The organism is Paraburkholderia sp. HD33-4 (assembly GCF_021390635.1).
GTDB lineage: Bacteria > Pseudomonadota > Gammaproteobacteria > Burkholderiales > Burkholderiaceae > Paraburkholderia.
The window spans coordinates 1,880,744-1,938,414 of sequence record NZ_JAJEJS010000002.1 but is presented as its reverse complement, the minus strand read 5'-3'; the positions used below and the strand labels follow the sequence as shown (position 1 = coordinate 1,938,414).

The window sequence follows — 57,671 nt, the reverse complement described above, 5'->3', positions numbered from 1 at the left end:
ATCGCCTTCGCGAGCACTTCGCCGGCGCGCCGCAGCAGCGCGTCGCCGGCCGCGTGGCCGAGCTGATCGTTGACGCGCTTCAGGCCGTTCAGGTCGGCCATGATGATCGTCACGGGCCAGGGTCCCTTGCGTTCGAGCCGGTTCAGTTCGTCGACGTAGAACGAGCGGTTGCGCAGCTTGGTCAGCACGTCGTGCTTGCCGAGGAATTCGAGGTACGCCTCGGCCTTCTTGCGCGCGGTGATGTCGGTCAGCGCGACGAGCACGAGGTCCCAGTTTTGCTCGTGGCCGGGCAGCACCGAGAATTGCAGGTGCACGTGAACCTCGCTGCCGTCGAGTGAATAGTTGAGCACCTCGCGCTGCTGGAACAGCTTGTTTTCCCACAGGTCGATCAGCTGCTCGCGGAAATGCGGACGCATGTCGTCGCGGAACACGTCGGCAAGGCGCGCGAGCAGCGTCTTCTTGTCCTTCGCGCCGAACATGCCGAGCGTGTGATGGTTGACGTCGAGCACGTGGATTTCCGCCATGCAGCGTTCGACGAACTCGGGATGCACATCGGTAAACACGCGGAAATCGTTGATGCCGGCCGCACGCGCGCCGTCCAGCAGGCGTTTGACCGCGCTGAAATCCTCGACCCACAGCGATACCGGCGAATGTTCGAAGAGCCCGCGCGCGTATTCCTCCGCTTGCGTGACGCGGCGCCGCGCGCCTTCGAGCTCGGTGATGTCTTCGGTCGACACCAGCACGCGGTCCCAGCGCTCCTCGTGACCGGGCAGCACCGCGCCCTTGAGCAGCACGTCGAGACGCCGTCCGCCGAGCGTGTAGTTGACCGTGTGGCTGGTGAAGTTCGATTGCCCGGCCCATAGCTGGCACAGTTCTTCGAGGTGCGTTTTCAGCATGTCGTCGCGGAACACCGACGCGAGGTTGCTCGTCAGCGTGTCGAAATCGGCAGCCTCGAATTGCGCTAGCGTCTGGCGATTGACCTTGATCACGCGGATGCTATGGGCGCATTCGGCGACGCGGCTCGGGTTTTCGGCGAAATGGGCGCGCAGATCGGTCACGCCCGCGGCTCGCCATTCATCGAATAGCGAGCGCACGCCGCTGAAATCTTCGAGCCACAGCGACACGGGCGCGAGTTCGAACATCCCGGAGTCGTCGTTGATGGGCGCGGGGCCGCTCGGCAGGGTATCCAGCATGAGGTTCTCGGGGTCGGAGTTGCCGCCTATTTTAGACAGGTTGGCTCCGGCCGAAAATGAAAGACGATTGGCCTGTCGTTTTTGCGCCGATGTGCGTGGCGAAATTGCGCCGCGCGTGGCGCACGTGGAGCGTGACCGTTCTGCGCGCCGCGTCGAGGCTTGCTACACTCGATCGCCGAAGCTTGCGCGCCGATTCCATTCATTCACGCCATCGGGAAAAACGTCGTCATGAAGCCATCGCTGCTGGTCCTGATCCACCTGAACGACGCGAGCCGCGCGAGCATCGAGGCCGCCTTCGACGTCATCTACGCACCCGAGCCAGCGCAGCGCGAAGCCGCACTCGCGACGCGCGGCGCGGCGATCCGGGCGGTGCTGACCAACGGCACGACCGGTCTCGGCGCGGCCGACATCGAGCGCATGCCGCGGCTCGAACTGATCAGCGCGCTGGGCGCCGGCTACGAGAATCTGGCGGTCGAGCACGCGCGATCGCGCGGTATCGTGCTCGTCAACGGCGCCGGCACCAACGATCACTGCGTTGCCGATCACGCGTTCGCGTTGCTGCTCGCGGTCGTGCGCGACGTGCCGCAACTCGATCGCGCGACGCGTGAGGGCGTGTGGCGCGACCATCTGCCGATGCGCCCGAATGTGTCGAACAAGCGTTTGGGCATCGTCGGGCTCGGCCATATCGGCGCCAGGATCGCGCGGCGCGCGGCCGGCTTCGACATGGAAATCGGCTATCACAACCGCAAGCCGCGCGAGGATGCGCCGCAACCGCGCTATTTCGACAGCGTCGAAGCGCTCGCGCAGTGGTGCGACTTTCTGATGGTCGCGACACCAGGCGGCGCCGGCACGCGGCATCTGATCGGCGAGGCCGTGCTGGCGGCGCTGGGTCCGCAAGGCTTCGTGGTCAACGTGTCGCGCGGCAGCGTCGTCGATACGGCCGCGCTGGCTCGCGCGCTCGCCGCGGGAGCGATCGCGGGCGCCGGACTCGACGTGTACGAAGGCGAGCCCGAACCGCCGCAGGCACTGATCGGCCTGCGCAACGTGGTGCTGACGCCGCACGTGGGCGGCCGCTCGCCGGAGGCGATCACGGACTCGGTCGACAACTTCCTGAACAATGCGCGGCGCCATTTCGCGGGCGCACCGGTGCTCACGCCGATCTGAAGCGCGGGCCGTGGTCCGCTATTTTTGATCGTCGCGCGCCGCGCGCGTGCCGATGTACTCGTACTCCTCGGTATTGAGCCGGGAAATTCGCAGTTCGACCGCGCTGCGGTGATATGAGTACGCGATGCGTCGAATCTCGAGCAGCGGTGCGCCGATTTCGACGCCAAGTTGCGCGCTTTCGAGTTCATTGGCGAGCGCAACGCTCACATGCTCATCGGTTTCGACCACGTTGATGCCGAAACCGTCCTGATAGAAGTTGTACAGCGTGTTCGGCCGGTTGCGCAGTTTGCTTTCCGTCAAGCCGGGAAACAGCGCTTCGGGCACCGTGATATGTTCGATCAGCACGGTCTTGCCGTGCAGCGCAAGCCCGTTGACGAACTGCAGCACGCGCGCGCCGGCGTCGATACCGAGCGCGACGGCCGCCTCGCGCGACGCACGCGCCTTCTTGAAGCCGATCAGCGTGACGACCGGGTAGGCCTTGTCGCCGTCGCGCCGCACGATGCGAAAGAAGCGAAAGAAGTGCCGGTCGCGCTGATGCATCGCCACGAACGTGCCGAGCCCCTGATGACGGATCAGAATGTTCTCGGCGCACAGTTCGTCGATGGCTTTGCGCAGCGTGCCGATCGACACGCCGAAGCGTTCGGCGAGGCGCTTTTCCGAAGGAATGCATTCGCCGCCTTTCCATTCGGCGGCCGCGAGCGCCGCCAGAATCGCGCTCTTGACCTCCTTGTACCGGGTGCCGCCGAGCGCGGGGGCATTGATCGCGAGCGTGCTCATGAAAACCTCTGGGATACGCGAGTCGTACTGCTCGCCGGGGTTGAACCTGGTCCGATTCTAAACGAGCCGGTCATCTAATACATCTGGATGAATCATATGTTGTCGGCGTATCGCGACAGCGGCGCGGGTTTCGTCCAGTCTTCTAACACATATAGATGACCTAGTTGAAATTGAATAAGTCGGCGCCTAATATCAATTCACCGCGGCGCACCTGGCTGCGCTGTCCCGGCAACACCCTCATACCGCATTCAAACTACGAATGGAGACGCTCATGAGCAATCCCACGGCAGACCTCAACGACACCGCAGCGGGCGCGTCGGTGCCGCGCAGGACGATTCACATCGTGCTGCACGAGGCGAAAGACACGGTCGGCGTAGCCGTGGTGGAGGGCATCAAGGCGGGCACGCAGCTCAACGCATGGATCATGGACGACGACGAAATCGTCACGGTGCTGGCGAAGCAGGACATTCCGATCGGTCACAAGGTCGCGCTGAAAGACATGGCCGTTGGCGATACCGTGTTCAAGTACGGCGTCGACATCGGCAAGGTGGTCGCGCCGATCAAGGCCGGCGAGCACGCGCACGTGCACAACATCAAGACGAAGCGCTGGTAAGCAACGCCGCGCCGCGTGTCGTGGCGCGCGCGTTTTCCTGCCTGTTTCGTCGCATTCCCTGTTCGCGGCATCGAGCCGCCCCTCACTGGCATCAACCCGAACGAGAGAGACACCATGAGCGTGATTGACCTGGATACGACTTTCCGCGGCTATCGTCGCGACAACGGCCGCGTAGGCGTACGCAACCACGTGATCATCCTGCCGGTCGACGATCTGTCCAATGCCGCGGCGCAGGCGGTCGAACACAACATCAAGGGGACCATGGCGCTGCCGCATCCGTATGGGCGGCTGCAATTCGGCGCCGATCTGGACCTGCATTTCCGCACGCTGATCGGCGCGGGCAGCAATCCGAACGTCGCGGCGGTGGTCGTGATCGGTATCGAGGAGGGCTGGACCAAGCGCGTCGTCGAGGGCATTGCGAAAACCGGCAAGCCGGTGATGGGCTTCGGCATCGAACTGCACGGCGATCACGACACGATCATGCGGGCGTCGAAAGCCGCGAAGGAAATGGTGCAGTACGCGACCTCGCTCGATCGCGTAGAGTGCCCGATCTCGGATCTGTGGGTGTCGACCAAGTGCGGTGAGTCGGACACCACCTCGGGCTGCGGCGCGAATCCGACGGTCGGCAACGCGTTCGACAAACTCTATGGCCTCGGCACCACGCTCGTGTTCGGCGAGACCTCGGAGCTGACCGGCGGCGAGCAGATCGTCGCCGCGCGCTGCGCGAACGACGGCGTGCGCGAGCGCTTCCAGTTCATGTTCGACCGCTATCAGGACATGATCAACCGCTGGAAAACCGACGACCTGTCCGAGTCGCAGCCGACCAAAGGCAATATCGCGGGCGGCCTGACGACGATCGAGGAAAAGGCGCTCGGCAACATCCAGAAAATCGGCAAGAAGTGCATGGTCGACGGCGTGCTCGACAAAGCCGAGGAGCCGACCCATTCCGGGCTGTGGTTCATGGACTCGTCGTCGGCCGCGGCCGAGATGGTGACCTTGTGCGCGGCGTCGGGCTTCGTCGTGCATTTCTTCCCGACGGGGCAGGGCAACGTGATCGGCAATCCGATCGTGCCGGTCATCAAGATCTGCGCGAATCCGCGCACGGTCCGCACGATGGGCGAGCATATCGACGTCGACGTGACCGGCATTCTGCAGCGCGAGCAGAATCTCGACCAGAGCGGCGACAAGCTGCTGCAATGCATGATGGCGACGATCAACGGCCGCTTCACGTCCGCCGAAGCGCTCGGTCACCGCGAGTTCGTGCTGACGCGTCTGTTCGAAAGCGCCTGACGCGGCCCGACCGCCGCGGCGAGCCGCACGGCTCGCGCGCAGCGGTCCCACCTTCCCGGCGCATGCCGCACGCAGAAGCGGCCATCGACGCCCCCCGTGACCGGCAGCTCAGGCAGCAGTGGCGCCGGCTCGACATCTGGCAGCAGCGAGTGGAGGAGACACCATCTTGCGCGTGCTCAAACATCTCTATGTGCAGGTTCTGATCGGACTTGCGGCTGGCATTCTCGTCGGTCATTTCGCGCCCGCGTTCGGCGTGCAGATGAAACCGCTCGGCGACACCTTCATTCGCCTCATCAAGATGCTGATCACGCTGGTGATCTTCTGCACGGTTTCCGTGGGCATCGCGCGCATGGAAAGCCTGAAGCAGGTGGGCCGCGTCGGCTTCAAGACGCTGCTGTATTTCGAGGTGGTCACCAGTATCGCGCTCGTGCTCGGCCTCGTCGTCGCGAACGTATTGCGTCCGGGCGCGGGGCTCAATATCGATCCCGCTTCGCTCGATCCTCATGCGATCACGCATTACGTCGCCGATGCGCACGCGGCGTCGTCGAGCTTCATCGACATGATCGTGCCGAACTCGGTGGTCGGCGCGTTCGCGCGCGGCGATCTGCTGCAGGTGCTGCTGTTCTCGGTGCTGTTCGGCATCGCGCTGTCGATCATGTCGCAGCGCAGCCGGCTGCTGATGCGCGGCATCGAGCAGTTCGGCGACACGCTGATGCGCATCGTCGAAATGATCATGCGGCTTGCTCCGCTCGGGGCATTCGGCGCGATTGCGTTCACGGTGGGCAAATACGGCATCGGCACGTTGCAGCAACTCGGGCTGCTGATTCTGTGCTTCTACATCACCAGCATCCTGTTCATCGCGATCGTGCTCGGCGCCGCGGCGCGCTGGGCCGGCGTGGGATTGTGGCCGCTGCTGAAGTACTTCCGCGAGGAACTGTTGATCGTGCTCGGCACGTCGACCACGGAGTCGGTGCTGCCGCGTCTGATGGAAAAGCTCGAGCGCATGGGCTGTCCGCGCGCGATCGTCGGGCTCGTGCTGCCGACCGGCTACTCGTTCAATCTCGACGGCGCCGCGATCTATCTGACGATGACGTCGCTGTTCATCGCGCAGGCCACCAACACGCATCTGACGCTGATGCAGCAGCTCGGATTGCTGGCGATCCTGATGCTGACGTCCAAAGGCGGAGCGGGTGTGGCGGGCGCGGCGCTCGTCGCGTTGACCGCGACGCTGTCGACGCACAACATCATTCCGGTGGCGGGGATCACGCTGATTCTCGGTGTCGACCGTGTGCTCAACGAGATCCGCGCGCTGACCAATATGATCGGCAACGTCGTCGCGACGCTGGTGGTCGCCCGCTGGGAACGCGCCTTCGACGCCCGTGCCGCGCGCGAATTCCTTGCCGCGCCGCGCGAGGTGCAGGCGCAGGCAGTGGCGCAGCCGGTTCGCAAGCCGCGGGCGACGCAAGCGGGGCAGGCGGGGCAGGCGGGGCAGTCGCGCGAGGAAGAACCCAACCTGCCTCGCGCCACGGCACTGTTCGAAAAGACGGCGAAGTGAGAATCGCGTCGCAGCAGCCGCGCCGCGTCGCATCGGGAACGGCAGTGGCGGACTTGATGCTTCACCGCGGCAATGACAAAGTGATGCGCTGCCGACAATAGAACCAGGGAAAGGAATACCCGATGGCCCGACTGTTTCCCGACGCGCTCACCGCGCTTGCGATCGGCGCGCTGCGCCGCGCGGATGCGTTGCCGGCGACCGCCGAATCGACGGCGCGCGCGCTCGTCTACGCCGACGTGCGCGGCCTGTCTTCGCACGGCGTATCGCGTCTGCCGATGTACTGCGCGCAGTTGCGCAACGGTCGCGTCGATCCGGCCGCGCAAGCCGCCATCGTCGCGGATCGCGGCGCGGCGGTGCTGGTCGACGGCGCGGACGGCCTCGCGTATCCGGCCTGCGATCTCGCGGTCGCGACGCTCGCCGAACGCGCGCGGCAGTACGGCAGCGCGGTCGCAGGCATCCGCCGCAGCCATCATTTCGGCGTTGGCGCGGCACATCTGGCCGCGCTCGGCGAAGCCGGCATGGTCGCGCTCGCGTTCAGTAATTCGCCGGCCGCGATGCCCGCCTGGGGTGGGCGCCGCGCGCTGTTCGGCACCAATCCGATCGCCGCGGTGTTTCCGCGCCGCAACGGCGCGCCGCTCGTGATCGACCTCGCGCTGTCGCAGATCGCGCGCGGCAAGATCGCGCTGGCCGCGCGCGACGGCAAGCCGATTCCCGAAGGCTGGGCCACCACGCGCGACGGCCTGCCGACCACCGACGCGCGCGCCGCGCTCGACGGCATGATGCTGCCGTTCGGCGGCGCGAAAGGCGCGATGCTGGCGCTGGTGGTCGAACTGCTGGCCGCCGCGCTGACCGGCGCGAACTTCGGCTACGAAGCGGGCTCGTTCCTGACCGAGGAGGGCGAGCGCTCGCGCATCGGCCAACTGTTCTGGGCGATCGACCCGGGCGCGCTGGCTGGTGACGACGCGTATCTGTCGCGGGTCGAGGCGCTGATCGGGATGATGCTGATGGACGACGAGGTGCGCTTGCCCGGTTATCGCAGGGAGCGGCTCGCGCAGGCGGCGCACGAGGACGGCGTCGAGATTCCGGATGCGCTGATCGCGCAACTCGACGCTCGCGCGTGAACGCACGCGGCCTGGCGCACGCAGCCGATTTCGCCCAACTAGACACGCGGTCAAAAAAAGCGCATAGCTGAAAGCGAAACGGAAACTATCGGCGCGTCGGATAGTTTTGCTCGCAAATCGCGATTTCCCTTGCGAGGCGGACGCGAATACGATTCCGGTATCGCATGACGAGCGCGTATCAGCCGCGCGTCGGCCCACCAGAAGCAGCGACGGAGATGGCCATGGAGCACCGCGCCCGCACGCAGAACGAACGGCTCGATATCAAGACCACCACCTGCTACATGTGCGCGTGCCGCTGCGGCATCCGCGTGCATCTGCGCGACGGCGAGGTGCGCTATATCGACGGCAATCCGGAGCATCCGCTGAATCAGGGCGTCATCTGCGCGAAGGGTGCCTCCGGCATCATGAAGCAGTACTCGCCCGCGCGTCTCACGCAGCCTTTGATGCGCAAGGCCGGCGCGCCGCGCGGCAGCGCGCAGTTCGAGCCGGTCTCGTGGGACACCGCGTTCGACGTGCTCGAAAAGCGTCTCGCCGCGATTCGCTCGACCGATCCGAAGAAGTTCGCGCTGTTCACAGGCCGCGACCAGATGCAGGCACTGACCGGCCTGTTCGCCAAACAGTTCGGTACGCCTAACTATGCGGCGCACGGCGGCTTCTGCTCGTCGAACATGGCGGCCGGCATGATCTATACGATCGGCGGTTCGTTCTGGGAGTTCGGCGGACCGGATCTCGACAATGCGAAGCTGTTCTTCATGATCGGCACCGCGGAAGATCATCATTCGAATCCGCTGAAGATCGCGATCTCGAAGTTCAAGCGAGCGGGTGGCCGCTTCATTGCGATCAATCCGATCCGTACCGGCTATGCGGCGATCGCGGACGAATGGGTGCCGATCAAGCCGGGCACCGACGGCGCGCTGTTCATGGCGTTCCTGCATGAACTGATCGCCGCCGACGCATGGGATCACGAGTTCGTGCAGCGCTACACGAACGCCGCGGAGCTGATCGATGTCGACGAAGCGAGCGAAAACTTCGGGTTGTTCGTGCGCGATCCCGAGCGGCCCGAAGGCAATCCGCTGTTTCCGCAGAATCATCTGTGGTGGGACCCGGCCACGCAGCGCGCGGTGCCGCATCATACGAGCGGCGTGACGCCCGCGCTCGACGGCCGCTACACACTCGCCAACGGCAAGCCGGTGAGCCCGTCGTTCGCGTTGCTGCGCGAGCGTGTCGCCGCTTGCACGCCCGAATGGGCGGCGGCGATCACCGGCATCGCCGCCGCGACGATTCGGCGCCTCGCCGGCGAGATGATCGAGACGGGGCGCCGGCACCGCCTCACGCTGCCGATCCGCTGGACCGACGCGTGGGGCGAAACGCACGACACCGTCACCGGCAACCCGGTCGCTTTTCATGCGATGCGCGGGCTGGCCGCGCATTCGAACGGCTTCCAGTCGATTCGCGCGCTCGCCGTGCTGATGTCGCTGCTCGGCACGATCGACCGTCCCGGCGGCTTTCGCCACAAGTCGCCGTTTCCGCGCGCGGTGCCACCGTCGGCGAAACCGCCGAACGACCCCGCCGCGGTCAAGCCCAACACGCCGCTTGCGACGGGCCCGCTCGGCTGGCCCGCCGCGCCCGAGGATCTGTTCATCGACGAACACGGCGGCCCGGTGCGCATCGACAAGGCGTTCTCCTGGGAATATCCGCTCGCGGTGCACGGCGTGATGCACAGCGTGATCACCAACGCGTGGCGCGGCGATCCTTATCCGATCGATACGCTGATGATTTTCATGGCCAACATGGCGTGGAATTCGTCGATGAATACGATGAAGGTGCGCGAGATGCTCGCGGACAAACATCCGAACGGCGAGTACAAGATTCCGTTTCTGGTCGTGTGTGATGCGTTCCAGTCGGAGATGACCGCATTCGCCGATCTGATCCTGCCCGACACGACGTATCTGGAGCGCTACGACGCGATGTCGATGCTCGACCGGCCGATCTCCGAGTTCGACGGCCCCGTCGATTCGGTGCGCGTGCCGGTCGTGCCGCCGACCGGCGAATGCAAGCCGTTCCAGGAAGTGCTGATCGAACTGGCGTCGCGCCTGAAGTTTCCGGTGTTCACCAATGCCGATGGCAGCCGGCGCTTTCGCGACTATCCGGACTTCGTCGTCAATCACACGACGTCGCCCGGTTCCGGCGTCGGCTTTCTGATCGGCTGGCGCGGCAAGGATGGCGACAAGGCGCTCGTCGGCGAACCGAATCCGAATCAATGGGAGCAGTACGCGAAGAACAACTGCGTGTTCCATTACCGCTTGCCCGAGACCTTGCAGTACACGCGCAACTGCAACGGACCGTATCTCGACTGGGCGGTCAAAAACGGCTTCCGCAAATTCAATGAGCCGATCCTGATCCAGCTTTACTCGGACGTGATGCAGAAGTTCAGGCGCGCTGCGCAAGGACGCACCAGCGGACGACAGCCGCCCGACCATCTGCGCGCGCGCGTCGAGCGGTACTTCGATCCGCTGCCGTTCTGGTACGCGCCGCTCGAAAGCGCGGCGACGGATCTCGCGCAATATCCGCTCGCCGCGGTCACGCAGCGGCCGATGGCGATGTATCACTCGTGGGATTCGCAGAACGCGTGGCTGCGGCAGATTCATGGCGAGAACTACCTTTATGTGAACCCGAAAACGGCGAGCGAAAACGGCATCGTCGACGGCGGCTGGATCTACGTCGAATCGCAATGGGGCCGCGTGCGCTGCATGGCGCGCTTTAGCGAGACCGTCGAGCCGGGCACCGTGTGGACGTGGAACGCGATCGGTAAAGCGGCGGGCGCATGGAATCTCGGCCCGGACGCGAACGAATCGCAGCGCGGCTTCCTGCTCAATCACCTGATCACCGACGAGCTACCCGGCTGCGACGAGGCACCCGCGCGCATGTCGAACTCCGATCCGGTGACGGGCCAGGCCGCCTGGTACGACGTGCGCGTGCGCATCTATCCGGCCGAGGCCGACGCGCGGCACACGCTGCCGCAGTTCGACGCGATGCCAGAATTGCCTGGGGCGATTGCGCAGCAGAGTGTGGTGTCGCGCATCGTCCAGACCTATTTCGCGGGACGCGGAGAATTCGCGGCGCGCCTGCGCGGGACGTTGCGCCGCGCCGAAAATAACGGCGACGAACGCTGAAGCCACGGTAAGGAGCGTGCAATGACCCAGATGGCGCTGGTGATCGATCTGAACGTATGCGTGGGATGCCAGGCGTGCGTGACGAGCTGCAAGGAGTGGAACACGTCGGGCGAATCGGGCAGCCTCGCCGATTTCAATCCGTACGACGCGGACCCGTCCGGCACGTTCTTCAATCGCGTGCAGAGTTTCGAAGCGGGCAGCTTCCCCGACACGGAGATGATTCATTTTCCGAAGTCGTGCCTGCATTGCGAGGACCCGCCGTGCGTGCCGGTGTGTCCGACGGGCGCGAGCTACAAGCGCAAGGAAGACGGTCTTGTGCTGGTCGATTTCGATCGCTGCATCGGCTGCAAGTATTGCGCGTGGGCGTGCCCGTATGGCGCGCGCGAACTCGACGAAGCGCGCAAGGAGATGACCAAGTGCACGCTGTGCGTCGATCGCATTCATGACGAGCATCTGTCCGAGCGCGATCGCAAGCCGGCCTGCGTGCTCGCGTGCCCGACATCCGCGCGGCTGTTCGGCGACATACACGATCCGGAGTCGGTGGTGTCGCAAGCGATCCGCGAGCGCGGCGGCTATCAGTTGATGCCGGAGTGGGGCACGCGTCCAGCGAATCACTATTTGCCGCGCGTTCCGACCACGGCCGCGGGCTGCGGCAGCGACGCGTGCTCGTGCAAATCGTCGGGAACGACTACCGACGCTGCCACGCACACGCCGGGCTCGCCCGACTCGCAACTCGAGGCGCAGCTCGCGCGCGGTGAAGTGCATCTCGCGTCGATCGCGACGCGCATTTGAACGACAGCGAGGCCACACGATGAATCCGGCTTTTTCCGTAGTCTTCCTGACGACGCTGAGCGGCGCGGCGCAGGGGTTGCTGATCGCGCTCGTCGGCGTCGAGAGTGCGGCGTGGCTGGGCGGCATCGCGCAACCTGCCGCCGCTACCGCGTTCTACGTGAGTGGCGCCGCGCTTGCGGTGCTGCTGGGCGGTCTGGGTCTGATCGCGTCGTTCTTCCATCTCGGCCATCCGGAACGCGCGTGGCGCGCGATCGCGATGTGGCGCACCTCGTGGCTGTCGCGCGAATGTCTTTGCCTGCCGGCGTTTCTCGCGTGCGCGTTCCTGTATGGCGTCGCGCACTGGCTCGGCTCGCCGTGGTCGCTCGCGCTCGGCTGGTTGGGCGTGCTCGCGAGCGCCGCGCTGTTCGTCTGCACCGCGATGATCTATGCGTGCCTGCGCTTTCTGCAGGAATGGGCGACGCCGCTGACGCTGGTGAATTTCGTGCTGCTCGGCTGCGCATCGGGCCTGACGCTCGCGACCGCATTGAGCGCATGGTTCGCGCCCGAGTTGACGGTGGGACTGGCGATCTGCGCGTGCGTGCTGACGCTCGCCGGCTGCGCGAGCCGTTCGGCGTCGCTGCTGCGCAATGCGCGCTTGCGGCCGAAGTCGACGGTGCAGAGTGCGACCGGCATCCGCAATCCGAAGCTCGTGCAGGTGTCCCGTGGCTTTACTGCCGGTGCGTTCAATCTGCGCGAGTTCTTTCACGGCAAATCGGCGCGCACGCTGCGGGGAGTCAAATGGGGCTTTCTCGTGGCTGCGTTCGTTGCTCCGGTCGTGTTGATCGCGCTGGGCGCGGGGCTGCGTTCGCTTGGCGCGTCGTTCGGCTTGCTGGCCGCGGCTTGTCTCGTGCAGTACGCGGGGCTCGTTGCGGAGCGCTGGTTTTTCTTCGCGGAGGCGAAGCATCCGCAGAATCTTTATTACGCGAAGCTGGGGTGACGCATAGCCCTCGATGAGCGCGCCCGGCCTGCGAGCCGGCGCGCTCCTCACCTCACACTACCCGCACGCCCCCATCTCCCCGCACGCGGTACAAAAATCACACCCGTCCTTGCGAATCACCGCATTCGCGCCGCACGAACCGCATTTGCGTCCGAGCATCGTGTGCAGCCCTTGCGTGCCGTTCGGCTGCAGCAACGTGTCGGAGCTATCCGCAGGATTCGCACGGATGCCGAAATCGGCGGACAGCGCCATGTCGGTTTTCATCTGTCCGCGCGGCAAGCGCGCAAGCATCCGCGACGCCACCTGATTGCCCTCGGCGTCGAGAAAGCCGCGTCGATAGAGGATCTGCTGGATCGCGAACGCGAGCGCGGCCACTTCGGAATCGTGCCAGCGCGGCGCGCGATGACCGTCCAGACGCTGCACGTCGCCAAGCCGCACCTGGCCGCGATCCCACGACACCTTGCGCATATCCTGCAGATTGCGCGCGACGAAGCCGCCGCGCGCGGCCAGCGACAGCGAACGCATCGTCGCGGTGATCCACTGCTGCGACTCGTCGCGCTGACCGGTCGGAATGAAGAACTCGATCGGCCGCTCGATCGTCACGTCCTCGCCGGCGAGGCGCCCCGTCACCTCGATGAACGACACCGCGACATACAGCGACTTCTTGCCCGCCTGGGTCAGATATTCGACCTTCTCGATGATCGCCGGCAATTCGCCTTTGGGCCGATGATCGATCGCGATACGCAGCGGGTCCTGATCCATCTCGGCGAGCGCGTCGTCGGCTTGCGCGGGCGTCACGCTCAGCACCGCGCCGAGCGTGTCGTTCGGGCGATAGGTGGCAAGGCCCTTCAGGCCGCTTTTCCATGCGTCGAAATAGAGGCTTTCGAACGCGTCGAACGGATAGTCGGCGGGCACGTTGACGGTCTTCGAGATCGACGTGTCGACGTACGGCTGCACGGCCGCCATCATGTCGAGATGGTCGCGCGCCGACATCTGCAGCGCACTGACGAAGTAGTCGGGCAGCCGGCTCACGTCGCCGCCCAGCTCGCGATAGAGCCGGTACGCGTAGTCCTCGACGTCGAACGATTCGCGGCCGCCGTCGGCCATCACCTTCATGCGCGTGTAGGTCCACGAAAACGCCGGCTCGATGCCGTTCGACGCGTTGTCCGCGAACGCGAGGCTCACGGTGCCGGTCGGCGCGATCGACAGCAGATGGCTGTTGCGGATGCCGTCGCGACGGATCGCCTGCTGGATGTCCTCGGGCAGGCGCGACGCGAACGTGCCGGTTTCCAGGTAGCGCGCGGCGTCGAACAGCTCGAACGCGCCGCGCTCCTTCGCGAGCTCGACCGACGCGCGATACGCCTCGTCGCGCATCAGCCGCGCGATGCGCACCGCGAAATCGCGGCCTTCCTGCGAGTTGTAGCGCAGGCCCATCATCACGAGCGTATCGCCGAGGCCGGTGAAGCCGACACCGATGCGCCGCTTCGCGCGCGATTCGGCGTACTGCTCAGGCAGCGGCCATAGCGTGACGTCGAGCACATCGTCGAGAAAGCGCACCTGCGTGCGGGTGCGTCGCCCGAGGCCGTCCCAGTCGAACGAGGGCTGGCGGCCCTTCAGCTGCGCGAACGGATCGACGACGAAGCGCGTCAGATTCAGCGGCCCGAGGTTGCAGCAGCCGTAGGCGGGCAGCGGCTGCTCGCCGCATGGATTGGTCGCGCGGATCGTTTCGACGGCGCGCAGGTTGTTGTCCTCGTTCATCCGCGAGATGAATACGATGCCAGGCTCGGCGACGTCGTACGTCGAGCGCATGATGCGGTCCCAGATCGCGCGCGCCTGGGGCTCGCTATAGACCCACAGGCCGTCCTCGCGCTGCCGCACGTCGCCGGCCGCGCGCAGCGCCGGCGACGGCTCGGCGCGATGGACCAGTTGCCACGGCTCGTCGTTCTCGACCGCGCGCATGAATTCGTCGGTGACGCCGACCGACACGTTGAAGTTGTTCCAGCGTCCCTTCGAATGCTTGGCCTCGATGAATTCGAGCAGGTCGGGGTGATTGCAGTCGAGCACCGCCATCTGCGCGCCGCGCCGCGAGCCCGCGCTCTCCACAGTGCGGCACGACGCGTCGAACACGTCCATATAGCTGCACGGACCCGAGGCGGCCGAACTGGTGGTGTGAACCCGCGCCCCCTTCGGCCGGATCGCCGAGAAGTTGTAGCCGACGCCGCCGCCGCGGCGCATCGTTTCGGCCGCCTGCAGCAGTGCCACGTAGATGCCCGGCAAGCCCTGTTCGTCGACGCCCTGGATCGAATCGCCGACCGGCTGCACGAAGCAGTTGATCAGCGTCGCGGCGATCCCACTGCCGGCCGCGCTCATGATGCGCCCGGCGCCGAGCGCGCCGTGGCGCAGGTTGTCGACGAACTGCTCCTCGACCGACGCGCGCAACTCGGGCGGCTCGGCCTCGGCGACGCCGTGCGCGACGCGGCGATAGACATCGTCGGCTGATTGCTCGTCGCCCTTCGCATATTTTTCCAGCAGCACGTCGAGCGAGAACTGCTGCGGCGGGATCGGCGAAGCGGGAGGAGCGGAGGAAGCGGGAGAGGTTGAAGCGGCGTTGGCCGCGCGGGTTTGCGGCGTGTCTTCTGCCATGATCGGCCCTCAATCGGCGTCGCGGCGGGCGCGGCGCGGTGGTGGAAGGCGCGTCGCCGGCGCCGGGTAGCGAGCCGGCGGTGGGGCGGGCGCAACGAATCCACCTTAACGCACGACGCGCAGGCGGGCAACCGGGAACGGGCAGACGCGGCGCCGCAGCGGGCGATGCCGCGGCGGCCAGGCACGCACTCGCCAAGGGCAAGTGGGCAGTAGAGAGATCGACCTCGGCGCCACGGGGTTACAACTCGCACCCCGTTGCGTGGGACTCGGGAACGCTCCGTGCGTCAGGCCGCTTCGAGCAGCGGTTCGAGGATTTCCGCGCAGATCATCGCGGACGCATTCGACGGCGCCGGGCGCTCGGCCGGTTTGAATACCGGGTCACCGCGACGGATCTTGCGGCGCGACACCGCGCAGGTGCCGGACGAATGCGCCGAGCGGCGGCGCCAGCGCTGCTCACCATAGTGGCAGCGGCCCGGCTCGACCCAGCGGATCACCAGCGTCGTGTCGGAGCTCTCGAGAATTTCGATGCGTACGCCATTGCTACCGTCGAGGGGGATGGACTCCAGGGTCATCATCGGCTCCGTATTGTGGAGTGCCGAATTTAGTCCCGCGCGCGCCGGATAGCCATTGTGTCACCGTTGAAACACCGTTCCGGAATTAGCAATAATCAGACTTGACATTCGCGATTGGCCGAAATGACAGGCGTTGCAAGCATTTTTATGTGATTTTTTAATAATGTGCATTTTTGCAACGCTGTGTTGCCTGTGGCGCGACGAGGAGGGCGGCCGGGAAAAGGGCGGCAACGCTTCCTTTAAGATGTTGTGTCGGGCGGCGAACTGAGCCGTCAGTGTAGCGGGTTTGATTTTTTCAGGTCGGCTCGCGCGCACACCGTTCAAAAACACAAGAGTTCACATGATTCCACGCCCTCCCGCAGTCCCGCCCAACTCGCCCGAATCGTCGTCCGTCGCCGCCGAGCGCCTGAAAAAGCAGAAGGCCGCATCGGTCGTGCTCTATATCGGGCTCGTGCTGCTCGCGTTGTGGGTGGTGCGCGATTTCATCGTGGTGGTGGCGTGGGCCGGGGTCGTCGCGATTGCGCTGTGGCCGCTGCTGCACAAGGTGGCGGGCAGCCCCTGGTTCAAGGGGCGTACGACCTTGCTCGCGACGGTCTTCACGCTGGTGATCGCCGTGCTCGTGCTGCTGCCGGTCGGGCTCGGCCTCGCGCAGGCGCTGCGTGAGGCGCACGAGATGAACGACTGGTTCCACAACGCGCAGGAGAACGGCATCGCGCTGCCGGACTTCGTCAACCGTCTGCCGTTCGGCGTGCAGCAGATCACCTCGTGGTGGCAGGCCAATCTTGCTCAGCCGCTGCGCGACTCGGCCGCGATGAAAGGCTTGCACAGCAACACGGTGATGACGCTCGGCCGGCATTTCGGTGCGCGCGCCGCGCATGCGGCGATGGTATTCGCGTTCATGCTGGTCACGCTGTTCGTGATCTTTCAGGCGGGGCCGCGTCTGTCCGGCTCGCTGCTGAAGGCCGTGCGGCGCGGTTTCGGCGATAGCGGCGCGGACCTCGTCGCGCATATGGGCACCGCGGTGCGCGGCACCGTGTCGGGGTTGATCGTGGTCGGCGTCGGCGAGGGTGCGCTGCTTGGGGTCGCCTATTTCGTGACTGGCGTGCCGCACGCGGCGCTGCTCGGCTTCGTCACGGCGATCGCCGCGATGCTGCCGTTCTGCGCGCCGATCGTGTTCGGTCTCGCGGCGCTGTGGCTGCTCGTGCAGGGCTCGATGGTCGCGGCGGCCGGGCTGCTGGTATTCGGCGCGGTCGTCGTATTCGTCGCCGAGCATTTCGTGCGGCCGGTGCTGATCGGCAACTCGACGCGCCTGCCGTTTCTGCTCGTGCTGTTCGGCATTCTCGGCGGCGCGGAGACCTTCGGGCTGCTGGGGATTTTCATCGGCCCCGCGTTGATGACGGTGCTGATGGTGCTGTGGACCGATCTCGTGGAGTAGCGCGGGCGTCGAGGGACGCGGCGCTGGACGGCCTTGGCGCGTGGCGCGCCGCGCCGGATCAAGGCCGCTGATTCGACGGATGCTCCAGCGCCGGCGGCTTCACGCAGCCGAGCGTGTATTTGAGCGCGGCGGGCAACAGCGCGCTCCACACCTCCCACGTGTGGCCGCCGTCGATGATCCGCAGGGCCGCCGGATTGCCCGCGAGCCGCAGATGCGTGTACAGCAGCGACGCGTCGGCCTGGATGTCGAGATCGTCGTCGCCGGCTGCGATGAACATCGGCAGGCGATACGGCCGGCTCATATAGCGGTCCCACTGCGCCGGATAGTTCAGCTCGTGCCACACGCGCGGATCGAACTGGCGCTCGCCGAAGACGCCGACCCGCCGCGCCGCCGACGCGCGCGGCGGCTCGTTCGCATAGATGGCCGGACTGAGCAGCAGCGCGCCGCAAAACATCTCGGGTTGCGTCAGCGCGTAGCGCAGCGCGCCAAAGCCGCCCATCGACACACCGCCGATCATCCGGCCTGCGCGCTGCGTCGCGACCGCGTAGTGCGTTTCGATCTCGGGCAGCAGATCGTCGAAGAACGCGCTCTCCATCTTCTCCTTGCGATCGACGTACCAGTCAGTGCCGCCTTGCGGCATCACGATGACGACCGGCGCAATCTCCTTGCGCTCGATCAGCGCGTCCGCGGCACTCTGCAGATGACCTTGCGTGATCCAGTCGTTGGCGTCGCCGTTATTGCCGTGCAGCAGGTAGAGCACCGGCAGGCGCGGACCATCCGCGCGATAGCCGCCTGGCAGGTAGATCGTGTAGTTCCAGTCGCGGCCGAGCGCATCGGAATGGAAACTGCGGCTCGCGACCGTGCTCGCGAACGCGGGCGCGCCAACGGCGAAGGCAAGCAGTGCGAGGGCGAAACGGAGAAATCGACGCATGGCAGTGGGGAAGGCCGGCTGACGCGGGATTCGCGCGCGGCCGTCATGCTATCAGCATTGGCGCCGGATTTGAGAAGGGATTGGCGGAAAGACCGACGGCGCTTGAAGCGCGCAAAGTTCTTCAGCCCGACGTCCGCAGCCGCCCGTCGACGAACCGTCCAACGACCCGTTTCAGCGGCTCCACCCCCAGCGCGACGGCAAACAGCGCACCGACGGCGGCAGCATCGGCGAGCAGTCCGAGCGGATAGTTCAGGTAACCATCGGTCGCCGCGTACAGCACCGAGTCGACCACCAGCGAAATCACCGCGCCGGCAATGAAGCACAGCAAGCCCTGACGCCCGATCGCGCCGACCCACGGCAGCCGGCGCGCGACCTTCTTCGCCCAGCCGAGCTCGATCAGATTGGCGACGAGCCACGCGATCGCGAGGAAATTGCCCGCGCGCAGGTAGGACAGGTTCTGCTTGAGGCTCGCGGCGAGCGGCTCATGCAGCAAAAAGAGCTTGTAGTACGCGGCCCCTACGACCACCGCGAACGCCAGCACGCTGACGAGCCAGCCGAGCCGGTGCGCGCTGATCCGCTGATATACCGGCTGACAGCGCGCGAGCACGCCGAGCACGAACATCAGTTGCCACGCGAACGGGTTGAAGTCCCAGTGCATATCGGGTGCGGCGGGCAGATACTGGCTGATCGCCGGCGCGCCGGCCCATAGCGCGACGCTGCCGGCGAGCAGCAGCCACGGCTTGCCGCGCGCGAGCGGCAGGATCGCGGGCACCAGCAGCGCGAAGAACGCGTACATCGGCAGCACCGACGCGAGGTACGGCTGGCGGCGCAGCAGCACGATGTCGCGCAGCGCGGCAAGCGGCGTGTCGATCAGGTCGTCGAGATCGGTCGTGGGGAGATTCGGCCCGTCGATGCTGAATGCGGTGAGCACCGCGCTGACCAGCAGCATCAGCCCGGCGGTAACGAGAAACGCGCGATAGATCTCGAACGAGCGGCGCAGGAAGCGGCCGCGCGCGATCGTCTCGTTGCGCCGCTCGGCGAGCGTTGCATAGGCGGTGGCGGTCGCGAAGCCGCCGAGGAACACGAACACTTCGGCGGCATCGCACAGTGCGTACGCGTGCAGCGTCACGCGCGACAGAATGCTGCCGCCGATGTGATCGACGACGATGATCAGCAGAACCAGTCCGCGGAAAAAGTCGAGCTCGATCAGGCGGGAGGATGACTTGGCCATTGTTTGCGTCAAAAGCAGCCCCGTGCGACGGCGCGCTGATCCAGCGCGGCGGGCGTCTCACAAGGCTTTTTAATATGGGATTGGGTGATGCGGCGGTGAGGTGATCCGTGCTGGCGTCGCCCGTGGCCCACCTCGCCACGCGCAACCGCCTTCGCGAGGCGGCCGTGTCAGCGGGGTGTAAAGATGACCCTCGCTGCGGCATCGAGTTCCGTTGCATCGCAGCAAAGGCGCAGGATTATATTTCTTTTCGTGACAATGCCGCAGCGAGATCGGCAGCAGCGGCTGCCGTTTACCTGAAGCGACGTTTCGAAAAAAGAGGCAGCAACGCGCAGTGGAGAATTAGCAACATTCTCGATGATCGGCGCATCCACTCATGGACGGCCAGACGATGTCGTGTGACGATTTCCGGAAAGAGCAGCGCTTGGAACAGTCTTCAGAACTGCTGGGAAAGTGGCGAGAATAAAGAGCAAAGAGAACAAAACGGCCGGATCGAGTTGTCCTTTCACTCGAGGTGCAGGGAGATCATCATGAACAAGCAAGTGTTCGCGCTGGCTGTCTCTGTTGCTGCGTCCGCCGTTTTTGCCGCGCCTGCCGCGGCGCAGACTAGCGTCACGCTGTATGGCGTGATCGACGAAGGCATCAACTACACGAACAACGTCGGCCACGGCCATGTTTATGAACTCGCGAGCGGTCTTGCGCAGGGGAGCCGCTGGGGCTTGAAGGGTTCCGAAGATCTCGGCGGCGGCCTGAAGGCGATCTTTCAGCTCGAGAACGGGTTCGATCTGAATTCCGGGCAGCTCGGGCAGGGCGGCCGCCTGTTCGGCCGCCAGGCTTTCGTCGGACTCAGCTCGCAGGCGTACGGCACGCTGACGTTCGGCCGGCAATACGATTCGGTGGTCGACTATCTGGCGCAGACCACGGCCAACGGCAATTGGGGCGGCCAGCTGTTCTCGCATCCGTACGACAACGACAACACCGACAACACTTTCCGCCTCGACAACACGGTCAAGTACACGAGCCCGTCGATCTCGGGCTTCCAGTTCGGCGGCACCTACAGCTTCAGCAACGACACGAACTTCGCCAACAATCGCGCATACAGCTTCGGCGGTCAGTACACGTACGGCGGGCTGCTGGTTGCGGCGGCCTATCTGCAGGCAGACAATCCGGGCAACGGCTCGAACGGGGCGATCACCGCGAACGACGCCGGCTTCGTCGCGACGCGCCTGCGCGTGTTCGGCGGCGGCATCACGTATACGTTCGGACCGGCGACGGCGGGCTTCGTCTATAGCAACTCGAACTATCTGGAGCCGACCGCCAACGGCTATCTCGGCATCGAGCCGCTGGTGCCGCTGGTGCCGTTCACGCCGCCGGGCGTGCTGTTGAACTCGCTCAAGTATCAGAACTTCGAGATCAACGGCAGGTATCAGATCTCGCCGGTGCTGTTCGTCGGCGCGCAGTACGTGTACACGATGGAAACCTACGACGCATCGAACGGCGCCGTGAAGCCGCGCATCCATACGTTCGGGCTGATGGCGGACTACAACCTGTCCAAGCGCACCGACGTCTATCTGCAAGGTGCCTATCAACAGGTCACCGGCGATTCCACGCTGTCGATCCTCGATTTCGCATTCATTCCCGGCACGCAGTCGCCGTCGTCGACGTCGAAGCAGGTCGTCGTGCGCGCGGCGATCCGGCATAAGTTCTAGTTCGCTGCGCGTCAGCGCGAAAAGCCAGCCTGCGGTTTTCGAAGGCTGGCTTTTTTTGCGCCCTTCGTCTCGACGCATGGCTATTCAAGTTCCCCTCGCGCCTGCCGATAAGTCGAATGTCAACAAATCTGAACACGCGGCGGACAAGCGGCGATGTGTGCGTCGTTGGCGTCCCGAAACACGTGCCTTCGTAACGCGGAAATACCGCTCGTAACGTCTGTATCAGAGTGTGTGGCGCGGGCCGTTTTTATTAAACGACACTTTAGAATTCCGCCAGAAATTTGATCGGCAAGCAGGCACGCCATGAGCGCCGTACGAGGCGGCTCTGCCGTGTCGTCGGGGGAGGGCCGCGCGGCCGAAGATCGCGCGCCTTGTCGGCGGCATCGGGCTATCCGGCTTGCGCATCCATACAGCAGGAGTCGAACAGGATGAGAAAGCGTTTCGACAGAACGATATTGGCCGGTCTCGCCGGCGCATGGGTCGCGCTGACCGTCAGCGGTTGCGCGAACGTCGGGCAGCCGAATGCGCAGAACGGCCCGGCAACCAGTGCCGCGGTGCCGGGGGCAAATGCGACGGGAACAGCGTCCGGCGACCCGGCCGCAGCCGCGCCGCTGTCGATCGATGGCAGCGATAGCGCGTCGCTGAAAAAGTCGCCGCCGCTCGTCTATCGGGTCAGGCGCGGGGACACGCTCGCGCGGGTCGCGCAGCATCATCACATCAGCGTCAAGCAGTTGCAGGCATGGAACGGGCTGAAGGCGTCGGCGCGGCTGAAGCCGGGGCAGGTGCTGCACGTCGCGTCGCCGGAGACGGTGCGCGCGGTGAAGGCGGCCAATGCGGCCAATGCGGCCAATGCGGTCAATGCGGTCAATGCGGCGGCGGCCGCCGCGAAGGCTGCGGCGCAAGCCGCGACGCCGACCGCTTCACGAGCGTCGGCGCCCACGTCGGCACAAGCCTCCGCTCAACCCGTTGCAGCGGCTCCGGATGCCACCGACGTCCGCGAAGTCACGCAGGAAACCCGCCGGCATGCGAGCAGCGTGACGCTCGCGTGGCCTGCCGCGGGCAGCGTCGTCGAAGCGTTCCAGCCGGGCGAAACGCGCGGCATCGAAATCGGCGGCAAAGCGGGCGATCCGGTGCGAGCCGCCGCCGACGGCAAAGTGATGTACGCGGGCACCGGACTTAACAGCTACGGCAGCCTGATCATCGTCCAGCACAACAAGGATTTTCTGACCGCGTATTCGCACAACCGCAAGCTGATGGTCAAGATGGGCGACGTCGTCCGCAAGGGACAGCAGATCGCCGAGATGGGCGACGAGAGCAACTCGCGTGTGTCGGTCGGCTTCGAAGTGCGGCGCGACGGCAAGCCGGTCGATCCGCTGCCTTATCTGCCGCAGGGGCGCGGTTGAGCTTCGGCGTTCCCGCAAAAGCTCACCTTGAATTTATTCAGCTAAACCAGGTAATTTGATCGGTCGCGCAGTCCGAGCGGTCGATCAATCGTTGCGACAGTCCCTTCACATCAGAGCATTCCGCTCAATCCACGCAAAAATACCGACCATCAATCATGCGATCTCGCCTTGCAGCCGTTTTTGAACGGTGAGGAAATGCGGGAGCCGGCGGGCAGCGCGCGCGCCGCCGCCGTGCTCCGCGCGAAGCGCCGTTACGTCGTTTGCACGCCGCGCAGCAATCGCGATACCTCGCCGTGGTAATGCAGGATCGCCGGATCGGCCTGCAACAGCGGCAGATAACGCGGCATGAAGTGATTGTTCGGTTGATCGGGCGAGAACAGGCCGATCACGGCCTCGGCGGTCGCGAGACGGTCGCCCGCATCGGCTTCCGCGTCGTCGAGAATTTCGTCGACGCTCGCGATCACCGTGGATAGCGGCGTCAGCCAGCGAAACCCCGAACCGTTGATCAGCACCTGCAGGAATGCCGCGGGCGTTACCGGGCCGAACTCCTTTTCGTAGACGGCGCGTTCGTGATCGAGAATCGCCTTGTGCAGCGCAAGCAATGGTCGGCGAATGTCCGTGAGGAATTGAGTGCATTGCGGGTCGTTCATCGGCGGCTCCTGCGGCTGAAGTGACTCGACGGAATCGCGCATCGCAACACCGCGCAGTGCGATGCAGCGGGTCGCGCGATCACGCTAATGGATCGATCCGTCGATGGTAACGCATCGACCCCGCCGACACATGCGATGCACCCCGCATAGCATGCCCCGTGCCGCCTGGCACGTCCAAAGCGGAGTTCTTTCGACACGACTACAATCGGCCGGTTTTCTCGCGATACCCGCTCGATCATAGGCCGCTTTTCATCGCCTATTAGCGCGACATACCGAACAAAACCGACACATGTTCGCGCTCTGATGCGGCTTCGCGATCTAAATCGCGTGACCACAACAACACCCCCACCGGAGCCGCTCATGACAACGCTCAATATCAACGGCGAAAACCATACCGTCGATGCCCCGCCCGACATGCCCCTGCTATGGGTGCTGCGTGATCTCGTCGGCTTGACCGGCACCAAGTTCGGCTGCGGCATTGCGCAATGCGGCGCATGCACCGTGCATCTCGATGGCGTCGCGGTGCGATCGTGCGTGTTTCCGGCGGCGGCCGTCGGCGAGCGCAAGATCGTCACGATCGAAGCGGTCGGCGCCACGCCCACGGGTCAGAAAGTGCAGCAGGCCTGGCGTGAGCTCGACGTCGTGCAATGCGGCTACTGCCAGTCGGGGCAGGTGATGTCGGCCGCATCGCTGCTCGCGCGCAACCCCAGCCCGAGCGACGCCGACATCGACGCCGCGATGGCCGGCAACATCTGCCGCTGCGGCACCTATCACCGCGTGCGCGCTGCGATCAAGCACGCCGCGAAGGGGGCCTGACATGTCCCAAGGATTGCTCGATGCACAGAACGGCGCGCAGCCGTCAGACTCCAACACGCGGCATGCGCGAGGCATCTCGCGGCGCAGCTTCCTCAAATTCGGCGTGACGGTCGGCGCAGCGGCCGGCGGAGGTCTGCTGCTCGGCTTCAGCATGCCGGTCGCGAGCCAGGATCAGAAGGCGGGCAAGAGCGTGATCGGCGGCGATGCGAACGAGGCCCCGCAAAGCGGCGTGTTCGCGCCGAACGCGTTCATCCAGATCGATACCGCCGGCAAGGTCACGCTCGTGATTCCGAAAGTCGAGATGGGTCAGGGCGTCTATACGTCGATCCCGATGCTGATCGCCGAAGAACTCGAAGTGCCGCTCGACACGGTCACGCTCGATCACGCGCCGCCCAACGCGAAACTCTTCACGGACCCGCTGCTGGGCGGCCAGTTGACCGGCGGCTCGACGTCGATCCGCTTCGCGTGGGAGCCGATGCGCCGCGCCGGAGCGAGCGCGCGGGTGCTGCTGATCAACGCGGCCGCGCAGCAATGGCAGGTCGATCCGGCCAGTTGCCATGCGCAGGCCGCTCAGGTGATCCACGCGGCCAGCAATCGCAGTGCGAGCTATGGTCAGCTCGCGCAGGCCGCCTCGGCGCTGCCCGCGCCGCAGAACGTGCCGTTGAAAGACCCGAAGGATTTCAAGCTGATCGGCACGCCGGCGAAGCGTCTCGATTCGCCGGAGAAAGTCGACGGCACCGCGCAGTTCGGCCTCGACGTGCGCTTGCCCGACATGGTCTATGCGGCGATCGCGAACTGTCCGGTGTTCGGCGGCACGCTCGCGAGCGTCGACGATACGCACGCGAAGACGATCCCCGGCGTGCGCGAGGTCATCAAGCTCGACAACGCGGTCGCGGTGATCGGCGCGCACACGTGGGCCGCGAAGCGCGGCCTGCAGGCGCTCGACATCAAGTGGAACGAAGGCGCGGGCGCGCAGGTATCGATGAAGCGCATCGTCGACGATCTCGCGGCGGCCTCGCAACACGGCGGCGCGGTCGCACGTAAGGACGGCGACGTCGGCCGCGCGTTCGGCGACGGGAAGTCGCGCGTCGACGCGGTCTACCAGCAGCCGTTCCTCGCGCACGCGACGATGGAGCCGGTCAACGCCACGGTCCACGTGCGCGGCGACGCGTGCGAAATCTGGCTCGGCTCGCAGGTGCCGACGCGCGTCGTCGATGCGGCGGTCGCAGTCACGGGCTTGCCGGCCGACAAGATCATCGTGCACAACCATCTGATCGGCGGCGGCTTCGGACGGAGGCTCGAAACCGACATGGTCACGCAGGCCGTGAAGGTCGCGAGGCAGGTGTCGACGCCGGTCAAGGTGCTGTGGACCCGCGAGGAGGACATCCAGCACGACATGTACCGGCCGTACTACTACGACACGATCTCGGCCGGGCTCGACGCAAACGGCAAGCCGATCGCGTGGCAGCATCGCATTGCCGGTTCGTCGATCCTGGCGCGCTTCGCTCCGCCCGCGGTCAGGAACGGAGTCGACCCCGACGCGGTGGAAGTCGCCGCTGATCTGCCGTACGACCTGCCGAACCAGCTGGTCGACTACGTGCGCGTGGAACCGCACGCGGTGCCCACCGCGTTCTGGCGCGGCGTCGGGCCGACGCGCGGCACGTTCGTCGTCGAGAGCTTCATCGACGAACTCGCCGCGCACGCGAAGATCGATCCGGTGCAGTACCGGCGCGATCTGCTCGGCAAATCGCCGCGCGCGTTGAACGTGCTGAACGTGGCCGCGCAGGCCGGCAACTGGGGCGGCGCGCTGCCCAAAGGGCAAGGGCGCGGCATCTCGGTGATGCACGCGTTCGGCAGCTTCTTCGCGATCGTCGTCGAGGTCGCGGTCGAGCAGGGCGAGGTGACGGTCAGGCGCGTGAACTGCGCGGTCGATTGCGGGATGTTCGTCAATCCGAACACGATCGAGGCGCAGGTGCAGGGCGGCATCGTCTTCGGCATCACGGCGGCGCTGTATAGCGAGATCACGATCAAGGACGGTCGCGTCGAGCAGAACAACTTCACCGATTACCGGATGCTGCGCATCAACCAGACGCCGCCGATCGACGTGCATATCGTGAAGAGCGGCGAGGCGCCCGGCGGCATCGGCGAACCCGGCACCGCGGCGCTCGCGCCCGCGCTGACCAACGCGATCTATGCGGCCACCGGCACGCGGCTGCGGCAATTGCCGGTTGGCCGTCAACTGCACAGCGCGTGACGCGAAAGGAGCCCGACATGAAAAACTCTCTGAAGGGTCTTGGCGCGGCGTTGTGCGTGGCGCTGTCGATAGCCGCGCAAGCGCCTGCTGGTGCGGCGGCTGCGGCAGCCACCGGCGCAGCCGGGCAAACGCTGGTGCAACGCGGCGCTTATCTCGCCCAGCTCGGCGATTGCGCGGCCTGCCACACCGCGCCGAAAGGCAAGCCGTTCGCCGGCGGCCTGCCGATGAATACGCCGATGGGCCGCATCTACGTGACCAACATCACGCCCGACGCGCAGACCGGCATCGGCGGCTACACGGAGGCGGACTTCGCGCGGGCGCTGCGCGAGGGCGTCGCGAAAGACGGCCACAACCTGTATCCGGCGATGCCGTATCCGTCGTACGCGAAGGTCAACGACGACGACGTGAAGGCGCTGTACGCGTTCTTCATGCACGGCGTCGCGCCCGTGCAGCAGGCGAATCGCGAGTCCGACATCAAGTGGCCGCTGAACATGCGCTGGCCGCTGATGTTCTGGAACATGGCGTTTCTCGACAAGGGCGCGTATCGCGACAAGCCGGGCAAGGACGTCGCGTGGAATCGCGGCGCGTATCTGGTGCAAGGGCTCGGGCATTGCGGGTCGTGTCACACGCCGCGCGGCGTCGCGTTCCAGGAGAGCGCGCTCGACGAAAGCGGCAGCGCGTTCCTGAGCGGCGCGCTGCTCGACGGCTGGTTCGCGTCGAACCTGACCGGCGAGCACAACACCGGGCTCGGCCGCTGGAGCGACGAGGATCTGCGCACGTTCCTGAAGACCGGCGCGAATCGCCATGCGTCGGCGTTCGGCGCGATGACGAGCGTGATCAACAACAGCACGCAGGCGATGAGCGATCAGGACGGCGCGGCGGTGTCGGCGTATCTGAAGTCGCTGCCGCCGGCCGGCGGCAACGGCGCGCCGGCCTATAGCTACGATCCGCAGGCGACCAGGGTGTCGCTCGATCGTCCCGCGAACGATGCCGGTGCGCGCGTCTACACCGCGTATTGCATGCATTGCCACGGTGTCGACGGACGCGGCTTCGCGCCGATGCTTGCGCCGCTCGCCGGCAATCCGAACGTGCTCGCGAAGGATGCGTCGTCGCTGATCAACGTGACGCTGAACGGCACCGGCGATCTGGTGATCAATGGCGTGCCGTCGCCGTTTCCGATGCCGGGCTTCGCGGCGGTGCTCGACGATCAGCAGATCGCGGATGTGCTGAGTTTCGTGCGTGCTGGATGGAACAACGGTGCGCCGACGGTTGGGGTGGCGGAGGTGGCGAAGTTGCGGCAGTCGACACAGGCGGGGCGCTGAGCGGGCGGTAAGCGCGCGGTAAGTGCTTTGAAATGCAGAAGCGGCAACTCATGCATCGCAGGGTTGCCGCATTTTTTGGGGGGACGTGAAAGCAGCTTTGTCGGAAGCGGAATGTTGGCTATCTTTGATTCACCATCTGCGATGCCGAACCGAGAGAGGCAATCATGAAAGCACGCAACGTCGTGAGTCTGATCGTTGTCGTGGCAGGCGTGACGCTGATGTCGAACGTCTACGCGCAGGCCAGCAACGCCATGCCGATGGCGTCGAGTCCGGCTGCAAGTTCAGGTAAGGCGACGCCGGCGGACAAGACGCTGGCTCGCGAGGTACGCAAGGCGTTATCGAAAGCGCAGAACTTCGACGTGTCGAACGTTTTCGTCAAGGCGCGCGGCGGTGTCGTGACATTATCCGGAAGCGTGCCGGAAGGCCCTCAGATCCAACAGGCCGCGGAAGTGGCGAAGGGCGTGCCGGGTGTAACGTCGGTCAGCAACCATCTGGCGCTTTATACGAAAGGGTATTGATCCTCCGCGATGGTTCGCATCGTGTGTCGCTTGATCGGGGGCTCTCATGGCAAATTCCGTGTGGACGCGTGAAGCGATTCACAAGATCGAGGCGGACTTCAACCGCTCCGCCGACACTCACCTGATCCCCCTCGACCTGCCTGGCTATCAGGGCATTCGCTTCTACCTGAAGGACGAGTCCAGCCATCCGACCGGCAGCCTCAAGCACCGGCTCGCGCGCTCGCTGTTCCTGTATGCGCTGTGTAACGGCTGGCTCAACCAGGCGAGCACGGTCGTCGAGGCGTCAAGCGGCTCGACCGCGATCTCCGAAGCGTACTTCGCGCGACTACTCGGTCTGCCCTTCGTCGCGGTGATTCCAATGGGCACGTCGCGCGCGAAGATCGAAGCGATCGAGTTTTATGGTGGACGATGCGAGTTCGTGGCCAATCCGTCTGACATCTATAGCGAGTCGCACCGGATCGCACAGGAGTGCGGCGGCCATTTCATGGACCAGTTCACGTATGCCGAACGCGCGACGGACTGGCGCGCCAACAACAACATCGCAGAGTCGATCTTCAAGCAGATGGCTGCCGAGGAGTTTCCCGTGCCCGCGTGGCTTGTATCGAGCGGCGGGACGGGCGGGACGATCGCGACGCTTGGTCGCTACGTCGCGTACCGGGGCCATCCAACGCGGGTGCTGTGCGCCGATCCGGAAAACTCGGTGTTCTTCGACTACTTCAGGAGCGTGCTTGCCGGACACCCGGACCACGCCCTGACGCTCAACGTCGGCTCGCGCATCGAGGGAATAGGCCGTCCACGTGTCGAACGCTCGTTCATTCCTGCTTGCGTCGATGCGATGGTCAAGACACCGGACGCGCTTTCCTTCGCCGCGATGCGCTATCTGGCTGTCCGGCTTGGGCGGCGGGTCGGTGGCTCGACTGGGACTAACTTCGTCGGCGTGCTGTATATCGCGGAGCGCATGAAAGCCGCCGGCGAGAAGGGGGCGATCGTTGCGTTGCTATGTGACAGCGGAGAGCGCTACCGAAGCACTTATTATCACAATGCGTGGTACACGGAGCAGGGGATCGCGATTGCCGACGCCGATGCGCTGATCGCGCGCGCGGTAAGAGGCGAACCGGTGCTCACGCAGGGGGGCGCTGTCGGACTTCAAATCGCCGGCGCATTGGTCTAGCGCGTCGGAGTGGTCGGGCGCTACCCATCGCGTTGCCCCGCTGTGCGCAGATAAGCGCACGGTGCACGGCGCGACAGGTGCTGGCTACTCAGGCGATCGAGCGCACCGGTTGCTTTGTCACAATCCTTTTGAATATTTCTCAATCTCAGCGTTGCAGCGCCTGGCGTAGATGAATGTCAGATCCGAAGTGTTTTGATCCAGGGCTTCGAAAGTACCCCAATCCTCGCTTGGTTCGCTGAGGCGGTCACATAATAGTTTGATGACTGCATCGGGAGCGGGTGCGCAGTTCATGTACGGTTTGTGGGTCATCAGAAACGTCTGCATTGTCTCCGGCTGTTCCAGGTTGAGCGGAACGTGCCACGGTAGCCGGCCAGATGTTCCATCGAACTGCACATACAAGACTGGCGGAGCCTTGAAGTGCACGTGGAACAGCCCATGCACATGGATCGCGAAACGCTCGAAATAGTCCTCGACGCGCGCCTGCAAGCCTGAGTGGGTATAAAGGAGTGTCGCGCTCGTGGTGGCTTCCAAACGGAATGTGACGAACCTCGCGTCCCCTTCCTGTGAGACCACCCCAACTCCGTAGTGTCCTATCGCCTGAAACGTGGTCGCGCGAGGCGGAGTATAAAAGTATCGATCGAGGTAAGAGACGGGTTCCCAATCGTCATCATCGTCGCGCAAGTTGCCCGCTCGGGAACTCGCGTATGCCGGATTGTTGGGATTCACTTGATCGGATCGGTTGTCCCTATCGCTTTTGCTCGACATGGTGGTGCCTCCGCATCTGGTTCTGGGAGAAGCAGCAGCCTATGCGTCCAACCCGGCGGGCTCGGTCTTACGTCTGGCTTGCGAAAATCACCCTTTCGGATCTTTACGCATCATGGAGTTATGCAGTCCGTGTGTCGTGCGCCTCCAGGCCTCGTCAGCCCTGTGCTGAGCCGATTTCACGGTATGTTCGACCCGATGCTTACTGTTCGGCATTTGTGCAATCGCCGAAGTCAGATCGGAAAGCGTCCGCCGGACGGTTCTGGTGACCATGACTCACTCCGCGTTTTTTGTCCACGTATTAAGTCTAGGTCGTTACGTGAAGCGCGCGCTACTGTACGTTTGAACAGCACCTTGGTGAGCCCATTGTGCTGATTATTACGCGCTATGCACGCCTGATTGCGTCGACAGCCAATCCATGCCGGACCGGACGATCATATGTCTGTTGAAAGCGGACAGGGACACTCCAGTTTTGGCCGGTATGCAAGCTGTTTGAGTTCGCTTTGTACGGTAGCGAACATCGAACAAAGCTGGCCCGCCTACGATGGCGGCAGGCACTTCACCGCGCCTATCCGCGCCGGGAGCAACCATGGCCAACACACCACACATGGGTTCGCAGGAGTCTGGGGCTGACGCCACCAATCCGCGCGAACCCTCTCCTGAACGGCTGCTCCAACTGGGCATGGGATTCTGGGCGGCCAAGACGCTGCTGTCGGCAGTCGAAATCGGCGTGTTCACGCGCCTCGCGACCGCGCCTCACGACGCAGCGGAACTTGGTGAGGCGCTTGGACTGCATCCGCGCTCGGCCCTCGATTTTCTCGATGCGCTGGTCGCTTTGAATCTTCTGGAACGCGAAGACGGGAAATACCACAACACCCAGGACACCGCGCTTTTTCTGGACAAGGCCAAGCCCAGCTACGTGGGCGGATTGCTGGAAATGGCCAACGCCCGGCTATATCCGTACTGGGGCTCTCTGACGGAGGCGCTCCGCACGGGAAAGCCGCAGAATGAGGCCAAACACGGCGGCAACCCCTTCGATGCACTCTATCGCGACGAGCGGTCGCTACGAGGCTTCCTGCAAGCGATGACTGCGATCAGCCTGGGTGCGGCCAAGGCGATGGCGCAGAAGTTCCCATGGCAAAACTACCGCACTTTCATCGACATTGGCGCGGCGCAAGGCGCGTTGCCCGTGGAGATCGCACTCGCGCATCCCCATCTGCACGGCGGCGGTTTCGACTTGCCGGTAGTGGGCCCCGTGTTCGAGGACTACGTGGCGTCGCGCGGTTTGCAGGAGCGGCTGCGTTTCCATCCGGGCAACTTCTTCAACGATCCGTGCCCCTCCGCAGACGTGCTGGTGATGGGACACATCCTCCACGATTGGGACCTTGCGCAGAAGATGGAACTCCTCGCGAAGTGCTACGCGGCGCTGCCTCCCGGAGGTTGCCTGATCGTCTACGACGCGGTGATCGACGATGAGCGCAGGCGAAATGCCTTCGGCCTTCTGATGAGCTTGAACATGCTGATCGAGACGCCTGGCGGTTTCGACTATACCGGCGCACAGTGTTGCGCATGGATGAAGGAAGTCGGCTTCACCCAGGTGCGCGTCGAACCGCTTGCCGGCCCAGATTCGATGGTGATCGGAACCCGGTAGAAGCGTCAGGAGTCGACGCGCAGGCGTGCCAGCGCACGACTCAAATTCTCCGCACCTGCATCGGGAAGCCCAATACGCGAGCTCGCCCGAAACTGGAGACGCACCATGAGCACTGAAGCCTACCAGTCCTGTATCGACGCATGCGATGCGTGCGCCGCCGCTTGCGACCGCTGCGTATCGGCGTGCCTGGAAGACCCAGGCGTCGCAGCGATGACCAAGTGCATTCGACTCGATGCCGATTGCGCGTCCCTGTGCCGCTTCACGTCCGCGGCGCTGGCTCGGCAAAGTCATCTCGCTCCCGAACTTTGTGCACTGTGCGCGCGGATCTGTCATGAGTGTGCGGAGGAATGCGGCCGTCATGTGCCTGAACACTTTGGTACATGCAGCGATGCTTGCCGCGTATGCGCGGAAGCCTGCCGGGAAATCTGAAGTTCGCGGGCCCGCCGACGGCGCGCGCAGCGCTGCCGGACTTCGAAGGCTCCCGACGGGCAGTGGACCACCCACTGCGGACGAATAACACTCGCGCCTGGATGACCGAACTGCGCTTCATAGCGTGCGTCACCCAACCGGGGCGACGCACGCACCGCGAATTCCGTGCGCCTCCAGCGAGGATTTCACGAATCCGCACTCGACCATGTGCGTGACGAACCGATCAAGAAGGTGAGCGGCCGCATCTCGCCCCTTCGGTGTCCCCATCGCCTGCTCGATCACCATGAAACGCTCTGGCAGCAGGCGCAGTCCCGACAAGTGAGTGGCATCATATTCGAGCTGCTGCCTTACGCCCGCCGCTACCTCATAGCCCTCCGACACCATCGTCTCGACTACGGCAGGTGAAGTGGGCGACCTGACAATCGCGGCCTTCTGCAGTGTCCTGCTCAGGTACAGATCGTACGCACTTCCTTTGCCGACAACGACCCGCGTGCCCGTCCTGTCGACGTCCTCATTCCGCCGGATCGGCGAATTCTCAGGGACGAGGTGGGCGCCCTCGATCAGAAGGTAAGGACGGGTCTGCTCAATCCCTTTGCCGCGCACAGGATCTCGCGCAACAAACGCAACGTCCCATTCGCCCCGCTCGCATCCGGCAACCACTTCGCCGGCAGCGTCGTAAAGGACCAGTTGCACAGGCGCATCGATCAGGGCAGCCAGTCTTGTCGCAAGATCGACGCAGACTCCGTTCGGTTCGCCGGTTTTCGGATCGCGATTGGCGAATATCGGATTACCGAAATTGATTGCCGCCCGAAGCTGACCTGTCGGCGTCAGTTCGCATGCTTCGTCCGAAGTCGCAAATACATTGTCGGGTGACATTTAAATCCTTTTAATGCGTCTGGCGCACGGTGTGAGGCGCAACCGCAACGATTCCCGTGCCCTCATTTGACGCGATCGACAAACTCGTTGGTGTAGGTTTTCGAAAGATCGATGTGCTTTCCCTCGATGTTGGGATTGAAGCCGGTCAGCACCCTCAGCACCGTTTCGGGCCCACCGTCAGGCATCTTTCCATCGGGTGAGTACATCGGCAGCGATGCTTTCAACGCCTGGACGTAAAGCGTCTTGTTGCCGCCGTAGTAGTCGGCGGGCATCTTCGCGGCGATTTCGTCGGGTGAGTGGGTATGGATAAACCGCAAGGTTCTGACAAACGCTCTCGCGAGTTTCTCCGCTTCGGATTGATGCGTTTGTGCCCAACTGCGCTGAACATAAATACTGGACGCCGGATACAGCCCGCCCAGCGCGGCGCGGGTTCCGTCGACGCTGCTCAGATCGACCAGCACTTTTGCGTCGCCGCTCGCGCGCAACAGTGATGTGGTCGGCTCGGTTGTCCATGCGACATCGACGCGCTGCTGCTTGAACGACGCGATCAGACTGTTGCCGGCGCCAACGGGCAGCATCGAGTACTCGGATGTCTTGAGGCCATATCGCGACGCGAGATACTGGCCGAGAAACGTCGACGACGATCCGAGACCGGTGACGCCCAGTGTCTTGCCCTTGATATCTCCCATATTCCTGATATGGCCGGCGGCATCCGAGCGAACCATTTCCATACTGCCCGGCACCAGTCCAAAAACGACGATGCTCTCGACGTCCTTGCCTTTCGTCTGCAGGTCGATCGAGTGATCATAGAAGCCCACGACGGCCTGAGCCGCGCCCGCGAGGAGTTCGTTCTCGGCGTCAACGCCCGCCTGCTGCGATTGCAACTCCACATCAAGACCTTCGTCCTTGAAATACCCAAGGTTTTCCGCGAGTTTTGGCGGCAGGTAAATCAACTTGTTGATACCGCCGACAATGATCGTGATCTTTTCCGCGGCACTCGCGTCGGCTGCATGAAGAGCACACGCGGTGGCCGCTATGGCGGCCATGGCACGAACGGTGAGAGGCATCGGGAGTCTCCGCATTGTTATCGAGGTTTGATTCGACGCGCCGCGACGGGCGCGCCGTACACAGGAAAGGTCAAGCCACCTTCATCACGGACGCCGGAACCAGCACGCTTCCTTGCATGAGTCGACGGGCACTTCGACTCATGATGGCCTTGGTGACAACCCACGTTCCATCGCGTTCGACAGCCTCCGCACCGACGGCCATCGTGCCCGAGGGATGGCCGAAACGAAGCTGTTCGGCGCTTTTGCCGCTCACGAGCCGATTGACGACGGTGCCGGGGATCGCACCGGCAACGGCCAGCGCAACCGCGCCGGTTCCCGTCATCGCGTGATGAAGCTTGCCCATCGACAGGATCCGCGCGTTGATATCGACGCTTTGCGGATCGACGCGCTTGCCACTCGACGCGACGTATGCCGCCGGTAACGACACGAATGCGAGCTTGGGCGTGTGCGGCCGCTGCGCTGTCACTTCCTCTGGAGTCGCGGCCAGCCCCATACGCACTGCCGCGTGCGCGCGGATCGCTTCGCATTTCTCCAGCAGCGTGGCATTGCCGTTGACATCCGGCTGCATTTCGTTGCCCCGCAATCCGAGATCTTCCGCGTTGATGAAGATGGCCGGGTTGCCAGCGTTGATCATCGTCACCCGGAATGAGCCGTAACCCGGGACCTCGAGCGAATCAATAGGGTTGCCGGTCGGAAACATGCCGCCGGTCGCCTCTTCGCCGTCGTCCGAGCCACCAGGATCGAGAAATTCGATCCGAATCTCCGCGGCGGGAAACGTCACGCCATCGAGTTCGAAGTCGCCGTCCTCGACAACCTCGCCGTCTTTCATCGGCACGTGTGCGATGATCTTTGCGTTGATGTTGGCCTGCCAGATCCGCACTGTCGCAAAGCCGTCCTTCGGCGCATCGACGAGACCTTGTGCGATTGCAAAAGGTCCGACGGCCGATGTCAGGTTGCCGCAGTTGCCCGACCAGTCGATCACCGGGTTCTCGATCGAAGCAGCGCCGAACAGGTAGTCGACGTCGCAGTCGGACCGCGACGAAGGCCCCACCAGCACCAGCTTGCTGGTGCTCGAGGTTGCGCCGCCCATTCCATCGATCTGCTTGCCATAGGGATCGGGACTGCCGATGACCCGCAGCAGGATTCTGTCGCGCAATGCCTTGTCGTCGGGAAGATTGTCGGTGCGAAAGAACACGCCTTTGCTCGTGCCACCGCGCATATAGACCGCGGGTATGCTGCATTGACTCATCTGTTACTCCTCAATAGTCGCAAACGTGATGCATACGGGGCTGCCGGTTTTGATGACGCGGCCCGTTGGCGCAGGTAAGCCTGTATCGGCATCGATTTCATACTGAACGATCGTGTGCGAATTCTCGTTCGCCACGTATAACGTGTGCCCGTCAGGGCTCAGGCAAAGAAACCGCGGACATTGGCCTTTTGATGAAACCCACTGAACGGCCTTCGGCAAGCCCGTATCCGCAGCAAGTTGAATTGCCGCGATACTGTCGTGCCCGCGGTTCGAGATGTAGAGCCGACGCCCATCGGGTGAAATCACAATGCCGGCTGCGCGCGTCAGTGCGTGAAAGTGGGCGGGTACGACGGCGATCGTATCGAGCGGTGTCAGATGACCCGCCTGCGGATCGAATGACCAGGTGGTCAGCGTCGAGTCCAATTCATTCGACACGTAGATCAGCGGTAACTCAGGATGAAAGGCGGCGTGACGCGGGCCGGCGCCTTCACGGCAACGCCCGGACCGAACCATTGCCGAGCCGTCCGCGCGCCAGCGAATCGCAAATACGGTATCCAGTCCTTTGTCGGGTACGATGTGCCAGTCGGTATCGGCATGTCGCGTCACATAGCGCGCGATATGGTGCGGATGCGATGCGGTCTGCTCGATGCGATGCGGTCCATGTTCGCCGGTGAACTGAAGTGGTGGCAGCGACGGTTCGCCGAGCGATCCGTCTGCCCGCAACGCGATACGTGTTGCTGAACCCGTCGCGTAGTTCGCCACCACCAGCGAAAGGCCATCCTGCGAACACGCCAGGTGCACGGGATTGCGGCCTTCACACGAAGCGCTGTTCAACGCGGACAGGCGGCCAGTCGCCGGATCGATCCGGTACGCGCTGACCGTGCTGCCATCGCCATGGACGGTGTAAAGCGTGTCCCGTGAACGATTGAGCGCGATAAAGCTCGGATTCGTGAGCGGTTCGAGCGTCTGCACGTGCTGCCAGGCGCCCGAGGCATAGACGGAATAGACGCTGATTCCGGTGCCTTCAGCTTTGCGTTCCCGTGTCGTACGGCTTCCGACATAAGCAAATGTTCGCGGCATGATCACGCTGCCTTGAACATCTCGTGAGCAATGCGCGGAAGCAGACCACCCGAGCTGAAAATCTCCGCTTCCTCTTCCGTATCGATGCGGCACTTGACTGGGATCGTCACGACTTCACCGTTCTTGCGCGTGATGTGCAACGACAGCGGCATCGACGGCGTGATCTGCCTGTTCAAACCTTCCAGTGCAAAGACCTCCGATCCATCGATCTGCAACGTCTTGCGGTCGGTGCCTTCGGGAAACTCCAGGGGCAGCACGCCCATGCCGACAAGATTCGAACGATGGATGCGCTCGAAGTTTTCGCAGACGACCGCACGCACGCCGATCAGCCTCACGCCTTTCGCCGCCCAGTCACGCGACGAGCCCGAACCGTAGTTCTTTCCCGCGATGACGATCAGTTCCTGGCCGCGCTCCATATAACTTTGGGCTGCGTCGAACAGGCGCACGGTCGCGCCTTCGGGTTCCATTCGCGTGATCGACCCCTCCTTGCCATCCGCCATCTCGTTGTGCAGCCGGTTGTTGGCGAACGTCGCGCGGATCGCGACCTTGTGGTCGCCGCGGCGTGTCCCATAGGAATTGAATTCTGCGGGATTCACGCCGTGCGCCATCAGGTATTCACCTGCGGCACTCTCGGGAAGGATCGCACCGGAGGGCGACAGATCGTCGGTCGTCACGTTGTCGCCGAATACGCCGATCGCCCTCATCTCGTCGAAGCGGGCTGCCTTGGTGAGGCCAGCTTGCCAGTACGGCGGCCGGCGAATGTAGTTGCTGTCTTCGCGCCAGGGGAAGAGGGCGGGGACGGCATTGGCGCCATCGAGGCGCTCGGCCTTGCGGAACATTTCCGTGTAGATGCGCAGGTACTGATCACCATGCACGCTTGCCTTGAGGAGACTGTCGATCTCCTCATCGGTTGGCCAGAGGTCCTTCAGATACACAGCATGACCCGCCCGATCCGTACCGATCACACCGTTTTCGATATCGACGTTGATCGTGCCCGCTATCGCATAAGCGACGACGAGCGGTGGCGATGCAAGAAACGCTTCCTTGACGCGCGGATGAATCCGGCCATTGAAGTTCCGGTTGCCCGACAGCACGGCGACGGCATGCACGTTGCGGCTGACGATGTCCTGTTCGATGTCCGTCGGCAAGGGGCCGGACATGCCGTTGCATGACGTACAGCCGAATCCGATGACGCCGAATCCGAGTGCTTCGAGCGACTCCATCAAGCCGGCTTCGCGCAGGTAGCTTTCGACCGGTTTCGAACCCGGCGCAAACGAAGTCTTGACCCACGGTTTGCGTTGCAGACCTCGCTCGGTTGCCTTTCTCGCGACAAGGCCTGCCGCGATCATGTTGCGCGGATTCGAGGTGTTCGTGCAGCTTGTAATGGCGGCAATGACGATCGATCCGTCGCGTAGTTCGAGGGCCGGGTCTCCTTGCGGTTCTGTCGCGATCTGCTCGCGAGGGCGGGCGATACCTTTGGCGATCAGCGCGGACAGCGGCACACGATCGTGCGGATTCGACGGTCCCGCAAGCGCACGACCGACACCCGAAAGATCGAACGACAGCACGCGGTCATATTCGGCACCGGCAAGATCGTCAGCCCATAGTCCCTGCGCCTTCGCATAGCTTTCCGTCAACGCGATCTGTTGTTCCGCGCGCCCCGTCAAGCGCATGAAGTCGAGGGTCTTTTCGTCGATCGCAAACAGCGCTGCCGTCGCGCCAAACTCAGGCGCCATGTTCGAAATGGTCGCGCGATCGCTCAGCGTCATCGCACGCGCGCCTTCGCCGTAAAACTCGATGATCGTGCCGACGACCTTCTGCCTGCGCAAAAACTCGGTGATGGCGAGAACGAGGTCGGTGGCTGTCACACCCGGTTGGCGTGCGCCCGTGAGCTCGACGCCGACGATCGTCGGCAGCCGCAACCACACCGCACGGCCCAGCATCACCGACTCGGCTTCGATTCCGCCCACTCCCCAGCCGAGCACGCCGATCGCGTTGATCATCGTCGTGTGGCTATCGGTCCCGACCAGCGTATCTGGATAGGCCACGCCGTCCTTCACCTGAATCACGGGGGAAAGGTGTTCGATGTTCACTTGATGCAGGATGCCGTTGCCGGGCATCAACACATCGAGATTCGAAAACGCCTGCTTGCACCATGCGAGGAACTCGAAGCGCTCGGCGTTCTTCGTCTGCTCGATCGCCATGTTCTTCGACATCGCCTCAGGGTCATATCCGGCCACTTCGACGTTCAGCGAATGGTCGACGACCAGATGCGTCGGCACCACGGGATTGATCGCCGTGGGATCGCCCCCTGCTTCCGCAATGGCGTCGCGCATGCCCGCGAGATCGACGAGCGCAGGCGTGCCGAGCAGATCCTGCAACACCACGCGCGCCGGGAAGTAAGGGAAGTCGACATCGTGGCGGCGCTCGGCCAGCGCCTGCAGATAGCCGGCAGCGTGTGCGGGCGGCTGGCAGCGGGCGATGTTCTCAGCGAACACGCGCACGCTGTACGGCATACGCGTAAAGGAGGCGGCGCCAATGGACTTCATGGCGTCTGCAACGCTGACGAATTGGACGGATTGATTCGGAAGAATGCGGGACATCGGGGTTTTCTCCAGGGCAATGCGGGGCGGCTTGCGTTTCGATGTAGTGCATTCTATGATCATAAAACGCAATACGCAAATGCAGTCGCAGTCGGTAGATACCCTGGCGGGCAGATTCCCGCCCACCACCCGAGGGAGCAGGCAATGGCAAAATCACAGTCCGGCTTTTCAGTTGCATCACCGCACCCGGCGATCGTGAATGGCTTATTGCCCGCAACCGACATGAATTCCTCTACCGACACTTCTTCCGCGCTGACACCGCTGCAAACCCGTGTCGCGCGTGAAATCCTCGCGCTTGCCCGACGTGAAGATCTCGCCGTCGACGACCGGCTTGCCGAATCGGTGCTCGCCGAAAAAATCGGCACGTCACGCACGCCAGTCAATGTCGCCCTGCATCATCTGGTGTCGCTGGGTGTGGTCTATTACGACGCCAACCGCGGCTTCTTCATGGCAAAACCCGCGCGCGACGTGACGGACGTGGCCGCGCAGTTCTTCGACGAACCCGACGACCCGTTGTATCTGAAGATCGCGGAAGACCGTCTCGCGCACCGCTTGCCGGACGACGTGACGGAAGCCGATCTGATGCGGCAATACGAAGTCTCGCGCAGTGAGCTTCGCCGGGTGCTCTCCCGCATGCAGGAAGAAGGCTGGCTGGAGCGGCAGGTCGGTCACGGTTGGCAGTTCATGCCGATGATCGATTCCGTCGAGGCCTACGAGGAGAGCTATCTGTTCCGCGCTGCCATCGAGCCGACGGGCGTGATGTCGCCGACGTTCAGCGTGAACCGCGGCGAACTGGAGGAATTGCGGCGGCGCCAGCGTTTCATTGCTGAAGGTGGCTACCTGACGATGAACCCGGTGGAACTCTTCGAAGCCAACAGCGAGTTTCACGAGACGATCGCGAAATGGTCGGGAAACCGCTTCATTGCGCAGTCCGTGCGCCGCATGGACCGCTTGCGCCGCCTCGTCGAGTATCGCCAGGCAAAGGCGCGCAAGCCCAGAATGGAGCAGGCGCTGGAACACCTGGCGATCCTCGATGCGATCACCCAGCACGACCTGCTGCGCGCGGCCGCACTGCTGCGCGATCACATCGAAGGCGCGCGGCGCGCCAAGGTTCACGCGCGGGAGGTCTTCACATCACGTACCTAGCGGTTCCTCGACGATGCGGTCCGGGCGGACCGCATTTTTTTAAACTGTAGTGCGTTTTGTGATCATAAAACGCTTAATATCAGAGTCGCCATAACGGTGACCGAAACTCTGAGACACGGAGACAAGCATGTCGTATCGCCGAGGCTGGATAGCCCTTTTTCTGTTTTGCCTGTCCATGATCAACTACATGGATCGCATTGCGCTTTCGATCGCAGCGAAACCGATCGCGACTGAATTCAAGCTGAGCTCCGTGGGGATGGGTTACCTGTTCTCGTCTTTTATCTGGAGCTATGCGCTGTTCCTGTTGCCGATGGGCTTCCTGATCGACCGCTTTGGCACGAAGCGCATGGCGGCCCTGGGGATTTTCGTCTGGTCTGCCGCGACGGTACTCACGGGCGCCGCAAGCACGTTCGTCAGCCTGATGTGCGCTCGCCTCGTGATGGGCGCGGGCGAATCCACCAGCAATCCCGTCGGCGCGAAAGTGATTCGTCAATGGATCCCCGCCAATGAGCGCGGGATGGTGACCTCCATGTTCAACAGCGGCTCTTATGCCGGTCCGGCGATCTGTTCGGTCTTGCTCGGTTCGCTGGTTGCACTGTTCGGCTGGCGGATGTCGTTCGTCATCGCGGGCGCGATCGGCTTTGTCTGGCTGGCCGCATGGCTGATTTTCTTCGATGCGCCGGAGAAAGTCCGCTGGCTGAAAAGCAATGAGCGCGACAAGATCGTGCGCGAGCGCGATTCGGCACCCGCGAATGCGTCCGCTCAGCCCGAAAGCGCCGCCGGTCTACTGGCGCTGATGCGTTCGCCGACACTGTGGGGCCTGGCCATCACGCAGGGCTGCAACGTCTACACGCAATACCTCTTCCTGACGTGGCTGCCGAGCTACCTGCAGGCGACCCGTCATCTGAGCATCACCAACACGGGGCTGTTTTCGGCCGTACCTTATGCCGCATCCGTGGCGCTGTGCATCCTGGCGGGACGGCTGAGCGACCGGTATCTGAAGAAGAGCGGTGTGGGCACGGGGCGCCGCCGCAATGCCGTTGCTCTTGCGATGATGACGGGCGCGACCATCCTGATGGTGCCGTTCACGTCGAATCTGTTCGTTTTGCTGCTGGTGTTTTCCGTCACGCTCACGGGTATCGCGTCGACGACTTCGTTGAACTTCGCGCTGTTGAATGACCTGTTGCCGAGTTCGCGTGACGTGGCGAAAGCGATGGCGTTCGTCGTGGTGGGTGGACAGGCTTTCGGAATGATCGCGCCCATTGCCACCGGTTATGTGATCGATGCGACTGGCAGCTATGACTGGGCGTTCGGCATCGCGGGCCTGCTTCTGCTCGCGGGAGCAACGGTCGTTCTAACCATGACGCGCTCGCCGATGCTCCGGGACAACGAGGCTGCGAGCGCGCAGGTCGCAATATAACCAGGCGAAGAAACCTTATTTAGTGCTTGAGCCAGTCCACAGCCTTCACTTCACCTGAACTCACCGATGCTGCCCGACCTTCTGCCGCTTCTCGAGCACACGCGCATACCACGTCAGCGGAAAACACATCGCGAAGTAAATCATCGCGACCATGCCGTAGATCGGAAACGGCCGGAACGCGGCGTTGGTGATCATCGTGCCGGTCTTCGTCAGTTCCGTGAAGCCGATGATCGACGCGAGCGCGGTGCTCTTCACCACCTGCACGAGAAAACCGACGGTCGGCGCGACCGCGATCTTCAGCGCCTGCGGCCACACGATATAGCGCAGCTGCTGGCCGAACGTCATGCCGAGGCTCGCGCCCGCGGCCCACTGACCGCGCGGCACCGCTTCGACGCAGCCGCGCCAGATGTCGACCAGATACGCACTCGTATAGAGCGTCAGCGTGACGGCCGCGGCGGCCCACGGCGACACGTCGATGCCGAGCAAAGGCAAGCCGAAGAAGGCGAGAAAGAGCTGCATCAGGAGCGGCGTGCCCTGAAACACCTCGACGTACAACACGACGATGCGCCGCAGCCATGCGATCGGCGACACGCGCATCGCGAGCAGCACGAGCCCGACGACTCCGCCGCCGACGAATGCGATCAGCGACAGCAGCACCGTCCAGCGCGCGGCGAGCAGCAGATTGCGGGCGATGTCCCACAGTGTGAATTCGACCATGATCAGCGCTCCGTCGGCAGGGGGCGCGCGCCGCGCCACATCAGGCGGCTGCGCCAGGTGCGCGGCAAGCCGTCGTTGCCGCTGTTGCTGTTGTTGCCACGTGCGGCACGGCCCGCGAACAGTCCGCGGCCGAAGCGGTTCAACAGCTGCCGCAACACGATCGACATCAGCAGATAGGTCGCCGTGATGATCACGTAGCTCTCGAACGAGCGGAAGTTGCGCGACTGGATGAAGTTCGCCGCATAGGTCAGATCGGGCACCGAGATCTGCGACACGACGGCCGAGCCGAGCATCACGATCAGCACCTGGCCGAGCAGCGCGGGAAACACGTTGGCGAGCGCCTGCGGCAGCACGACGTGGCGGAACACCTGGCGCCCATGCAAGCCGAGCGCCTGGGCGGCTTGCACCTGGCCGCGCGAAATCGAATCGATGCCGGCGCGAACGATCTCGGTCGCATACGCGCCGAGATTGACGGTCATCGCGAGAATCGCCGCCTGGATCTCGTCGATATGAATGCCGAGGCTCGGCAGGCCGAAGAACACGAAGAACAGCTGCACGAGAAAGGGCGTGTTGCGGATCAGCTCGACATAGCTCGCGACCAGCCAGCGCGCCCACTTCGGTCCGGCCGCCGCGATGCTCGCGCCGGCGATACCGACGAGCCCGCCCGCCAGGGTCGACACGGCCGTGAGGCCGAGTGTCACGGCGGCGCCGCGCGCGAGCATCCCCGCATACAGGCCGAAGCCGCTGAAATCGAACGCGTAAGTCATGGCCTCGTGCCCATCACAGGATCAGGTTGCGGCGCGGCCTTTACGGCGCCACGCCACGGGGTTCAAAGATCGGCCGGCAGCGGTGCGCGCAGCCACTTCAGCGAAATCGCGTTCAGCGTGCCGTCCTTGCGGGCCTTGGCGATCGTTTCGTCGACCTTCGCCTTCAGGCGCGGCTCGTTCTTGTTCAGCCCGACGTGATCGGGCGAGCTGAACAGTGCGAACTTCTGCTCCGGATCGTTCGCCGGATGCCGCGCGAGAATCGTCGCGCCGACGTCGTTGCCGACCACCATCAACTGTACCTGACCAGAAAGAAACGCCGAAATAGCGCCGTTCGGATCGTCGAAACGTTTGATGTTCGCCGACGGCGGCGCGATCTTCGTCACGCTCAGGTCTTCGAGCGTGCCGCGCGCGACCGAGATCGACTTGCCGGCGAGGTCGGCGGCGTTCTTCACCTGCAGCGTCTTCGGACCGAACACCGCGAGGTAGTACGGCGCGTACGGTTGCGAGAAGTCGATCACTTTTTCGCGCTCGGGCGTCTGGCCGACCGACAGCAGCATGTCGGCCTTGTGGTCGGCGAGAAAGGCCATGCGGTTGTCGCCGGTGACCGGCACCAGCTCGACCTTCGCGTTGAGCGCCTTGCCGATCAGATTGGCCACGTCGATGTCGTAGCCGACCGGCTTCATGTCCGGACCGATCGAGCCGAACGGCGGATAGTCCTCGAACACGCCGATGCGCACGGTGCCGGACTTCGCGATGTCGTCGAGCGCGTCGGCATGGGCGGCCGACGGCAGCGCGCACAGCGCGCCGAACACGCTCATCGCGAGCGTCGCGGCGAGCGTCGCGAACACGCGGCGGGTCGATTGGAGAGCGGGGCGCTGGTTCATGGTCGGTTCCTTTGTCGTGATGCGGTTTTATTGAAGCGAAGCGTGTGTGATGGGTGCGGGTATCAGGCGGCGCGCGCGGCGATCAGCTTGCATGCGTGCGGCGGCAGCTCGGCGAGCACCGGCATGCCGAGCGCGAGCCCGGGCGTTTCGCGCGGCGTGGTCGCGGCGGTCAGCGTGAAGCCCGCGCAATCGATCGTCGCTTCGAGCGAGGCGCCGACGTCGCGAATGAACGTGACGGTGCCGGGCAGCCGGTTCGGGTTCGGTGCTTCCGTGGCCGCCTTCACGCAGATGTCCTCGGGACGGATCAGCAGGCGGATCGCGTCGCCGGCCGCCACCGGCTGCCGCGCATCGGCGAGCGGCGCGCTGGGGTTCGGCGCGACCGCGATGCGCCGTCCGCCCGGCAGACTCACGCCGCCCGCACCGTCGTATTGCACCGGCAGGATGTTGCCGAGCCCGATGAAGTCGGCGACGAACTCGCTGACCGGATCGCGGTAAATGTCGAGCGGCTTGCCGACCTGCGCGATGCGGCCTTTCTCCATCACGACGATCTCGTCGGCCATCGTCATCGCTTCGCGCTGGTCGTGCGTGACCATGATCGTCGTGATGCCGAGGCGTTGCTGCAGCAGGCGGATTTCGACCTGCATCGCTTCGCGCAGCTTCGCGTCGAGCGCGGACAGCGGTTCGTCGAGCAGCAGCAGTTGGGGCTCGGAAGCAATCGCACGCGCGATCGCGACGCGCTGGCGCTGCCCGCCCGACAGCTGCGTGACCGGCCGGTTCGCCATGTGCGGCAACTGGATCAGTTCGAGCAGTTCGGCGACGCGGCGCGTTTGCTTCTCTTTCGCGACCTTGCGCAGCTTCAGCGGATACGCGACGTTCTGCGCGACCGTCATATGCGGAAACAGCGCGAGCGACTGGAACACCATGCCGAAGTCGCGCTGGTTCGCTGGCAGCCGCGTGATCTCGCGGCCAGCGAAATGGATGCTGCCCGCGGTGGGCGTTTCGAGCCCTGCGATCATCCGCAGCAGCGTGGTCTTGCCGCAGCCGGACGGGCCGAGAAAGCACACGAGCTTGCCGTCGGGCACGCTCAGGTCGACATTGTCGACGGCATGCACGCCGCCAAAGCGGCGCGTGACGGCTTGCAAGGTCAGGTGGGTCATCGGAGGCTCCAGCAAGGTGGCAGGTTCACAGCGGGGTTCACAGCGCGACGCCTTCGTCGCCGATCAGCTTTTCGAGCAGCCAGATCAGCGCGAAGTCGATCGCGACGATGACCACCGCGAAACAGAACACAGTAGGATCGAGCGACGACACCGTGCGGCTGTAGAGCCACACCGGCAGGGTCATCGTATCGATGCTGTACAGGAAGAACGTCACCGTGAACTCGTTGAACGACACGATGAACGCGAACAGCATGCCGGCGAGAATGCCGGGCCGCATCAGCGGCAGCACCACGTCGACGAGCGCGCGGCTGGGGCTCGCGCCCATCACGAGCGCCGCTTCCTCGAACTCGGGGCCGATCGACGCGACCGACGCCGCGCAGTTCTTCACCGTGAACGGCAGCGCCAGGATCACATGCGCGATGATCAGACGGCCGACGCCCAGCTCGACCGGCAGCACGTTGAACACCAGCAGCAGCGACAGGCCGAGCATCACGAGCGGATAGACGAGCGGCAGCGCGACCAGCTGCTCGACCGCCGGCTTGCCGCGAAAACGGTAGCGCGACAGCGCGTACGCGGCGGGCACGGAGACCAGCGTCGCGATCAGCATCGTCGAGAGCGCGACGATGAGGCTCGTGCTCAGCGCGGCGCCCATCGACAGCGTGTCGGTCGCGTCGGGCGACACGAAGCTGTGCCAGGCCGCGCGGTACCAGTGCAGGCTGTACGCGTGCGGCGGGAATTCGAGCGTGTCGGCCGCGCTGAATGACATCGCGATCATCGTCAGGATCGGCAGCGCGGCGAGAAACAGCACGATGCCGGCGACGAGCGCGGTCGCGCGGCCGAGCTGGCCGGGCATCGTATGAGGCAGGCGCGGCAACCATGGCGAACGCGGCGATGGCGGTGCGGTGCGCGGCAGGCGTGAGGTCGGCAGCGTGCTCATGTGTGAGACTCCCCGGTCAGACGTTGGGTGCGGCGCACGAGCCGTTGCGACAGCGCCATCACGGCGAGCGTCGCGACCATCAGCACGACGCCGGAAGCGGAGGCGGCCGGCCAGTTCAGCAGCGGCGCGACCTGATCGTGCACCAGCACCGCGAGCATCGGCACGCGCCGGCCGCCGAGCAGCAGCGGCACCGCGAATGCGCTCGCGTTGTACGCGAACACCAGCAGCGCGCCCGACACGAGGCCCGGCATCGCGAGCGGCAGCAGCACGTGACGCAGCGTTTGCCAGCGCGTCGCGCCGAGCGTCGCGGCGGCTTCCTCGTACGAGATCGACACCGCGCGCATCGCGCTCGAGAGCGGCAGCACCGCGAGCGGAAACGCGGTCTGGATCAGCCCGAGCAGCACGCCATGCTCGCGATACAGCCACATCACCGGACGCTCGATAACACCGCTCGCGAGCAGCGCGTGATTGAGCAGACCCGCCGGGCCGAGGATCACGAGCCAGCCGTAGCCTTGCAGCAGCAGATTGACGAGCAGCGGCAGCAGCACACCCGCGAGCAGCAGCCGGCGCGCGAGCCGCGATTTCGTGCGCGCCATCGCGAGCGCGACCGGAATCGCGAGCACGACCGCGCACAGCATGCTCTGGAACGCGAGCCGCAGCGTCAGCCACAACGACTTCAGGAAGTAGCCGTCGAGCAGGTCCGCGTAGTTCTGCAGCGTGAAGCTGCGCCATTCCTGGCCGGACGTGCCGAAGCTCATGCGCAGCACGACCAGCGCGGCCGCGCCGAGGATCGCCAGAAACAGCAGGATCGGCGCGAGCAGCAGCCACGGGCGCGCCTTCGCGAGCACGGTGTCGGCCGCCACGGCGGCGGCCCCGTCTGGCCCACCCGAAGTGATGCCTGAGGCCACTGCGGCACGTCGCGAAAAGCGCGCGAGCATCGTGTTCATGCCGAGAAGATTTCGGTGTAGCGCTTGATCCACGCCGGCTGCACGGCGGCGAGCGCCTTGTCGTCATGCAGCACGGCCTTCTCGGCGATCTGCTGCGGGCTCGGCACGAACGCGCGGCTTTCGGCCGGAATCATCGCCTTCGAATTGACCGGGCCGTTCAGCACGTCGGCGGCCATGCGCCCCTGCACGCCGGCATCGAGCGAATGATTGATGAACGCGTGGATCAGGTCGGTGTCGCCCGGATGCGCTTTCGGAATCACCGTGAACATCAGCTGCGTCGCGAAGCCTTCCTTCATGCCGTAGGTCACGCCCATCCTGTACTCGGGCTTGCGGATCTGGTCCGGGAAAAACGCCGGCGAGTAGATGCCGCCGATATCGAGCGAGCCCGTGCGGAACAGGTCGGCCACCTGGTTCGGGTTCTCGCCGAGCGTCATCACGTGGTCTTTCAGTAGCGCGAGCTTTTTGAAACCGGGTTCGATGTTCTGCTGCGAGCCGCCGTTCATCTTCGCGGCGATGATCGCGAGATCGACCGCTTCGGCCCACTCGGGCGGCGGCAGGAACACGCGGCCGGCGTATTTCGGGTCCCACAGCGCCTCGTACGACGAAGGCGGCGTCTTGATGGTCGTGGTGTTGTAGATGAGACCGTCGGACCACAGCAGATAGCCGACGCCGAAACCGTTCGCGCCGGTACGGTATTGCGGCGCGACTTCCTTGAGGTTCGGCAGGCGGTCCAGGTCGGGCTTCATCAGCAGGCCCGCGTCCGCGAGACCGGATGCGCCCACACCCGCGAGCGTGATCACGTCGTAGGTCGGACGATCGCCCGACGCCTTGACCTTGGCGACCATGCCGGAGGTGCCGTCGGCGCGATCGGCAATCACTTTCGCGCCGGTCTTCGCGGTGAAGGTCGCGGCGATGTTGCGCAGCGCGGCCGTGCCGGTATCGTCCGACCACGTCAGGATGCGCAGCGTCTTGCCGCTGAAGTTGTGCTCCTGCGCACGCAGATTCAGAAACGGCATCGGCAGCGCGGATGCCGCGAGCGCCGTACCGATCGTCTTGATGGCCTGCCTTCTACCCCGTTTGATCTCTTGCATGGTCGTCTCCTGTGTTGAACGCCCGTTGCCCATGATTCGCCGTGACCGCTGCCGGATCTACTGCGTGTGAATGCACTGTAGGTTTGCCAAAATCGCACAACAATCGAAATATGCGCATGGATCGCATGACGTACGCTCATGGCTCGACGTCGGCGAATGCAGCGACGAGCGCTTCGGCGACGCGCCGGGAAGCTATGGGCGATGGCGAATGCGGGTTAACGTCCATATCTGGCTGAGGAATCCCCGCGTGTGTCGAGGTATGAGGAAAGCTCGGTTCTGGTGCGGTTACTGAAGGTTTTTTGCACCAGCTCGGTGCGACATCCTCCGGGACGGGCATTTTTTGCGCGGACCATGAGTCGAACGCATGCGGGTTTGCCCGCGCACCCACTCGTGCGCGCATAGCCGATCGCGTATGCTGTGGGCTTGACGGGCAGGGCGGCGATGGACGCTGCCCCCCGCCACGCAATGATTTTTTCTGATCCTGGACGACATCCGATGCGACGCCTACCGCCGCTCAACGCGCTGCAGATTTTCGAAACCGTCGCGCGCCACCGCAGCTTCACGCGTGCCGCCGATCATCTGTGCCTGACGCAAGGCGCGGTCAGCCGGCAGATCATCGCGCTCGAGGAGTACTACAAGTTTCCGCTGTTCAAGCGTCATGCAAAAGGACTGACGCTGACCGCCGAAGGCGAAATGCTGCTGCCGGCGGTCAAGGAGAGCTTCGCGCGGATCGAGGAAATGTCGCTGCGCTTAACCAGGCAGCGCACCGATCTCGCACTGAAGGTGCCGACCTGCGTGATGCGCTGGATGCTGCCGAAAATCATGCGCTTCCAGTCCGAGTATCCCGACCTGCACGTGCAGATCACGACCACCTGGCAGCACGATGTCGATTTCCAGAGCGAGCCGTTCGACGCGGCGATCATCTATGGTTCGTCGCCCGGTGCGGACGTGCAGGCGGTGTCGCTGTTCGAGGAGCGTCTGACGCCGGTCTGCACGCCCGAACTGCTGAAGGACAAGCCGCTCGCGCAGGTGGGCGATCTCGCGCGCCACACGCTGCTGCATCCGACGCGCGACCATCGCGACTGGAAGATGTGGCTCGCAAAAATCGCGGAAACCGACACGACGGGCGCCGCCACGATCGACGCGGAGGTCGGCCCGAGCTTCGACACGCTCGACATGGCGACCAACGCCGCCGCGCAGGGCTTCGGCGTCGCGATCAGCGATCTCGCGCTGATCGACGAGGACGTCGCGGCGCGGCGCCTGGTGCGGCCGTTCGATATGGTGCTGAAGACCGGTTGGCGCTATTACTTCGTGTATCCGGACGCGGTCGCGCAACAGCAGAAGCTGAACCTGTTCCGCGACTGGATGGTCGAGCATTGGGAAGAGTGAGATTGCCGTGTCCGAGCGACCACATGTGCCGGATCAGGCATCACATCACGGCGCGAACGACAGAAACAGATAGGCCGCGAACAGCGACAGATGGACGGCGCCTTGCAGAATCGTCGTGCGCCCGGTGCTGAGCGTCAGCGTGGCGACCACCAGCGTGAGCGCGAGCAGCACCATGTCCTTGCCGTTGATGCCGAGCACGATGGGTTGACCGATGTACAGGAACACGCCGGCGACGGTGGGAATGGTGAGGCCGATACTCGCCAGCGCCGAGCCAAGCGCGAGGTTCAGGCTGGTCTGCAGACGATTGGCGTGCGCCGCGCGGACCGCCGCGAGCCCTTCCGGCAACAGCACCAGCGACGCAATCACGATACCGACCACCGCCGGCGGCGCGCCCGCGCCCAGCACCGCGGATTCGATCGTCGGCGATAACACTTTCGCGAGCAGCACCACCGCGACGAGGCTCACCAGCAGCAGCCCGCCGCTGATGGCCGCGAGGCGCGCGCCCGGCGGCTCGGCATGGACGTCTTCGTCGGGCACGCCGGCGAGGAAGTAGTCGCGATGGCGCACCGTCTGCACGAACACGAACACGCAGTAGAGCACCAGCGACGACACGCCGGCAAACGCGAGCTGCGACGGCGACAGGACCGGCCCGGCGCTGGTGGTGGTGAAGTTCGGCATCACCAGCGTCAGCACCGACAGCGACGCGAGCACCGCCAGCGCGGCCGCCGCGCCGCGGCTCTGGAAGTCCTGTTCCCGATGGTGAATGCCTCCGACCAGCAGACATAGCCCGACGAGCCCGTTGCAGACGATCATGACGGCCGCGAATACCGTATCGCGCGCAAGGCCGGCTTTTTCGGGACCGGACGTCAGCATCACCGACACGATCAGCGCCACTTCGATCACCGTAACGGCGACCGCCAGCACCAGCGTGCCAAACGGCTCGCCGACGCGATGCGCGACCACTTCGGCATGATGGACGGCGGCAAACACGGCCGCGCAAAGCGACACGCCGACCACCGCGAGCAGCAGCGCGTTGCCCGGCATCGCGTAAGCGGCACCGAGCACGATCCAGCCGACGATCGGCGCGGCGAGGGTCCAACGGGGCAAGACGGTCGCGGGCGAGGTCATACGGCCTTCCTTTTCTGTACGTGTTTTAACTTGAAGTAAAGTCTCAACAAGAGACGTTAAGTCGTTAAATTATCAGAGGTAAGTCGTTCTTTTAAAGCCGTCGCCGCTCGGTCGGGTCGTCATCGCCACGGGCAGATCGCACGGTCGCAAATTCGACCTGGGATCCTTCCGGGCGTCAGTGGTGCCGTGCAAGCACTGGCCGTTGCGACGCATGTCGCACGTTCAAAATATCGCGGTTTCGGAGGCGCGGGGGAATCGCCGCGTCGGGTGGTGCGAGGGCCGCACCGTGAGGCAGTGGTGTCGAGCGCTGGGTCGGAGGGGAATTGGCGTCGCGGCAGAGCTTTCAGCCCGCGACGCCAGCTTGCTGCTTTTACTGCAACTTCTTCGGCTGTTCGACCGGCTTACTGGCCGATCGCGCGGATCGTCAGCGCGCTCTTCACCGACGTCACGCCTGCCACGCCTTGAGCGGCGTTCGTCGCGAGTTCGATCTGACCCTGCTCCGGCACCGAGCCTTCCAGCGTGACTGCGCCGTCGCGTGCGCGCACGATGATGTTGCCGACGGTCACGCCCTTCGTACGTGCAAGCGTCGCGCGGACCTTCTTCTGCAGCGCGCGATTAGCCTGTTTAGCCTGCTTGGTGGTCGGTGCCGCTGCCGCCGGCGCTGCGGTCGCGGCCGCATCGCTGCTTTGCGCGTACGCGTTGAGGGAAGCGAGAACGACCAGCGCGCCACCGATCATCTTGATTGCCGAGAATGCTTTCATTCAACTCTCCTGTTGTCGTAGAACGTCGATCCCCCGAATGGGGTCGATTTTTTTACACCAGCGGGTACAGCGGGATTCAATGCCAGGGCAGTAGATACAGCAGCCGTGCGAACACTTTCCGTCGACTCGTATGTTTCCGCGAGCCACGAAGCGCGCCGAAACATGCAAACGGCCGTGTGAACGGCCGGAAGCACACAATACAGCAATTAGTGCCATGTTGAGTTCCATGGCGCTGAAAATGAGGCTTCGGTACAACGAATTTGCCGATCGCAACCGGTCGATGGCGTGGGAAGTGGGGGACTGCGCGCTGATCGCGAGGGCGTAGGATTCAGCACCGATGTCAGCTCCGACTCAAGGACACCCAGCGCATGCGACACGAAGCTCTTCCCATCCGCCCGTTGCGCCGCGACGATCTTCCGCTCGACACCGTCGAACTCGCGCGCTTCATGGTCGGCAAATATCTCGTGCACGATTTGCCCGAAGGACGGCTGAGCGGACGCATCGTCGAGACCGAGGCGTATCCGCTCGGCGATTCGACGAGCCATGCGTTCATGGGACGTCGTCCGCACAACGGAGCGATGTTCCTCGCGCGCGGGCATGCGTATGTGCGGCTGACCTACGGCGTGTCGTACATGCTCAACATGTCATCGGAGGCGGAAGAGGTCGGCGCCGGCATCCTGCTGCGCGCGATCGAACCGCTCGAAGGACTCGCGCTGATGGAAGCGCGCCGTCCCGGCGTGCCGCTGCGCGATCTCGCACGCGGACCCGGCCGGCTGACGGTGGCCTTCGGCATCGGCAAAGCTTGCGACGGGCACGATCTGTGTACGGGACGGGGGCTATGGATCGGCGTGATCGAGACCGGCGCACCGATCGGCGTGACGACGCGCATCGGTCTGTCGCGCGAGATGCACCGGCCACTGCGATTTTTCGAGCCGGGCAGCGCGTTCGTCAGCGGCCCGCGCAAGCTGCTGACCATTCCGCATTCGGGCGCATGACTTCGCGGTCCCGCACGCGTACGTTGATTCCGACGTTTCGACGGGCAAAGCGGGGCGAATTCTTCTCAGATCACAGGTATTTCGGAAACATCAGACGCAACGGTGACGAGCCGGCCAATTGTTACCCGGCAGACCAGGCGAACGGAAGCGGTTCCACAATATTCCCCGGCATTATTGCGAACCGAACAATTTTCTATCTCGAAAATAAGGGTTTTCCCTCTGCGATGCGGTGACTAGACTGAAGTCATTCGCTGGACACCACGCTGTCGGCGATGCATACAAAACCACATTGGAGGGAAGTCATCATGAAATCGCTGATCAAGGCAGTTGCCATTGCAGCCGTTGTCGTCGCACCGGTCGTGTCGTTCGCGCAATCGAGCCAGCAGCCGATCACCCGCGCGGAAGTCCGCGGCGAACTGATCCAGCTGGAGCACGCCGGCTATAACCCGGCGACCTCTAGCGACCCGACTTATCCGGCTGACGTTCAGGCCGCCGAACAGCGCGTGCAAGCGCAAAATCCGGTCGTCGCGCAAACCCAGCCGATCGCCGATACCAGCGGTTATGGCGCGCCAATGAGCGGATCGACGCAAGCGGGCGGCATGGCGCAACCGTTGAGCGGCGTGAAGAGCGTGTATTTCGGTAACTGATTTCGGTAACCGAGCACGCAGCACGACGCTGTGCGCCGCTTCGAGGGGCGCACAGCGTTTCATACCAGCTACTGTTTCAAACGAGCGCGCCGCACCCATGCGCCCGCGAGCGTGTCATCTGTGCGCGCGTTGCGTTCCTGTTTCCGAAGGAACCTCCGCTGCCGCAAGGTAGCTTGGCCCAAGCTGTTCGAGGCTTGGGCCTTTTTTGCGTCCGGTCCCGCGCGGATGCTCGGTACGCCGTCGCTCGGCGAGAGCAGTGCCGCCTGTCAGAGCCGTTCGCCGTGAATATAGAACTCGAGTTGCTGGATCGTGAACTGCTGTTCCGCGATGATGTCCTTCACGAGGTCTCCAATCGACACCATGCCGACCAGCCGGTCCTTGTCGATCACCGGCAGGTGACGCATGCGCCGCTCGGTCATCAGCGCCATACACTCTTCGGTCGTCTGGTCCGGACGAACGAAGCGCACCGCCTTGCTCATGATGTCGCGCACCGGAGTCGCCTTCGACGATCGGTCCATCAGCACCACCTTGCGCGCGTAGTCGCGCTCCGTAATGATGCCGGCGATGCTGTCGCCGTCCGTCACCACCAGCGCGCCGATGCCTTTCTCGGCCATCAACCGGATCGCCTCGTAGACGGAATCGTCGGCGCCGATCGTGTAGACGTCGGAGGGGTTCGGTTTCGTTTTAAGAAGCTGTGCAACGCTTGTCATGGAGCGGCTCCGTTTCGCAGTGCAGCACGCCGAGGTGGCGCACTGTCGTGAGGGACAGGCGATTCCAGTATAGGCGCGACGTGCGCCCGCGGTACACCGGGAATACCTCGGGCGCGTCGGACGATGCGCGCTGGATTGGCGCGGTTCGCGTGAGCTCGTCTCGTGTCTCGCGCGCGTGTTGCGCGTGTTGCGCGTGCGCCTGGTGGGGCGTGTCGCGGGCCAGCGACCGGTGGCCGCGAAGGGGCATCCGCGTGCGGCATGCGGATTAGCGGTAAACTCGCAATCCAAACCTTATCCCCGGCTCGACCGGGTTCATGCCAGCACTATTGTTCAACGCCATGCTCACGTCTCAGGATCCATCGCCCGCAACGGACGGCGCCATCACCGGCGAATGCGTCGTGCTCGACGCCACCGCCACGCTGCCCACGCGCTACGGCACGTTCACTTCCTATGTGTTTCGCGTGGTCGACAGCGGCGCCGAACATCTCGCACTCGTGATGGGCGATGTCGCCAACCAGTCGTCCGTACTGACGCGCCTGCATTCCGAATGTCTGACGGGCGACGTGCTCGGCTCCTATCGCTGCGACTGCGGCGAGCAGCTCGATCTCGCGCTGCGCTATATCGCGGCCGAGGGTTGCGGCGTTCTGCTCTATCTGCGCGGCCACGAAGGACGCGGCATCGGCCTGTCGAACAAGATCCGCGCGTATGCGCTGCAGGAGCAGGGGCGCGATACCGTCGAAGCGAACCTCGATCTCGGCCTGCCCGACGATTCGCGCGAATACGATTCGGCCGCGGGCATTCTGCGCACGCTGAAGGTCACGTCAGTGCGGCTGATGAGCAACAATCCCGAGAAATTCGAAACGCTGTCGAAGCACGGCATTCCGGTGTGCGAGCGTGTCGCGCTTGCGATTCCGATGCGAGAGGAAAACGAGCGCTATATCCGCACCAAGCAGCTGAAGTTCGGGCATTACTTCGACGAGAACGAATAACAGGAATTTAAGACCTGTCCGGGGACATCCATATTGAGCCAATAGATGCTGCAAGTGTCTGAGTAAAAAAGAAAAAATAGTGAACTCACTGGCTCAATTGGCACGTCAGCGCTTTTCTGTGCGCGCCTGAACTCGCTACGTTGGCGTAGGTTTTTGCTGCATCGTGCTGCAAACCTACGCCGAGTCTGCTGCTCTCAGAAAAACCTACACCGAGGGAAGCATCGGAACTCTCCGCACTGCGTCGAACGCAGGAAAAAGAGGCTAACTCGTCCATCACCAGGTGATTACACCGTCAAGCAGTTGTGCCGCGACTTTCTGCAGGGATATGTAGAGGTCAATCGAAAGACAAAGGGAGCGGTCGAGGTCGCACGTATATTCAAGACGACGGATTCATGAGAGCGAACCAGGCCAACCCGTACGGGTTGGCGTTTTTTTGTCCAGACAGATACCTCGCGCGGGGTTCCCGACAAATATTGTCTTGTGCGCTTCCGCACCCCATCACTCAAACCGCTTATTGATAAGCCAGGCTTTACATCCCTTCTTTATTTTCCTGCGTTTACGGCGGCAAACGCGGCTTCTAAGATGCAGTTACTTACTCAACCACTGCGAAGTCAGCGCGCTCAACCAGGTGAGACGACCGAGCGTCGTGCCGGACAGTCCAGGTCAGGTGAGGGAAGGCAGCTTGCATTCCAATTTGTGACGGTTTGACGGAAAAATCAGAGGATACGATGAGCAAGAAGCAGATGAAACTTGGCCTGTCTATGAGATACCTGGGTTATCACCTCAGCGCATGGCGTCACCCGGACTTGCCCGCTGACGCCGCATCGCAGTTCGACTCGTATCTGAACGTCGCGAAAGTCGCAGAGGAAAACAAGTTCGACCTGCTTTTCCTCGCGGACGGTATCGGCATTCGGTACGACGACGTCCCGAAAGGTTCGCTCTGCCGCTCCAGCCACAACGTGGAACTCGAACCGCTTACGCTTCTGTCAGCCATTGCGAGCCGCACGCATCGCATCGGTCTCGTGGCGACTGCCTCGACGACCTACAACGAGCCATACCATATCGCCCGGAAATATGGCTCGCTCGACCAGATCAGCAGGGGACGATGCGGATGGAACGTCGTCACGTCATGGTCGGAACAGGAAGCCTGGAATTTTAATCGCGCCAAACATCTCGATTACGACACGCGCTATGAGCGGGCGGCAGAATTTGTCGACGTCGTGACCGGACTTTGGGACAGCTGGGATGCCGACGCTTTCCTGCACGACAAGGAATCAAGCGTTTTCTACGACGAAACAAAACTCCACGTGCTCGGTCACGCCGGAAAGCATTTTTCCGTGCGCGGGCCACTCAGCGTGCGCCGCTCGGTGCAGGGCCGGCCGATCCTGGTTCAGGCGGGAACCTCCGAAGTCGGGCAGCAGATTGCCGCCAAACACTGCGACATCGTTTTTGCTGCCCAGCAGAACATCGAGGCGGCGAAGAAATACTATGCGTCCGTCAAAGGGCGCCTCGCTTCTTATGGGCGCAGCGAAGACGATCTGCTGCTGATGGTCGGATTGACGCCGATCATCGGCCGGACGCGGGATGAGGCGCAAGAGAAATTCAGGCAACTCGAAGAGCTGATCGATCCACTCGTCGGCCTGTCCATCTTGAAGCGTTCATTCGGCGACCTGTCGCACCTCGATCTCGACGGACCTGTGCCAAAGCCGGATCTCGAGAACGCGGGTTTGCGCAGCAGCGCCCAGATGTACTACGAAACCGCCCAGCGCGATGGGTTGTCGATCCGGCAGCTCTATAAACGGATTGCGATGGCTCAGGAGCATCTGACTGTCGTCGGAACGGCAAGCGACGTTGCGGATGCGATGGAGCAATGGATGGATGAAAAGGCCGCAGACGGCTTCAACATCGCGCCGACCCACTTGCCTCACGCACTGAATGATTTTGCCGAGCTCGTCCTTCCGGAATTGCGCAGGCGTGGAAGATTTCGTGAAGAGTACGAAGGCCAGACCCTGCGTCAGAACCTCGGCCTTCAAGAACCGCGCAGCATGTATGCCTGAGCGCATTCCAGTCAGTCAATCGAAGTTCTAACGAAATGAGAGAGCGGCAAAATGATGCGATCTTCCGATCAGCAGGTTCTCCGCAAAGCGACGCCGGTCGAGCAGGGCAACCCTGCCGATGACCAGCGGATGTTCCGCCGTTGCTTGAGCCAGTACGGCACTGGCGTCGCCATCGTGACCACCGCGGATGGCGCCAGCCGCTTCGCGGTCACGGTCAATTCATTCTCGTCGCTGTCGCTCGATCCACCGTTGCTGCTCTGGTCGATCGACAGGAAATCCCGAAGCTTTGACGCCTTTTCGTCCTGTGAGCATTTTGCCGTCAACATCCTTTCGTCGGAACAGATTGAGCTCTCGCGGCACTTTTCGAGCAAGATTACCGACAAGTTCGCCGACGTCGACTGGGCTCCCGGGCGCTTCGGGTCTCCGTTGCTCTCCGGCTGCATCGCACGCTTCGAGTGTAGCGCCGAGGCGCGGCACGACGGCGGCGATCACATGATACTCATCGGCCGCGTGCAGCAACTGGAGCGGTTCGAAGGGATGCCATTGATTTTTAGTCAGGGACAGTACAGCATACCGCTCGAGCATCCCGATGCGCCGGGTGAGCCTGCCGCTATTGCCGCTGAACAGCCGAACACGCTTGCGAATAACGTGCTGCAAATGATCTTCAATGCTCATCATGCGCTCTCCGAAGCGTTCGACGAGCATCGGCGCGCCGAAGGTGTCAGCATAGCCGTAGCGAGAGTGCTCGCCACCGTGCATGGGCATCCTGGCATCAAGGTGGACGCCGTCGCCGGTCAAACCTATCTCGGGCAGCGCGACGCCGAGGACGCCGTCGCCGAACTCGCGCAAAAGTCATTGCTGGTTCATTCAGTAGACGGCGGGTTGCGGCTGACCCCTTCCGGCGCT

48 protein-coding genes (2 of these 48 running past the window's edge) are annotated in these 57,671 nt (G+C 63.9%); 25 read left to right on the top strand and 23 right to left on the bottom strand.

The window, feature by feature from the left end; genetic code table 11:
* A protein-coding gene (locus L0U84_RS28790; RefSeq protein WP_233855188.1) for a sensor domain-containing diguanylate cyclase crosses the window boundary here: on the bottom strand, positions 1-1,193 show its 5' portion. 286 nt of this gene lie to the left of the window's left edge; only the first 1,193 of its 1,479 coding nucleotides appear in the window; it begins with the start codon at positions 1,191-1,193; its stop codon lies beyond the left edge, outside the window.
* Between the two features lie 228 nt (positions 1,194-1,421).
* Here L0U84_RS28790 and L0U84_RS28785 point away from each other — a divergent pair, with 228 nt between their 5' ends.
* Positions 1,422-2,357 (top strand): 2-hydroxyacid dehydrogenase, encoded by a 936-nt coding sequence (locus L0U84_RS28785; RefSeq protein ID WP_233855179.1) that lies wholly within the window; start codon positions 1,422-1,424, stop codon positions 2,355-2,357.
* A gap of 18 nt (positions 2,358-2,375) precedes the next feature.
* Here the strand turns inward: L0U84_RS28785 and L0U84_RS28780 are convergent, their stop codons facing one another.
* Entirely contained in the window at positions 2,376-3,134 is a 759-nt protein-coding gene (locus tag L0U84_RS28780; protein ID WP_233855177.1) for a GntR family transcriptional regulator, read from the bottom strand.
* 271 nt (positions 3,135-3,405) lie between these two features.
* On the opposite strand from L0U84_RS28780, the gene L0U84_RS28775 reads away from it, so the two are divergent.
* The 7 genes from L0U84_RS28775 (at position 3,406) to L0U84_RS28745 (ending at position 12,654) form a co-directional block, all read left to right on the top strand.
* Positions 3,406-3,747 carry a UxaA family hydrolase gene (locus L0U84_RS28775; protein WP_233855175.1) on the top strand — a complete coding sequence of 114 codons (342 nt, stop codon included), beginning with the start codon at positions 3,406-3,408 and terminating at the stop codon, positions 3,745-3,747.
* Between the two features lie 114 nt (positions 3,748-3,861).
* Positions 3,862-5,037, top strand: coding sequence for a UxaA family hydrolase (locus L0U84_RS28770; RefSeq protein WP_267939966.1), 1,176 nt, complete (start codon positions 3,862-3,864; stop codon positions 5,035-5,037).
* A gap of 166 nt (positions 5,038-5,203) precedes the next feature.
* Complete coding sequence (dctA, locus tag L0U84_RS28765) at positions 5,204-6,592, top strand: C4-dicarboxylate transporter DctA (protein WP_233855173.1); 1,389 nt, start codon at positions 5,204-5,206, stop codon at positions 6,590-6,592.
* A 122-nt stretch (positions 6,593-6,714) separates the two neighbouring features.
* Complete coding sequence (locus tag L0U84_RS28760) at positions 6,715-7,713, top strand: Ldh family oxidoreductase (protein ID WP_233855171.1); 999 nt, start codon at positions 6,715-6,717, stop codon at positions 7,711-7,713.
* A 221-nt stretch (positions 7,714-7,934) separates the two neighbouring features.
* A complete protein-coding gene (locus L0U84_RS28755) occupies positions 7,935-10,886 on the top strand; it encodes a molybdopterin oxidoreductase family protein (RefSeq protein WP_233855169.1) in 2,952 nt (983 codons plus the stop codon).
* 21 nt (positions 10,887-10,907) lie between these two features.
* Positions 10,908-11,678 carry a 4Fe-4S dicluster domain-containing protein gene (locus tag L0U84_RS28750; protein ID WP_233855167.1) on the top strand — a complete coding sequence of 257 codons (771 nt, stop codon included), beginning with the start codon at positions 10,908-10,910 and terminating at the stop codon, positions 11,676-11,678.
* 19 nt (positions 11,679-11,697) lie between these two features.
* Entirely contained in the window at positions 11,698-12,654 is a 957-nt protein-coding gene (locus L0U84_RS28745; RefSeq protein WP_233855165.1) for a dimethyl sulfoxide reductase anchor subunit family protein, read from the top strand.
* Positions 12,655-12,711: 57 nt separating this feature from the next.
* Here the strand turns inward: L0U84_RS28745 and L0U84_RS28740 are convergent, their stop codons facing one another.
* Positions 12,712-15,297: an adenosylcobalamin-dependent ribonucleoside-diphosphate reductase gene (locus L0U84_RS28740; RefSeq protein ID WP_233855163.1), complete on the bottom strand. Its 2,586-nt coding sequence runs from the start codon at positions 15,295-15,297 to the stop codon at positions 12,712-12,714.
* A 284-nt stretch (positions 15,298-15,581) separates the two neighbouring features.
* Positions 15,582-15,869, bottom strand: coding sequence for a DUF3331 domain-containing protein (locus L0U84_RS28735; RefSeq protein WP_013091570.1), 288 nt, complete (start codon positions 15,867-15,869; stop codon positions 15,582-15,584).
* Positions 15,870-16,209: 340 nt separating this feature from the next.
* Between L0U84_RS28735 and L0U84_RS28730 the strand changes: the two genes are divergently transcribed.
* A complete protein-coding gene (locus L0U84_RS28730; RefSeq protein WP_233855161.1) occupies positions 16,210-17,304 on the top strand; it encodes an AI-2E family transporter in 1,095 nt (364 codons plus the stop codon).
* A 58-nt stretch (positions 17,305-17,362) separates the two neighbouring features.
* Here the strand turns inward: L0U84_RS28730 and L0U84_RS28725 are convergent, their stop codons facing one another.
* Both L0U84_RS28725 and L0U84_RS28720 read right to left on the bottom strand, forming a co-directional pair.
* Positions 17,363-18,235 (bottom strand): alpha/beta hydrolase, encoded by an 873-nt coding sequence (locus L0U84_RS28725; RefSeq protein WP_233855159.1) that lies wholly within the window; start codon positions 18,233-18,235, stop codon positions 17,363-17,365.
* 121 nt (positions 18,236-18,356) lie between these two features.
* On the bottom strand, positions 18,357-19,466 hold the full coding sequence (locus L0U84_RS28720; RefSeq protein ID WP_233855157.1) for an OpgC domain-containing protein: 1,110 nt from the start codon (positions 19,464-19,466) through the stop codon (positions 18,357-18,359).
* Between the two features lie 527 nt (positions 19,467-19,993).
* Between L0U84_RS28720 and L0U84_RS28715 the strand changes: the two genes are divergently transcribed.
* Together L0U84_RS28715 and L0U84_RS28710 are read left to right on the top strand one after the other, a co-directional pair.
* Positions 19,994-21,172: a porin gene (locus L0U84_RS28715; RefSeq protein WP_233855155.1), complete on the top strand. Its 1,179-nt coding sequence runs from the start codon at positions 19,994-19,996 to the stop codon at positions 21,170-21,172.
* A gap of 428 nt (positions 21,173-21,600) precedes the next feature.
* Positions 21,601-22,575: a peptidoglycan DD-metalloendopeptidase family protein gene (locus L0U84_RS28710; RefSeq protein WP_233855153.1), complete on the top strand. Its 975-nt coding sequence runs from the start codon at positions 21,601-21,603 to the stop codon at positions 22,573-22,575.
* A 251-nt stretch (positions 22,576-22,826) separates the two neighbouring features.
* Here L0U84_RS28710 and L0U84_RS28705 read toward each other — a convergent pair whose 3' ends face one another.
* Positions 22,827-23,225, bottom strand: a complete 399-nt coding sequence (locus tag L0U84_RS28705; protein ID WP_233855151.1) for a hypothetical protein — start codon at positions 23,223-23,225, stop codon at positions 22,827-22,829.
* A gap of 360 nt (positions 23,226-23,585) precedes the next feature.
* Between L0U84_RS28705 and L0U84_RS28700 the strand changes: the two genes are divergently transcribed.
* The 5 genes from L0U84_RS28700 to L0U84_RS28680 all read left to right on the top strand — a co-directional run bounded on the left by L0U84_RS28700 (position 23,586) and on the right by L0U84_RS28680 (position 29,306).
* Positions 23,586-24,041, top strand: a complete 456-nt coding sequence (locus L0U84_RS28700; RefSeq protein WP_233855149.1) for a (2Fe-2S)-binding protein — start codon at positions 23,586-23,588, stop codon at positions 24,039-24,041.
* A gap of 1 nt (position 24,042) precedes the next feature.
* Positions 24,043-26,295 (top strand): xanthine dehydrogenase family protein molybdopterin-binding subunit, encoded by a 2,253-nt coding sequence (locus tag L0U84_RS28695; RefSeq protein WP_233855147.1) that lies wholly within the window; start codon positions 24,043-24,045, stop codon positions 26,293-26,295.
* 17 nt (positions 26,296-26,312) lie between these two features.
* Complete coding sequence (locus tag L0U84_RS28690) at positions 26,313-27,617, top strand: c-type cytochrome (protein WP_233855145.1); 1,305 nt, start codon at positions 26,313-26,315, stop codon at positions 27,615-27,617.
* A gap of 164 nt (positions 27,618-27,781) precedes the next feature.
* Positions 27,782-28,135 (top strand): BON domain-containing protein, encoded by a 354-nt coding sequence (locus L0U84_RS28685; protein ID WP_233855143.1) that lies wholly within the window; start codon positions 27,782-27,784, stop codon positions 28,133-28,135.
* A 46-nt stretch (positions 28,136-28,181) separates the two neighbouring features.
* On the top strand, positions 28,182-29,306 hold the full coding sequence (locus L0U84_RS28680) for a PLP-dependent cysteine synthase family protein (protein WP_233855141.1): 1,125 nt from the start codon (positions 28,182-28,184) through the stop codon (positions 29,304-29,306).
* A 117-nt stretch (positions 29,307-29,423) separates the two neighbouring features.
* Here L0U84_RS28680 and L0U84_RS28675 read toward each other — a convergent pair whose 3' ends face one another.
* Complete coding sequence (locus L0U84_RS28675; protein ID WP_233855139.1) at positions 29,424-30,071, bottom strand: hypothetical protein; 648 nt, start codon at positions 30,069-30,071, stop codon at positions 29,424-29,426.
* Positions 30,072-30,675: 604 nt separating this feature from the next.
* Here L0U84_RS28675 and L0U84_RS28670 point away from each other — a divergent pair.
* Positions 30,676-31,719, top strand: a complete 1,044-nt coding sequence (locus L0U84_RS28670) for a methyltransferase (RefSeq protein WP_442794087.1) — start codon at positions 30,676-30,678, stop codon at positions 31,717-31,719.
* A 558-nt stretch (positions 31,720-32,277) separates the two neighbouring features.
* On the opposite strand, the gene L0U84_RS28660 is transcribed toward L0U84_RS28670, so the two are convergent.
* From L0U84_RS28660 to acnA, 5 genes are all read right to left on the bottom strand, one after another.
* A complete protein-coding gene (locus tag L0U84_RS28660; protein WP_233855133.1) occupies positions 32,278-33,024 on the bottom strand; it encodes an ABC transporter substrate-binding protein in 747 nt (248 codons plus the stop codon).
* Positions 33,025-33,086: 62 nt separating this feature from the next.
* Positions 33,087-34,091 carry an ABC transporter substrate-binding protein gene (locus L0U84_RS28655; protein WP_442794056.1) on the bottom strand — a complete coding sequence of 335 codons (1,005 nt, stop codon included), beginning with the start codon at positions 34,089-34,091 and terminating at the stop codon, positions 33,087-33,089.
* Between the two features lie 70 nt (positions 34,092-34,161).
* Positions 34,162-35,340, bottom strand: a complete 1,179-nt coding sequence (gene prpF, locus L0U84_RS28650; protein ID WP_233855131.1) for a 2-methylaconitate cis-trans isomerase PrpF — start codon at positions 35,338-35,340, stop codon at positions 34,162-34,164.
* A 3-nt stretch (positions 35,341-35,343) separates the two neighbouring features.
* Positions 35,344-36,420, bottom strand: a complete 1,077-nt coding sequence (locus L0U84_RS28645; protein ID WP_233855129.1) for a lactonase family protein — start codon at positions 36,418-36,420, stop codon at positions 35,344-35,346.
* Between the two features lie 2 nt (positions 36,421-36,422).
* Entirely contained in the window at positions 36,423-39,023 is a 2,601-nt protein-coding gene (gene acnA / locus L0U84_RS28640) for an aconitate hydratase AcnA (RefSeq protein WP_442794055.1), read from the bottom strand.
* 144 nt (positions 39,024-39,167) lie between these two features.
* On the opposite strand from acnA, the gene L0U84_RS28635 reads away from it, so the two are divergent.
* On the top strand, positions 39,168-40,169 hold the full coding sequence (locus L0U84_RS28635; protein ID WP_326491207.1) for a GntR family transcriptional regulator: 1,002 nt from the start codon (positions 39,168-39,170) through the stop codon (positions 40,167-40,169).
* A gap of 127 nt (positions 40,170-40,296) precedes the next feature.
* Positions 40,297-41,589, top strand: coding sequence for an MFS transporter (locus tag L0U84_RS28630; protein WP_233855125.1), 1,293 nt, complete (start codon positions 40,297-40,299; stop codon positions 41,587-41,589).
* A 60-nt stretch (positions 41,590-41,649) separates the two neighbouring features.
* On the opposite strand, the gene L0U84_RS28625 is transcribed toward L0U84_RS28630, so the two are convergent.
* The 7 genes from L0U84_RS28625 to L0U84_RS28595 form a co-directional block, all read right to left on the bottom strand.
* Positions 41,650-42,306 (bottom strand): amino acid ABC transporter permease, encoded by a 657-nt coding sequence (locus L0U84_RS28625; RefSeq protein ID WP_129962794.1) that lies wholly within the window; start codon positions 42,304-42,306, stop codon positions 41,650-41,652.
* A 2-nt stretch (positions 42,307-42,308) separates the two neighbouring features.
* Entirely contained in the window at positions 42,309-43,073 is a 765-nt protein-coding gene (locus tag L0U84_RS28620; RefSeq protein ID WP_233855123.1) for an amino acid ABC transporter permease, read from the bottom strand.
* A gap of 62 nt (positions 43,074-43,135) precedes the next feature.
* Positions 43,136-43,957, bottom strand: a complete 822-nt coding sequence (locus tag L0U84_RS28615; RefSeq protein ID WP_233855121.1) for a transporter substrate-binding domain-containing protein — start codon at positions 43,955-43,957, stop codon at positions 43,136-43,138.
* Between the two features lie 62 nt (positions 43,958-44,019).
* The gene (locus tag L0U84_RS28610; protein ID WP_233855119.1) at positions 44,020-45,114 is read right to left on the bottom strand and encodes an ABC transporter ATP-binding protein; all 1,095 of its coding nucleotides are present in this window, start codon (positions 45,112-45,114) and stop codon (positions 44,020-44,022) included.
* Positions 45,115-45,151: 37 nt separating this feature from the next.
* On the bottom strand, positions 45,152-46,051 hold the full coding sequence (locus L0U84_RS28605) for an ABC transporter permease (protein WP_233855117.1): 900 nt from the start codon (positions 46,049-46,051) through the stop codon (positions 45,152-45,154).
* Positions 46,048-46,989 carry an ABC transporter permease gene (locus L0U84_RS28600; RefSeq protein WP_442794086.1) on the bottom strand — a complete coding sequence of 314 codons (942 nt, stop codon included), beginning with the start codon at positions 46,987-46,989 and terminating at the stop codon, positions 46,048-46,050. Before L0U84_RS28600 ends, L0U84_RS28605 begins: the two co-directional genes overlap by 4 nt.
* Positions 46,990-46,994: 5 nt before the next feature.
* Positions 46,995-48,089: an ABC transporter substrate-binding protein gene (locus L0U84_RS28595; protein ID WP_233855099.1), complete on the bottom strand. Its 1,095-nt coding sequence runs from the start codon at positions 48,087-48,089 to the stop codon at positions 46,995-46,997.
* Between the two features lie 495 nt (positions 48,090-48,584).
* Between L0U84_RS28595 and L0U84_RS28590 the strand changes: the two genes are divergently transcribed.
* The gene (locus tag L0U84_RS28590; RefSeq protein ID WP_233855097.1) at positions 48,585-49,478 is read left to right on the top strand and encodes a LysR substrate-binding domain-containing protein; all 894 of its coding nucleotides are present in this window, start codon (positions 48,585-48,587) and stop codon (positions 49,476-49,478) included.
* A gap of 45 nt (positions 49,479-49,523) precedes the next feature.
* Here L0U84_RS28590 and L0U84_RS28585 read toward each other — a convergent pair whose 3' ends face one another.
* Positions 49,524-50,606, bottom strand: coding sequence for a calcium:proton antiporter (locus L0U84_RS28585; RefSeq protein ID WP_233855095.1), 1,083 nt, complete (start codon positions 50,604-50,606; stop codon positions 49,524-49,526).
* A 401-nt stretch (positions 50,607-51,007) separates the two neighbouring features.
* Positions 51,008-51,367 carry a BON domain-containing protein gene (locus L0U84_RS28580; RefSeq protein WP_233855093.1) on the bottom strand — a complete coding sequence of 120 codons (360 nt, stop codon included), beginning with the start codon at positions 51,365-51,367 and terminating at the stop codon, positions 51,008-51,010.
* A gap of 368 nt (positions 51,368-51,735) precedes the next feature.
* On the opposite strand from L0U84_RS28580, the gene L0U84_RS28575 reads away from it, so the two are divergent.
* Together L0U84_RS28575 and L0U84_RS28570 are read left to right on the top strand one after the other, a co-directional pair.
* A complete protein-coding gene (locus L0U84_RS28575; RefSeq protein ID WP_233855091.1) occupies positions 51,736-52,362 on the top strand; it encodes a DNA-3-methyladenine glycosylase in 627 nt (208 codons plus the stop codon).
* 305 nt (positions 52,363-52,667) lie between these two features.
* Positions 52,668-53,009 carry a DUF4148 domain-containing protein gene (locus tag L0U84_RS28570; RefSeq protein WP_233855089.1) on the top strand — a complete coding sequence of 114 codons (342 nt, stop codon included), beginning with the start codon at positions 52,668-52,670 and terminating at the stop codon, positions 53,007-53,009.
* Positions 53,010-53,275: 266 nt separating this feature from the next.
* Here L0U84_RS28570 and L0U84_RS28565 read toward each other — a convergent pair whose 3' ends face one another.
* Complete coding sequence (locus L0U84_RS28565; protein WP_129963088.1) at positions 53,276-53,719, bottom strand: CBS domain-containing protein; 444 nt, start codon at positions 53,717-53,719, stop codon at positions 53,276-53,278.
* Between the two features lie 338 nt (positions 53,720-54,057).
* Here L0U84_RS28565 and ribA point away from each other — a divergent pair, with 338 nt between their 5' ends.
* The 3 genes from ribA to L0U84_RS28550 all read left to right on the top strand — a co-directional run.
* Positions 54,058-54,708 carry a GTP cyclohydrolase II gene (ribA, locus tag L0U84_RS28560; RefSeq protein ID WP_233856852.1) on the top strand — a complete coding sequence of 217 codons (651 nt, stop codon included), beginning with the start codon at positions 54,058-54,060 and terminating at the stop codon, positions 54,706-54,708.
* A gap of 728 nt (positions 54,709-55,436) precedes the next feature.
* On the top strand, positions 55,437-56,765 hold the full coding sequence (locus L0U84_RS28555; protein WP_233855087.1) for an LLM class flavin-dependent oxidoreductase: 1,329 nt from the start codon (positions 55,437-55,439) through the stop codon (positions 56,763-56,765).
* Between the two features lie 51 nt (positions 56,766-56,816).
* Positions 56,817-57,671: the 5' portion of a flavin reductase gene (locus L0U84_RS28550; RefSeq protein WP_233855085.1), read on the top strand. It continues 162 nt past the right edge of the window; 855 of the gene's 1,017 nt are visible here — the first part of the coding sequence; it begins with the start codon at positions 56,817-56,819; the stop codon falls past the right edge of the window.

What these genes read in the sequence shown, in the direction of transcription:
- L0U84_RS28615 (WP_233855121.1), bottom strand. Translation starts at nt 43,957, where the DNA reads ATGAACCAGCGCCCCGCTCTCCAATCGACCCGCCGCGTGTTCGCGACG.
- L0U84_RS28715 (WP_233855155.1), top strand. Translation starts at nt 19,994, where the DNA reads ATGAACAAGCAAGTGTTCGCGCTGGCTGTCTCTGTTGCTGCGTCCGCC.
- L0U84_RS28570 (WP_233855089.1), top strand. Translation starts at nt 52,668, where the DNA reads ATGAAATCGCTGATCAAGGCAGTTGCCATTGCAGCCGTTGTCGTCGCA.
- L0U84_RS28700 (WP_233855149.1), top strand. Translation starts at nt 23,586, where the DNA reads ATGACAACGCTCAATATCAACGGCGAAAACCATACCGTCGATGCCCCG.
- L0U84_RS28645 (WP_233855129.1), bottom strand. Translation starts at nt 36,420, where the DNA reads ATGCCGCGAACATTTGCTTATGTCGGAAGCCGTACGACACGGGAACGC.
- L0U84_RS28690 (WP_233855145.1), top strand. Translation starts at nt 26,313, where the DNA reads ATGAAAAACTCTCTGAAGGGTCTTGGCGCGGCGTTGTGCGTGGCGCTG.
- L0U84_RS28785 (WP_233855179.1), top strand. Translation starts at nt 1,422, where the DNA reads ATGAAGCCATCGCTGCTGGTCCTGATCCACCTGAACGACGCGAGCCGC.
- prpF (WP_233855131.1), bottom strand. Translation starts at nt 35,340, where the DNA reads ATGAGTCAATGCAGCATACCCGCGGTCTATATGCGCGGTGGCACGAGC.
- L0U84_RS28740 (WP_233855163.1), bottom strand. Translation starts at nt 15,297, where the DNA reads ATGGCAGAAGACACGCCGCAAACCCGCGCGGCCAACGCCGCTTCAACC.
- L0U84_RS28680 (WP_233855141.1), top strand. Translation starts at nt 28,182, where the DNA reads ATGGCAAATTCCGTGTGGACGCGTGAAGCGATTCACAAGATCGAGGCG.
- L0U84_RS28745 (WP_233855165.1), top strand. Translation starts at nt 11,698, where the DNA reads ATGAATCCGGCTTTTTCCGTAGTCTTCCTGACGACGCTGAGCGGCGCG.
- L0U84_RS28575 (WP_233855091.1), top strand. Translation starts at nt 51,736, where the DNA reads ATGCGACACGAAGCTCTTCCCATCCGCCCGTTGCGCCGCGACGATCTT.
- L0U84_RS28775 (WP_233855175.1), top strand. Translation starts at nt 3,406, where the DNA reads ATGAGCAATCCCACGGCAGACCTCAACGACACCGCAGCGGGCGCGTCG.
- L0U84_RS28630 (WP_233855125.1), top strand. Translation starts at nt 40,297, where the DNA reads ATGTCGTATCGCCGAGGCTGGATAGCCCTTTTTCTGTTTTGCCTGTCC.
- L0U84_RS28755 (WP_233855169.1), top strand. Translation starts at nt 7,935, where the DNA reads ATGGAGCACCGCGCCCGCACGCAGAACGAACGGCTCGATATCAAGACC.
- L0U84_RS28695 (WP_233855147.1), top strand. Translation starts at nt 24,043, where the DNA reads ATGTCCCAAGGATTGCTCGATGCACAGAACGGCGCGCAGCCGTCAGAC.
- L0U84_RS28595 (WP_233855099.1), bottom strand. Translation starts at nt 48,089, where the DNA reads ATGCAAGAGATCAAACGGGGTAGAAGGCAGGCCATCAAGACGATCGGT.
- L0U84_RS28705 (WP_233855151.1), bottom strand. Translation starts at nt 23,225, where the DNA reads ATGAACGACCCGCAATGCACTCAATTCCTCACGGACATTCGCCGACCA.
- L0U84_RS28635 (WP_326491207.1), top strand. Translation starts at nt 39,168, where the DNA reads ATGGCAAAATCACAGTCCGGCTTTTCAGTTGCATCACCGCACCCGGCG.
- L0U84_RS28660 (WP_233855133.1), bottom strand. Translation starts at nt 33,024, where the DNA reads ATGTCACCCGACAATGTATTTGCGACTTCGGACGAAGCATGCGAACTG.
- L0U84_RS28735 (WP_013091570.1), bottom strand. Translation starts at nt 15,869, where the DNA reads ATGACCCTGGAGTCCATCCCCCTCGACGGTAGCAATGGCGTACGCATC.
- L0U84_RS28730 (WP_233855161.1), top strand. Translation starts at nt 16,210, where the DNA reads ATGATTCCACGCCCTCCCGCAGTCCCGCCCAACTCGCCCGAATCGTCG.
- L0U84_RS28585 (WP_233855095.1), bottom strand. Translation starts at nt 50,606, where the DNA reads ATGACCTCGCCCGCGACCGTCTTGCCCCGTTGGACCCTCGCCGCGCCG.
- L0U84_RS28760 (WP_233855171.1), top strand. Translation starts at nt 6,715, where the DNA reads ATGGCCCGACTGTTTCCCGACGCGCTCACCGCGCTTGCGATCGGCGCG.
- L0U84_RS28675 (WP_233855139.1), bottom strand. Translation starts at nt 30,071, where the DNA reads ATGTCGAGCAAAAGCGATAGGGACAACCGATCCGATCAAGTGAATCCC.
- L0U84_RS28600 (WP_442794086.1), bottom strand. Translation starts at nt 46,989, where the DNA reads ATGCTCGCGCGCTTTTCGCGACGTGCCGCAGTGGCCTCAGGCATCACT.
- acnA (WP_442794055.1), bottom strand. Translation starts at nt 39,023, where the DNA reads ATGTCCCGCATTCTTCCGAATCAATCCGTCCAATTCGTCAGCGTTGCA.
- L0U84_RS28565 (WP_129963088.1), bottom strand. Translation starts at nt 53,719, where the DNA reads ATGACAAGCGTTGCACAGCTTCTTAAAACGAAACCGAACCCCTCCGAC.
- L0U84_RS28580 (WP_233855093.1), bottom strand. Translation starts at nt 51,367, where the DNA reads ATGAAAGCATTCTCGGCAATCAAGATGATCGGTGGCGCGCTGGTCGTT.
- ribA (WP_233856852.1), top strand. Translation starts at nt 54,058, where the DNA reads ATGCTCACGTCTCAGGATCCATCGCCCGCAACGGACGGCGCCATCACC.
- L0U84_RS28610 (WP_233855119.1), bottom strand. Translation starts at nt 45,114, where the DNA reads ATGACCCACCTGACCTTGCAAGCCGTCACGCGCCGCTTTGGCGGCGTG.
- L0U84_RS28750 (WP_233855167.1), top strand. Translation starts at nt 10,908, where the DNA reads ATGACCCAGATGGCGCTGGTGATCGATCTGAACGTATGCGTGGGATGC.
- L0U84_RS28625 (WP_129962794.1), bottom strand. Translation starts at nt 42,306, where the DNA reads ATGGTCGAATTCACACTGTGGGACATCGCCCGCAATCTGCTGCTCGCC.
- L0U84_RS28780 (WP_233855177.1), bottom strand. Translation starts at nt 3,134, where the DNA reads ATGAGCACGCTCGCGATCAATGCCCCCGCGCTCGGCGGCACCCGGTAC.
- L0U84_RS28655 (WP_442794056.1), bottom strand. Translation starts at nt 34,091, where the DNA reads ATGCCTCTCACCGTTCGTGCCATGGCCGCCATAGCGGCCACCGCGTGT.
- L0U84_RS28555 (WP_233855087.1), top strand. Translation starts at nt 55,437, where the DNA reads ATGAGCAAGAAGCAGATGAAACTTGGCCTGTCTATGAGATACCTGGGT.
- L0U84_RS28770 (WP_267939966.1), top strand. Translation starts at nt 3,862, where the DNA reads ATGAGCGTGATTGACCTGGATACGACTTTCCGCGGCTATCGTCGCGAC.
- L0U84_RS28720 (WP_233855157.1), bottom strand. Translation starts at nt 19,466, where the DNA reads ATGGCCAAGTCATCCTCCCGCCTGATCGAGCTCGACTTTTTCCGCGGA.
- L0U84_RS28725 (WP_233855159.1), bottom strand. Translation starts at nt 18,235, where the DNA reads ATGCGTCGATTTCTCCGTTTCGCCCTCGCACTGCTTGCCTTCGCCGTT.
- L0U84_RS28710 (WP_233855153.1), top strand. Translation starts at nt 21,601, where the DNA reads ATGAGAAAGCGTTTCGACAGAACGATATTGGCCGGTCTCGCCGGCGCA.
- L0U84_RS28670 (WP_442794087.1), top strand. Translation starts at nt 30,676, where the DNA reads ATGGGTTCGCAGGAGTCTGGGGCTGACGCCACCAATCCGCGCGAACCC.
- L0U84_RS28590 (WP_233855097.1), top strand. Translation starts at nt 48,585, where the DNA reads ATGCGACGCCTACCGCCGCTCAACGCGCTGCAGATTTTCGAAACCGTC.
- L0U84_RS28620 (WP_233855123.1), bottom strand. Translation starts at nt 43,073, where the DNA reads ATGACTTACGCGTTCGATTTCAGCGGCTTCGGCCTGTATGCGGGGATG.
- L0U84_RS28605 (WP_233855117.1), bottom strand. Translation starts at nt 46,051, where the DNA reads ATGAGCACGCTGCCGACCTCACGCCTGCCGCGCACCGCACCGCCATCG.
- L0U84_RS28685 (WP_233855143.1), top strand. Translation starts at nt 27,782, where the DNA reads ATGAAAGCACGCAACGTCGTGAGTCTGATCGTTGTCGTGGCAGGCGTG.